This window comes from Methylobacterium sp. J-067, from assembly GCF_022829465.1.
Lineage (GTDB): Bacteria > Pseudomonadota > Alphaproteobacteria > Rhizobiales > Beijerinckiaceae > Methylobacterium > Methylobacterium litchii.
Genome location: NZ_JAKSXZ010000061.1, coordinates 1 through 42,424 on the forward strand (window position 1 = coordinate 1; position 42,424 = coordinate 42,424).

Genomic DNA, 42,424 nt, shown 5'->3' on the forward strand with positions numbered 1-42,424 from the left:
GCGCGAGAAGCGCAACTTCTTCGTGCTCAACCTCATCTCTCTTGCGTTCACGGCGGGCGCGCTAGCCTTCCTGATCATAGCCCTCGGTGCCGTCGTCGTGCTGCCGGTCGTGTTCGAGTTCATCGGCATTGGCAAAGACGCTTGGTGGTTGGCTCTTCTGCGCTGGCCCGTGCTCTTGCTGGCCGTGCTCGGTGGCCTGGCGGTTCTGTACCGATACGGTCCCAGCCGAGACGCACCACGCTGGCATTGGGTCACGGGAGGAAGCGCCGTGGCGGCAACCTTGTGGCTCGGGGGCTCCCTGCTGTTCTCCTGGTACGTTGCCAATTTCGGTAGCTACAACAAGACCTACGGGTCCCTCGGCGCCGCCATTGGCTTCATGACCTGGATCTGGATTTCAACGATCATCGTGCTGCTCGGCGCCCAGCTGAACGCCGAGATGGAACATCAGACCGTCGAGGATACGACCGTTGGGCAGCCTCAGCCTCTCGGTACGCGCGGGGCGAAGATGGCCGATAGCGTCGGCGCTGCGGCAGAGTAGAGCGAATAGACCTCTGTCGATGGAACGGGCAGGCAGAGGACTCGCGCTGGCAGGCGAACTGGCAGGCGAACGAGAAACACCTTCGGGACCGTTGGGCCTCGTGGCGAAGTGTGATCGTTAGGTCAACGCTTCGGGATGCGGTGTCGGCACCCCAGTATACCGCTGCACGATCCTCGGGCAGCCATCGTGGCTTCGAAGATGAGTCATGGCGACCCGTTGCTGTGCCACGTAGGTTCCGTGCGTGCGGACCTGTCCATGGCAGGCAGGACAGCGCTTCTTCGCGGCCCGGTGATGGATGTGCGCTTCGGCCACCGACATGAGCATCCACTCGCCGTCGATCAGCGCCTCACAGGTATCTTTGTCGGGCATCGTCATATCAGGCACAGGCTACCCCCGCTTGGGAGGTACCACACTCGCAGTTCGACCCGAGCTATCGTCCTTGATAAGCAAGCCGCTGTCAGCGCGACGGCTTTCGATCCTTCCCGAGTTCCTCGGCTAAAATTGCTTCCACCGCAGCGATGACGTTCTCCAACTCCGCCACCTGTCTAAGATCGCTTCCGGCCGGCATACCATCGTAGCTTGCCATATCGAGAATGAGGGTGCGCTGGTAGGCTTGAAGGCGTTGCAGCAGAGCATGAAGCTTTTCGGTCATCCCGGACGGTAGCAGTGGTCCCAGTCTCTGACGATGGGATTGGCGGCAGCTAGGCGAAGGAGACGCACCGCGTCGTCATCACGTGCGCCACAGAAAAGAATGAGGGAAAGGCCCTGGCTTAAACACGGCAGGCGTCGAGCAGGTACGACGTACAGAAGGTCTCAGAGGTCGCCGGGATAATCCTCTGGCGCAACAGGAGCCTGATCGCAAAGCCTCCAGCTTTCCACGAAGCAAGCGGCGTAGCCTGCTAGGAAAACGGCGGTCCAGTGCATCAACGTATCCTTCGCTAACAGATCGCTGTCGGCATTATAGACGCGAGAGCTTGACCTTATCTAAACGCGTCGTTCGTACGAGCTGCAACCCTCACGCGCCTTGTTTGCTCCCTGCTGCGACAATCGTTCATAGGAAGCGCCGAGACCACGCGCAGGGAGAGGGAGTAGGTAGAAGGCGCGATACACGAACCCTTGACGGACTACGTGAAACCCGTACATATGCGCAATGCATGCGATCTGTGAAACACACGCATTCCAGCGCGCCGCCAAGCTAGCTGGCATGGTGGAAGACGAGATCGCTGAGCTTGCCAATTACCTCGCACGTAACCCCCTAGCAGGGGATGAGATCGAGGGGACGGGTGGCTACCGAAAGGTGCGGGTCGCCGGCAAAGGCAAGGGGAAAAGTGGAGGCTACCGAACGATCACGTTTTTCAGCGGAGCGGATCTTCCCGTGTTCCTAATCACGGTGTTCGCGAAAGGTGACAAGTCTACACTCACCAAAGGCGAGAAGAACGCATTGAAGGATTTGGCTAAGATCCTAGTCGCAGAGTACCGCAAGAAGGTCGTGAAAGTGAGGGCAGGAGCATGAGCAAGCGGGCATTTGACCAGATCGCAGAGGGCATGAACGAAGCCATTGCGATTGCGCGCGGCGAGCGCGAGCCTGCCAAGTTGCATATCCCGGCAGAGATTGATGTGAAGGCGATCCGGCGCCGACTGCACCTGTCGCAGGATGACTTCGCCTACGAGTATGGGTTCAGCGCCAGTCAGATCCGCGACTGGGAACAGGGCAGAACGAGACCCCTCGGCGCGCTCCGGCTGTACCTCATCATGATCAGCCACGACTCCGAAGGCGTGCTCAAAATGTTGCGCGAGGCCGGCGTTCGAGAGGCCGCGTGAGCCAGGTTGCGCCAGGTATCCAAATTGTTCGCGTCTTCATGGCGGACGGCGTTGGAGGTCGCCCAACGATGCAATTATGGGTTACAGCCGTCCCTCGCAATGAAGCTACTGCCGCTGTTCAGGCAAAACTACCCAATGGGTGGTCAGCCGAACTTGCGGAGCAGTGGCTGACGCAGGAGCAGGTAGCCCGGCTCAACCTTCGCCCCGGCGACGTGCGTGAGATGACATCCTAGCTGGTCGCACTCTTGGAAAGCGGAATGCTGCCAGCAATCGTCAATCCTAAAGGGCTCGGTGTCTCGAAATTCGCCCCACAGGACCGGCTTCCCCGAAACCGCTGTCTGGTAGCCGCTTCGGGGAAGCCGCCGTCCTGAGCCAATTCTGGCGACTTGAGAGGGTATCGGGGATGAGGTGGTGAACCGCCACCCCATGCCGAGACGGCCACGAACTGACCGAGACCCTAAGTTCAACTTAGCCCATCGCTGCTAACTCGTTGCTGGTGCTATATAACGCAAAAATGCAGCGCAGTTTCACGTCGGGTTGCCGTGAAGGGTTAGCCGCCCCGGCGCTGCCGCTCTGCCTGCTTCGCAGCGACCGCCTCGACGGCCGCGATCACGTTCTCAAGCTCTGACACCTGCCGCAGGTCACTGCCCGCCGGAAGCCCGTTAAGCTGGGCCATGTCGAGGATGAGGTCGCGCTGGTGCGCCATGAGGCGTTCGAGGAGGACGTTAAGCTTGTCGGTCATGCGTAGCCTGTAACGGGCGAGCGATACCTCAACAACTAGTCTACCGACGTGCCTAATCGTCTTGTTCGTCGTCAGCAGGCTCTTCTACCGCTTCGTAGAGCTTAGGGACGCGATAGATCCTTGGTGTTTCTGAGACGAACATAACTTCCACATCCACTAAAAAGCCGATGACGAGGGGGTTGTCCTTGCCGGCTAACATAGCCGTGCGCATCTCAGGGTCATCGATCAAGACGGTGAGCGGTTGGTCACTAATCTTTTCGATGATCGCCTTGCCGCTTTTCTTACGCGAAGTCCCCCTCGACGCGGTGTGCCAATACATCAACACGCGGTTGTACACCGTCTGCTCTGGCTCCTTCCGTGCCTCGATCTCCTTGGTAATTCGGTTCTGAATGGCGTTGGCTTCAGTAGACCCGATTGTTAGCGAGACATTTACGGTAGCGCCGCGATCCGCGTAGATTTGTAAGGTGCTGCCGGGATCCTTCGCCGGAATGTCCATGAGACGGCTCAAATCCTTCAGGTCTTTCTGCGGCGTCTCGCTCGGCAGCTTCTTGCCGTCACGAAGTTCGGAAAGCGAAGTTGTCAGTTGTTTGGCAAAGCCGATCATTGATCCACCCGCCTTCGCGGCATCGACAAGTTCCTTTGGATGCGCTGCGGCGTAAGATACCAACTCAGCCACGATGCTTCCAGGCCTAATCATATGGACGAATAGCTTCGCCTGTTCTTTTGAAACTGCCTCGTCTGTCTGCATAAGGTAACGCAGATATTGGCTGTTCACAGCCGTGAGCGCGGCCGTTAGGTTCGCGAGTTCAACAGGCTGACGGTTGTTGATCTCAATCGTCAACGGTGGTTCCGCGAGCCGTTCAGCCATGCCCCGCCCCTCCTAGCTTTGCTGTTAGAAGGCATGGACGGCGGCGCAACTCAAGAGCGAGACACAGTTCAGATTAGGCGCTCCCATCTCGACATCGGCACGGCAGCAGCTATTTCTCCGATAGCTCGGCCCGGTCCTGCCGCCCTACAGTGAGCCTGCCATGCGCGCCCTATTTCTCGCCCCCGTCGTCGTCGCCTTGCTGGCAGGGCCGGCGCAATCACAGGCTAGGCCGCAGCAACTCATCAAAGCCTGGGACGACGCGAGTTTTAATTGCAGCGGCAACACGAATAATGAGCAATGGCGTTCCGATGAATGTGCTCGCGCTAATGCACTACGGGCTCACCTGAACGATGCGGGATGGTGTTTCGGTCGTATGGGCGAAGCACAATATCAAAAGAAGTGGCACCGATGTAGCGCCACCTCAATCAGGCCAAACGATCTTGCAACGAGCCCAAAGTCTTACTGAACTAGACCACCGCACTCTGAGCGTTCGCCAGGGCAAGGCTATGAACCCGGCCGAGCGTCCCCTCCATCAAGCGTGAAGCGGTTCGGGGATCGCCCGCCGTCTGCACATTCACGTTGTTGGTGATGTTCTGCGACACCGACCGGCTGTTCGTATTGTTGTTCGTGGTTGGGCTGGCGGCCGAGGGAGCCGGCTGCATCAGGTTCGCAGGGTCGATGTGGTTCGGGTCGAAGTTGCCGGGCGTGCGGAGCGAGGTCGGGGCGGGCGCGGGGGCAGGTTGCGCCCCGACATGCGGAAGCCATCCCCTAGCGTTGGCCGCACGTCCGCCTTCTTCGCCGGCCCCAAACCGTTCGCTCTCCCTGACACCGTGAATGGCATCATCGAGGCTAGGGTTGTTTCGAAGAATTGCGCCGCCCCGCTGCGTCCGGGCGTGATCGTAGATTGGATCACCCGGCCGGGCATTATGCTCGGCAACCCACGCCCGCGTTTGCCACCGGGCATCCATCGGATTGCCGCCCTGATCCTTAATCCACTTGGCGATCTTCGGCCACCGGTTGCGATCCCACTGCCAAAGCCCGGTATGCCCGCCGCTCTGATTGTTGGAGGCGCCAGGATTGAACGAGCTTTCCGTCTGCATTGAGCCAACGATGGCCGCGATAGCGTTGGAGTTGTAGCCGGCTTGCCGCAGCTCGCCGATGATGGCTTGCGCGTTGGTGTTCTGTGCCAGCCGGCCGATGCGCGCGGTTCCGCCGGAGGGAGCATCGCGCCCGCCAAGAAAACTCGGCGCATGACGCTGCCACCAATTGCGGTCGTCACCTCCCCCACCCGCGGCTTGCTCAGTCCCAAGCTGATTGATGCCCGCAATAAGGCGGCTTTGATCTCCCCAAGGGGTGCGGGTGCCGGACATCCTCTCGACAAGGCCGAGCACCTTCACGATGCCGGCAGCGATTAAATCCACTGCGCGGGCGACACGCTCAACTCTCTCCGCGAAGTTCTCCCACCGCTTCATCAAGAGGTCGCCGCCGGACCCCATGATCCATTCGGCGAATTGCTCTGCTTTCTGGGCAACCCATTCCAGAGCTTGTGAAATACCCTTCAGGATTTGTTCAATGCGTTCTGGATTTGCGGCGATCCAATCGTTGAATTTCTTGATGATAGCTTCCAGCGCGGGGGCAAGGCTCACCATCAGCTTGTCGGTCAGGGCGGAGGCGGTCGCCTGCAACTTCGTCAGCGAACGCCAGAAAGATTGCGAGGCTTCCGTTGCCTGCTGCGAGTCCACGCCGAGCGATTGGGTAGTGCGATTGTACTCAGCGCGATAATCGCGGATCTGCTGAAGGTGATCCGAGACGAGCTTATAGTCCTCTTCGGAAATGCCGAGCATCCCGGCCTGCTGGCTTCCGACATAATAGGGTTGCTTCGATAGCGCCGACACGGTGTCGAGATACTGGTCGCCCATATCTTTGGACGTATCGACACCAAGATCCTTCACAAAACCTTTGAGCCCCGGATTATTGCGTAGGGCTTGCGCGAATTTCTCGACTGAGCCGATAGCCTGCTGTGCCGAGCCTCCCGTCTGCTTGAACGCATAGCCAAGAGAGTTGAGGCTTTGAACAGAAGCACCGGTTCGCTGCGACACGAAGCCGAGATTGTCGAAGGCGCTGGTAACGCGACCGACCGCATAACTGATAGCAGTCGCTGCCGCGCTGACGGCGAGAGCCGCCTTATTCCAGCCGGCGATGAATTCCTTGTTCCGCTCCTCACGCTTGCGAGCCGACTCTTTCTCAGACTTCTCGCGATCCTGCGCTTCGGCGAGGGCGGCGCGGGCCTCCTTGAGGCGCGTCTCGCGCGTCAGCTTAGCGATTTCCTCGTCTGTCTTAGCGCCTTCCCAGCGGGCATCTTCAATCCGCTTTTCCGCCTCTTTCACCGCCTTCTCATAATCAGCGATGGACTTAACAGCGGCAGTCTGTGACGCCTTATCGACTTCGAAGCCGAGAGCGACAGCAAACATCTGAAGTACGTCTTTCATTGCCCGGTATCCTCAGTGCAAGTTCTGCATCACGTCACGGATTTCGGCAGGCAACGCCGCGCCGTCGCCGTCAATCCACTGCTTCACGACGAAGCCAAGGACGCTGGCCGTCGCGATCTGCATCACGGCCCCATTGATGTCGTTGAATGCGGGCTCATCAGAGCCCTTCGGCCACACAGGAACCCATTGGCCGGCAGTCTCGCGAGATAGCGCCCCTAGGGCCGCGCGTTCGATGTAATCAAGGTTTTCATCACTGAGCGTGCCCCACTGTCCAAGCGCAGCTTTGGCGATAGTCACCGCGTCCACGTCGGATCGGATCGCGATTTGCCGTCCCGGCTTCAGGATCAACGGAACCGCTTCCGCGATAAGGGGGGCGAGGCGCCGGGCAATACGGGTCTCTACTTGGGCAGGCATCCCGTTAAAGCGGTAGCGATTGCCGGCGATCTCAAATTCAGTTGCCATGTTCTGCCTCGGCTCAAGAGCCACTGCCGGCCAGCGGGCGCGGCTGGATCGTGTAGGTGAAGGCTCGGCGATAGGCGCCCGTGTCGATCAGGGGCTTCGTGCCGGTGCGACCGCGCCGGAGCCGGCCCTTGATCGTGCGCGGCGACAAGGGAGCGAAGTCGCCCTCAATAATCTTGGCTTGAACCGCGCTTGTGCCGATGATGCCGACCTTGTTTAGCGCCCGCTCCGGTGCTGAAAGGTCGCCTTGCAAGGCTTGTCGAACACCGGCTGCTAAGATTTGAACGGCAGCATCGCGGATGCTATCTACACCCGGAATGAGATGCGGGCGGGCCGGCAGGTTCATCTCCGGCTGGCCGTATTCAAAAAGGTAGCCTAGCGCCGCGTTATTGATTGATGCCTCACCCTTCTCGCCGGGGTGCATACTTTCCGCTGAAATGCCGATTAGAACCCACTTTTCTACTGCGCGCAGAAAGTCGCGCGAGAGCGGATCAAGCTTCGTCTTCGGCTTGCTGTGAACGCGCGTTCGGATTGGCATAGTGAGAACCTATCGAGGCGCCCTCGGCACGAACTACGTCGAGGGCCTTATCGCTAGACGCCGACCCGGAGAACGGGGCCTCGCCCTAGTGCTTCTGGTTATTTGGCAAGCGCCGACCAAGGTCTTGATGGATAAGCAGCGCGCTAAGTTCGCGGCGGGCGAGTGCCGAGACCGTCACCCCGACCTGAGCGGCACGCTCGCGAAGCGCATCGCGGAGCGGGCGATCAATCCGAATGAATAGATGCGCTGGATATCGAACAGACATGAAGCAGCCCGTAGTATGACCGGGCTCAATAGAACACGTTTTTCCCTTTGTGTCTTACGCTAATATTGCAACTCTCTCCCGAACTAACATGCCAAAACGTACTACTTAGTGGTAATTCGTGCCATCCAATCCCAATCGAAAATCAATAGCTATGCGCAGATAGCATAACAGAACAATATCATTTGTGCCTAGGGGCGTCCAAGCTGAAAAGCTTCGCGTAACTTTCTACGGCGGCGTCGCTGTGGGCGAGCATTTCAACAAAGCGCGGGATGTCTTCCACCATCTTGTCAGAGACAGCCTTCCGCAATTCTGGATCGGCGACCCATCCCCTATCGCTTTTGCCGCGCTGCGCGACCGCGTTTTGGGCTCTGACAAATATTCCACTTAGTATCAGGCATTGAAAAGCATTCTCAGGGCCGCCGAAATGATCCAAAATCATCTGATATTGATTTTCTAGGCGAGCTATTGCCGGATCCGGCCAAAACGACCTTGCGACCCGCAACTCAATTTCTTCTGATATGGATCGGCCAGCCATTTCGGCAGCCTTAACGACCATATCGCGATCCGCGTCGCTCATGCGGAACGTATAATTCTGCCGCTTTCCCTTCTCGGGAGACTTCGGCGGGCGCCCCATCCTCTTTTTGGGCTTCGCGGCTTCGCTCATACCAATCTCTCCCAATCTGTGACTTTCCCTCCTACATCTACGAGGCAATGTTGACAACCCGTCCCAAGCCGTAGCAAAAGACTAACCATCGAAATTTTACGATAGAAAGTTGGGGGGTTAACATGTCCGATGACATCATGGATGTGCTGACGAGGCCCACGGTTGATGTGGTTCTCGCCGGCCGAGTGCTCGGGATCAGCCGAAACACGGCCTACAAAGCCGTGCGGGATGGATCGCTACCGTCAATCAGGCTTGCGGGTCAGTTCCGCGTCCCCACGGCGTCGCTTCGGGAAATGCTCGGGCTGCCGTCGCAGCCGCCGTCCGGTTTGATGCCGAACGCTGCCTAGCCATCGCTCTCGGCGGGGGCTCCCCCGCTGGCCGCAATCCGCGCCGAGCGGCCGGCGCATCTGCATAGGATCGTTGAGAGCATGAACGTGAAAACCCCCGGCGCCTGCCAGCGCACGAGGGCTTTCGGAAATGGTGTCGTTTTCGCAGCCGACCCGTCCGAAATAGCCCATCCCGCTTCCAAAATCCAGACCGACCACCTGCGGCAGCGGTTCAATCTTAGCCCAGCCGTTGCCGCCGTGATCGCCGCTCACGCCTTCGCCGTCGCCGAGACGTGGAGGGCTTCGCAGTGACCGCCACCACCATCAGAAACCCCAAGGTCTGCCGGATCATGCCGATGCTTGGATCATCGAATGATGCCGAGGCCCTGTCTGCGTGTCGCCGCGTCGGTGCGATCCTTGAGAAGGACGGCCAGTCCTACGTCGATTTGGCCGCCGCCATTCGAGTTGAGGGCGACATGCGGCCCGGCGGTCCCGCCTGGGATGACAGGGCGTGGCGCGCCGCCACTGGCACTCGCCCCCGCCCGCATCACCGCAAGGCATACACCTTCACCCCCGCGCAATCGGCCGAGCATCGCCGGATGGCCCTTTGGGTTCGGAACGCGGATGCGGGGCGACTGTCCGACCGCGAGCGGCAGTTCATCCGAGATATCGCGCACCAGCGACGCGAGCTTTCGGTTCCGCAGGCCGATTGGCTCGCCGCGATCTGCGACCGCCTCGTCATGGAGGCCCGTTGCGCATGACGGTGAGCCTGCCTGAAATCGCCACGGCCCTCCGGGGCAAAATCTGCGGGGGGCGGGTGCTGGCCCCCGGCCCCGGCCATAGCCCGAAGGACCGGAGCCTAGCGGTTCGCCTGTCCGACGCGGCGCCGGATGGTTTTGTCGTCCATAGCTACTGCGGCGACGACTGGCGCACCTGCCGCGATCACGTTGCCGACGCACTCGGCCTCCCGGCGGATCGCTGGCGCAACTCCACGCCGCCCGATCCGGTCGAGGTTGAGCGCCGGAAGGAGGCCCGCCGCAAGGCCGAGGACGACGAGCGCCGCGAGATCGCACGCGCACAGGCCCGCGCCCGCGCAATCTGGGACAGGGCCGGCGACCCGCGCGGGACCATCGCGGAGGTGTACCTGAATAGCCGGGGCCTCGAACTGCCCGACGACATCGCCGGGGCCGTGTTGCGCTTCCATCCGGCCTGCCCGTGGGAGAGCGGCAAGGTGCCCGCCATGGTCGCCGCGATCCGGTGCGTGGAGAGTGGCAACGTCATCGGGATCCACCGAACGGCCCTGACGGACGACGGTCGGAAGCTCGGGCGCAAAGTGTTCGGGACGGCGCGCGGCGGCGCAATCATGCTTGATCGCCGCGAGACCGTCCAAGGCGCTCTGACGGCGGGCGAGGGCATCGAAACCGCGATGACCGCCCGTCAGATCGGGTTGGAGCCCGTGTGGTCCCTCATCTCAACCTCGAACATCGCGGCCCTTCCGCTGCTCCCCAACGTCTCCCGCCTCGCCATCCTAGCCGAGCGGGACACTGCCCCCAACCAACCGAGCGCGACCGCCTTCGCCGCCGTCGCTCAACGCTGGCATTCCGCCGGCCGTACCGTTGAGCGGCTATGGCCGCCGGATGGGTGCGGCGACCTCAACGATACCATTCGTAGGGACCGCATTTGATGGTGGCTGCCCGACCCGCTGAGTCTTTCGTGCGCGTCCGTCGCGAGACCTATCAGCCGTCCCGGCAGGACAACGGCTCACGCGCAACGGTTGTCCCCCTCGAACGCGACCGGCTGGATATCGCGCCGGCCATCGGCGCGGCCCCGCCGTTCCCTATCGAATGCCTGCCGCCGGTAATGCGGGAAGCCGTCGAGGCCCTAGAGGAACACGTTCAGGCGCCCCGCTCACTGTGCGCCCATAGCGTGCTCTCGGCCGCGATGCTCGTCTCTCAAGGCCTTGCCGACGTGAAGGTGGAGAGCCTTCCGGCCCCGGTGCCCCTGTCGTTGTTCATGTTGGCGATTGCAGTTTCGGGCGAGCGCAAGTCCGCCTGCGATACCCTCGCCCTGCGCGCCGTAGCCGAGGAGGAGGCCCGCCTGCGGATCGAACATGCCGAGGATGACCGGCGGTTCAAAGCCGCCTGGGCGGCATTCGAGGCCGAGAAGAAGCGGATTGAGCGGGACGCCAAGATTGACCGCACCGAGCGCGAAAGCCGCCTTCTGCAACTGCGCGAGCCGGTGCCGCCAGTCACCCCCATCATCCGCGCCGAGGAGCCCAACCTTGAAGGGCTCATCAACCTGATCCGGGTTGGCCGCGCCAGCGTCGGCATTTTCACATCGGAGGCGGGGCAGTTCCTAGGCGGGCATGGGATGGGGCCGGAGGCGCGCACCCGCACCGTGACCGGCCTGTCCAAGCTCTGGGACAACGGCACGGCGCAAAGGGTCCGCGCGAACGATGCTCAGACGTTCGTGGGTCGCCGGGTCGGTATCAGCCTCGCCGCGCAGCCCCGCGTCGCGTCTACGTTCATCGGGGACGAGCTGGCGAACGACCAAGGCATTGTCGGGCGCTTCCTCGTGATGATGCCCGAGAGCAAGATCGGGTTTCGCGAGATCCGGGGGAGCAACCCTAGCGCCGACCCTCGCCTCATCGCGTTCCAGAACCAGTGCCGCCGCTGCCTGGATACCAGGTTGCCGATCCGCGAAGGGACGAGGAACGAGCTGGCGCCCCCGGTGCTGGGGCTGACCCCCGAAGCATGGACGCTGTTCCAACAGTTCAGCCAATCCATCGAGAACGAAGTTGGGCCCGGCAAGGCGTGGCGTCCGGTATCCGCTGCGGCCAACAAGATGGCTGAAAACGCGGCCCGCCTTGCTGGTATCTTCACCCTGTTCGAGGCGCCGGAAGTAGCCCGGCCCAGCCGGGCGACAGGCTCATATCTGGACGCGACGGTATCGGCCGAGACGATGGCTGCCGCCTGCAAGGTCGGAACGTTCTACCTCCGCGAAGCCCTGCGGCTCACCGGGCAGTCCATCCTTGATCCCGAGACGCGAGCGCAGAACGACCTAGCGGATTGGCTCATCGAGAAGGTGAAGCCGGGCAACCTGACTTCGCCCAGCCTTATTCAGAAGCTCACCGCCCTGCACCTGCGCACCAATGCCGCGACGCTTCGGAAGCGGCTGGAAGCCCTCGTCTCGTTCGGTCGCATCGAGCCCGCCGGCCGACAGGAAATCGACGGCAAGACTTACCGCGAAACATACCGCGTCATGGGGGAGGCCGCTTAGCGATGACCGACCTCCCGCTGTTCGATCCCTACAAGGCTTTGGCCGAGATCCGGCGCGAGGCTGCGGAGCGAAATCCAACCCCGCAAAAACTTCCGCAGAAACTTCCGCAGGCATATGCGGGAGCAATTCGTGAGCAGGATCATAGGGTTAATCCCACTTCCGCAGCTTTTGCAGGTTCCGCAGGGGTCCCGACCCAACACGCCCCGCGTGCGCACACGAACAAAGAAGAAGAAAGAAAAGAAAATGCAATTAAATCATATACTTATGCGAGGCAGGAGGCCTCGGGGGGCGCGTACGGCATGGATCGGCGGGGCACGCCTGCGGAACCTGCGGAAGTTGCGGAAATTTCGCTAAGCCATTCCGATACAACGATTTATGCCAGAAACGCCGCTGCGGAAGTTTTGGGGGACGGGCTGCGGAAGTGGCGTTCCGCCCTCTCGGAATTGTCGGCAGAGCGGATCCCGTGCCCTGGATACCGACCGGAGGAATGGGCCGGCACTCTCGCCCGCGCCCTCGACTTCCTCGATAGGTTCGGCCCGCAGGCCGAGGCGTTGGGCTGGACTGCCGTTCGGCTGTTCGGGGTCCACCGCGTCGGCGGCATCGTTCGAGTCGATACCTGCGGCGCCCTCGTCCTGCCGAGCGCCGGAGCCGTCCGCGCCATCACGGCGACGGAAGTCGCTTTCGACTGCCTCACCTACCGCGAGAAACCCGGCCAGCCGCAGGGCGTGCCTATCTGGGATTTTGCCCGATGATCGCGCCGAGCGACCGCTTCGGACCATGGGCCTCCGGCCTCGATGCCGCCGAGAGAAAGGCCCGCCTCCGCGCCATGCGAGCCCTCGCCCGCGTCCACTGCGGCCCGCGCGCCGCCGACCTCGTGCGCCTGCTTGCCCAGGCAGAGGCGGACCCTGCCGCCCTTGAGCCGGCGCTGGCCGCCCTCGACCGCCTCGCCGCGAACGACCTCCGGCACATCCTGGCGTCCTACAGCGCCCTCTCCCGTTCCGCAGCCTGAAGGAAACCGCATGTCCAATGTCTTCACGTTCCCCGACAAGCCTGCCGCGCCCATGGGGCCCATCACCGCGCGCTGGGAAGTAGTCGCTTCCTATGGCGAGGTTGGCCCACTTCGCGTGGCTCTCACCCGTCGCCTCGATATGCCGCCTGGGTTCATCCACGTCGCAGTTATCGGCACTGCGCTCATAACCATCGAGCCGGTCACAACCCTGCCGGACGATGCCAACGGACGCGCGATTGCCGACTTCACCGGCCCGGCCGTCCTACGCGCCATCGAGCACGCCGAGGTGGAGTTCGTGGCCCAGCCGGAGGCGTGCTGACGGCCACCCCACCATTAACGACACAAGCCCAACCGGAGCCCTGCGCCATGCCCCTGAATGACCTCGACCGCACTTGGTTTCGCATCCATAGCGACCGGCAATTCCGCCTCCGCAAGCAGTCGCCCGCCGAGTTGCAGCAATGGCCTGTCCCGCCTCACGAGGGCCTGACGGGGTGGTGCGTCATCCGAAAGGACGATGGCGCGATGGAGCTATTTGCAATCGCGGACGGCGAGACCTGGGGCGACAGTGACGAGGAGCTAGGGCCGTTCTTCAACGACATGCGCGGAGCCGCCGCGTGACCCGCCCCGGCCCCTCCCCCGATCTGGACGAGGATACGGACCTGTCCGAGCCGGCGCGGCACGAGATGGTTTCCGAGGCCGCCGCGATCTTTGGCGAGGAAGCCGCCCGCGAATTGGCGAACCGCCTTCGCGTGCCGTTCGAGCCCTACACGGCTGAGCCCCAGATCTGACATCACGAGGAGACGAGACCATGCCCGATCCGATCCCCTTCCCCGGCGCCGTGCGCGCCATTGGCGAGACCTTCCCCGCTCACGTCATCCGTGCCGGCCGCGTCGAGGCTGAGCGCCGGGGCATCCTCCCCGCCGACCTGGATGATGTGACCCGGTATGACCGGCGCTTCGCCACATACATGCTTGGCCTGCTCGGCTCGCGGGCACCCGGCCATCGCCTGTTGGGCGAACACGGCCTCCGGCGCCTTATCGGCTCAATGCAGGACGACGCGGCATGACCCCGCGCGAGCAAGCCGCCTTCGCTGCCGGGATCGAGACCGCCCGGCAAATGGCGATGACCGCCGCCGTCTCCATTGAGGTTCGAGAAGATGCTGGGGACCTTCGCCAGCGTGCAGCCGCTGCTGCTCTCCAAGGGCTCGCAGAAGGACTGAAGGTTGCGTTCCCTACCGACGCCATCGATCCCGCGTTGCAGGCAAAGCGGTAAGAAGGGATGCCGTGAAACCTGGAATACGGCTTCGCGTGTTTCATGTTATGAGGGCTGTCGAAAGGTTCATGAGATGAGGGACTTAGCTGCGCGCATCCAGAGGCTCGAAACCGCCGCCTTCAAAGCGGGGGCACCGCTCGTCGTGCGTCGCTTCGTTGTTCAAGGCCCTGTCGGGCTGTCTGAACCGGATGCGGTCGCCTTCCTGCGGGAGCAAAGGCATGACGTGCGTGACCGTGACCTCAACGTCATCCGCATTGTCATCGGAGCCGAGAATGGGAGGCCGATTGACCTCCCCCTCGCTGACCTGACCGCGAGGCAGTCGCGATGAAGCTGCGGCTGTATCCACGCTGTACTGTGCAGCCACGGCAGCTTGGGGAGGCTCCCCATGCCGGGTGAAGGTCGTCCCTTCCAGCAAGGGCAGAGCGGCAACCCCAACGGCCGTCCGCGAGGCTCCCGCAACCGCTCGACCCAAGCCCTAGAAGCCATCCTCGACGGTGAGGCCGAGGCCCTGACCCGTCGCGCTATCGAGATGGCGCTAGAGGGTGATGGTCCGGCCATGCGGATGTGCCTCGACCGCCTGATGCCGGTGCGGAAAGACAGGCCGATCACCTTCACCCTGCCGGAGATCGAGACCGCCGCCGACCTGACCAAGGCGACCCGAGCGCTGATGCAGGGTGTGGCGGACGGGGAGATCACCCCGAGCGAGGCGGCCGAGCTATCCAAGCTGGTCGACGCTCACGTGAAGGCCATCGAGGCTGTCGATTTCGCGACCCGCCTCGCGGCCCTTGAACAGACCGCAGGCGACAGGGGAGGTCGGCGATGACACCTCGCACGATGGATCGGATCGCCCGCCTTGAGGCGAAGGCCGTACCGCCCTCCCCCGGCAAGCATCTCGCTTTCAAGGTCGAGGCGCCCCATGGGATGCCGCTTGAGGAGATCGTCGCCTTCCTGCGGGGATGCGGGCACGCCATCCACGACGATGACGACGTGTTCGTGATGAACCTCGCCTCCCGCCGGGCGGCAGAGAGCGGGCCACTGCGGGATCTCTCTGAAGTGCTTCTGACCGAGGAGGCTCGTGCCGCCGCGCCGCCTGGAGGCCAGTGGCCTTCGGCCATGCTGAGGTTCACCTTCACGTTGGATAGCCCGCGGGTGGCACAATGACGTCGAAGCTCTCGGATCGCCTAGCTCGGCTGGAGGCATCGCAACCGGACAAGGCGGAGGCAGCGCCTATGCCGCATGCACTCGGCGAGACTGTCCTGCGGACCATCTCGGGGCGGTTCGGTGGCTACCCTTGCGCTCCGACCGATACCCTTGGAGACGGTCTCGCCCGTGCTTTGCAGTATGCCGACCAAGACGAGGCGGACGCCAATGCAGCGGAGGATCCCACCCGCATCGCTGCTCGGGTCGATGCCTTGTGGCCGCGGTTGGTCGAGGCTTTCGATCCCATCCCGCAAAAGGAGCCAAATCGGCTCGGCCACAATAGTGGCTTCCGGGTCCTGCTCGGCCTCTTGGATTATCGCAGCTACTACCGTGGCGAGGATATACCGACTGCAGATGCTTGTTTTCTTCCGAATGGGTTGCCGCTGTTCGACTGCGCGGCACCAAGCATCGCTGCCGTTTTCGCATGTTTCGGGATCGATGCCGCTGAGGTGGAAGCTTGCCGATGACAGTGAGCTTAGCTGCCCGCCTCGCCCGCCTAGAAGCCATGCAAGCCCCGCGAGCAAGCCTGGAGACGTCTTTCTCCCCAGCCCTGCGGTTGCTGCGTCTGCTGATCGCCGTCCACCTCGGCGACCTGCAACCACATGAGCCCGTGGCAGCCGGCGTCGCCAAAGCCCTTGGCTACGGCAGCACTCTGGAAATGCGGATGGCACTCACGGAAAAGGGCGAGAGCACCATGGATTGGGGCAACCGCCACAACGAGGCAGTAGAGCGGATGCTGGCCGGTGCTCAGGGTATCCCGCAATCCCGTGCGATCCTCGTGCGGCTCTTCGATGATCTGCCGGCTTGGGCCTGTGCCCATTCCTTTGCGGCGGCTCCAGACTTCGACACCGCTGCCGAGTGGGTGAGCCTTTGACCGCGATGCTGACCAAGCGCCTAGCGGCCTTGGAGGCGGCCCGAGCAGGGGCGGCATTCGGGTATCGCCCCAAGAACGCTTAGAAACATTGAAGCCCTAGCGAACAAGCGGCAGTGGATAGCGCGCTGCCACGCCACGGTTCGGCATGGCGTGCTGCGCCTCAACCGGCCCCCGATGACGGCCGAAGGATGGGTGGCCGCACACGTCACTGCGAATTGATCGGAACGCTCAGGGCCTGGGCTCAACCCATAAATGCCGAGCGGATAGTCATCTGCCTTTCTTTGGGGCCGCCATTTGTTAGCGGGTTGCCGATTTTAACATAAGGTGTAGCGCAGGTTCGTGGTTCAAGTTGTCAATTGCGCACGCTGAGCGCAAGCGTGACAGATAGACGAACATATTTTCATTTTGGGAACTGTCAGTGAATGCTTCGCCCTGGTTTGTTGCTATTGGTGCGTCCGGAGGTGATGGCCTGGAAGATATAAAAAATCTACTGGCCGCTCTTCCATCACCAATTCGGGCAGTGATCCTCGTTGTACTTCACAGATCTTGGGACAAGCCGAGCAATCTAAAGTTTGTGCTAGAACGGGCCTGCTCGCATCCGGTCGTGATCGCCGAGGAAGGCGATAAGTTCCATCAGGGTACCGTTTACATCGGCGAGCCCACGCAGCACCTTACCCTTGCGGCACGCAGCATAGGTGAGATTGTACAAGATCCAGATCGCTTGCACGGAAATCGAACTGTCGATCTTCTGTTCCGCTCAGTGGCCTTGTACGGTAATGCCCGGATAATCGGTATTGTCTTGTCCGGATCACTGGATGATGGGTCACGCGGCCTCGCAGCAATTCATGAAGCAGGTGGCCTTACAATGGTTCTTACGCCTGACCAAGAACCGTATCGAGGTATGCCTAGGAACGCGATCAACTACGATGGTCCAATCGATGTGATTGGTAGCCCACAGGTAATCGCCGCCGCAATCGCTGACGCCATTGCAAATGGATAAATCCGACCAATGGTGAGAGGTCTAAATTTGACCCAAGCAATGAAGGTAGCGATGTCTGCTACTGTAAATCGCTATTCCAAAGCAGACTGGCAAAAATCCACCCAAACCAGATCATCGACCGAGTTTCCCCTAGCATCGCATTGAAGGTGCCGCCGAGACCCGAGACTAGCGCCGGAGGCAGTTATCGCGCGGCTCGCAGTGGTAGGGGGGGCGTGGCGTGTGTAGTTGTTCGCCACAGCGTAGATCCGAAGCCGAAGGGGGATGAGGCTACCGACGGATGGGCGGACCTGTTCGCCAAGGAATGCGACGAGGCCCACATCAGTAAGCGTAAGCTGTCACCACATAGCAACAATCCACCAGGATCGAATTGCCCCCTCTTGTCCAGGAACAAGCTACGCCGTATCGCAGAACGCGAAAACATCAATCATAACATCAGTTTATTACAGTTCTAAACAGAGCGGCGGCCGTCGGAAGATCACTTTCGCGAATGGCATCTGCTGCCTGCGCTGGGGCTTGGGGCGCGTCTCGACATGATCATTCGAAACTCACATAGGGGGGCCATTCGCACCCTCGCTCTTACGGGTGCATCGCTTTTCGTTCTGCAAGCTATGGCTGGCGGCACCGCCTTTGCGCAGCAGGCGAACACGCCGAACCGTGGTGTTTCTGCCAATGGCGGTAGCGTGCAACTCGATGAGTTGAGCGTCGAGAGTCGAAGTGTTGGGGATCGCTACGGCCCGGTTTCGTCCGAACGGCCAGGACCTGGGCAGCCCGAGAACCCAAACGGACCGATTGATGGCTTCGTGGCCAAGCGTTCCGTCACAGCCACCAAGACCAATACGCCATTAATCGAGACGCCACAATCAATCTCGGTGATCGGCCGCCAGCAACTCGATGCGCAGAACGCGCAGAACTTGGCTCAAGCGACACAGTATGTCGCCGGCACTTATGCGAGCCCATTCGGGTATGATACTCGCCTAGATTACTTCCTTCTGCGTGGTTTCAATGCCAGCGACTACGGCTTGTATCTGAATGGCCTGCAAACGCTGAACTATGGCTTCGGATACTTTCGATACAACACCTTTGGCCTGGAACGTGTCGAAGTCCTGCGCGGTCCAGCCTCCGTGTTGTTCGGTGCAGGCTCGCCTGGCGGTATCATCAATCAGGTGAGCAAGCGTCCGACTTACGACCCCTTTGGTTACGTTGAGGTCGGTGGTGGCTCTTATGGCCAGAAGTATGCCGCTTTCGATTTCGGTGGCCCTGCTGATAAAGAGGGCCATTGGTTTTACCGCCTGACCGGTTATGGTCGTAACGGTGGAACACAGATCGACGGCTTGCCTGACAACAGCTTCTCCATCGCACCAAGCTTCACTTATAAGCCTGATGGCGCAACGACCCTTACTGTGCTTACGGCAGTCCAACGTGATACCACTGGGGTGTCGGCGAACTTCCTACCATACTTTGGTTCAGTACGTCCTCAAGCGTTGGGCTTGCGCATCCTGCGGTCCACAAACGTAGGCGATGCCAACCTAAATACTTTTCAGCGTGATCAGGCATTTCTCGGCTATCAGTTCGAACACGTCTTCGACGATACGTGGACCGTCCGACAAAACTTACGATATTCCTTTGGAGAGAGTTACCAAAACTCATTCATTGCTAATGGATACGATACTACCGACACCACACAGACTCAGCTTTCACGCTATCAGTTCCTAGTCAAAGACCGAGTCAATATCTTTCAAGTGGACAACCAGGCCGAAGCTAGGTTCTTCGACGGTTTCTTCCGACACGATGTACTTATGGGACTTGATTACAAAGATTATCGCCTGAGTGATAATCAGGGAACAAACTTCGGTGCTAATCCCTTCTACACTGTCCCGAACCTAAATATTATCGCGCCAACTAATGGTTTTGCAGCTGGTACGCCAGGACCGTATCTCGTCAACTTCGATACGTTCAAGCAACTTGGGATCTATCTACAGGATCAGATCAAGCTAAATGACCAGCTCACGCTCTTGCTTGGCGGCCGACAGGATTTTGCTGACAACCGAGTGACCGACAAACTCAACAATGGGCTTACCAGCAATGGTCGCAGCGACAATGGCACCACTTATCGTCTCGCCTTAATCTATAATTTTGATTACGGACTGGCACCCTACGTCAGCTACTCGACGTCATTCCAGCCACAGCTAGGCACCGACATCAGCAATCAGACATTCAGGCCGGAGACTGGTAAGCAGGTCGAGGGTGGTGTGAAGTTCGAACCGCCAGGTCAGGGTTACTTTCTGACGTTGGCCGGTTTCGATATCCACCGCAAAAACACTCTGACCGCCGATCCATCGAACCCATTCTTCCAAGTTCAGCTTGGTGAGGTGCGCTCAACCGGCTTCGAAGCACAGCTTCAGGCCACCGTTCTCGACGGCCTAAATGTGGGTGCCTCATACACGATCTACGGCCTCACGACGGAGCGTGACAGCAATCCAGCGTTGCTCGGCAAGGTGCCGGTGAACGTTCCGGAGAACTTCGCCAACGTGTTTGTCGATTACACCATCCCATTCGGCGAACTGCGTGGGTTTGGTTTTGGTGGTGGCGTGCGTTACGTGGGACGTTCGTTCGCCGATCAGGCCAATCTGTTTCGTGTTCCTGATTATGTCTTGTTTGACGCACAGGTGCACTACAATTGGGATCGTTGGCGCTTTCAGGTAAATGCTACCAACATCGCGGACCGCCGTTTCGTGTCATCGTGTCAAACGACTAATGCATGCTTCTACGGCCAGGCGCGACAGGTACTTGCTAGCATCAGCTATAAGTGGTGAGATGTCGCTAACTCAGCCTAAGCGGCTGTGACGACCCAACAGGCAGGCGGCTCTTCAGCTGCCTGCTAATCCGGTGGCTGGTGCTGGGACCTCCAGTTGCGGTCAACCCTAAGACCTCGTCGCTTGCCCCGTGAGCGTGTCATGGCGACTGGATCAAGTGCGCGAGCTACGTCGGGCCAACCGGCCTCCGAAAGTGCGGCTAGCAGAGAGAACCAGAATGGCCGGTGACGCCACATGCTGAAGCGGTTGTAGATAGAGCTGTGCGAGCCGTAGGCCCTGGGACAATCGGGCCATCGGGTTCCTGTCAACGACACGTAGACGATGGCCGATAGAACGCTTCTATCATCAAGATGATGATGCGAACGGTGCGGCAGATGAGGCGCTATAACGGCCCACTGCTCATCGCTAAGCCAATATAATTTGATTTGGCTAGACATGCGTAACTAAAATCCAGGTCATCTCTCATCGGTCTTAACTTAGCATGGAACAACCGAGAGGTGGCCGGGCAAGCTCATCGTGCGCCATAAGCGGCTCCAGACATGACCTGATATGGCCCTATTGGATCATAGAAGCTAGAGAAACCCGCTCCCCGAATGCCCCTTGAAGGCGTTCGCCCGGCGAATGTACCCCACGACGGTTCGCGGATCCCGGTGGCCTGACTGATCCATGATCCTGGCGAGATCCGCGCCCCGCTCCGCTGCGGTGGTGATGTAGCCAGCCCGCAGGGAGTGCGCACCGAACGTCGAAGCGTCGAGCCCAGCAGCGGTGCAGTACGCCTTGATGATATTGGCGACGGCTTGGGTTGTAAGGCGACACCCTAAGTTCAACTTAGCCCCGTCGCCTGCCGCAGGGGTGTCCCCAGACGTGGGGAGACCTCGCACCCGCCCCGACCGTGACACCGGTCGGAACACAGGCCCTTCGGTTATGCCCGCCGCGTCGAGCCATTCGCGGACGAGACGTACAGGCTCGATGAACTGGCCGCGTGGAATGGCCTTTTCGAACCCCCGTCCTTCCTGATCCACCTTCGACCGGCGGACCATGACCCGCAGACCTTCGGGATCGTCGCGGAGGTCCGCCACATCGAGGGCGACAAGCTCGCTCCGGCGGAATGCCCCCGCGAAGCCGAGTGCGAGCAACGCGCGGTCGCGCTTGCCTGCCAGGGTGTCGGGTGTCCGCATCAACAGCGCAGCCAGGATCTCGGCGGTCGCGGCAGCCTTCTGGCGAGGCGCGACACCCACCCGGCGCCGGATCCCCTTCATAGTAGCGCGCACGCTCTCGTCATCCGTAGGGTCTGCCACGCCGGCCAACTTGTGCGCGTAGCGGATCGCGGCCAGCCGCCGGCCGATGGTGGACGCCGACCGCCCGGCCTCAGCCTCGTGGACGAGGAAGCCCGCGACCGCCTCCGCGCTCGTCGGTAGCGACCGGAACCCGTACTGCCGGCACCAGTCCTGAAAGACCCGCGCGTCGCCTGTGTAGGCTTGCACGGTCGCGTCTGCTTTACTCGCACGCTGATAGGCACGGACGATGGCAGCAGCTTCAGTCGAAAGCCTCTGAGATCCTTCGGTTGTGATCAGAGCAGGTGGGTTGGCCGTCATGGCTCTTCGTCTGACTTCTCAAGAATGATTGCTACCAGCCATGCGAGCATCAGAACCGTGTCCATGGCAAACAGCAGGCGGTTGACCCACAGCATCTCTTGCGAACGTGCGAGGGCGTTCCAAACGGTCCCGATGATCGCGCACCATGTCGCGATCCAAACCAACAGGGCGTATTGAGGTCCGGCTCTCACGGTTGGAGCAATCCGCTGAGGGGCAATCGTATCGTGCACCTTGTTTGCCCCCAGCCCACGACGGTCAAATATAGCCTCGGCTTCACTTGCTCACCACGCTTACGGTCCTGCCGGCGCGATACTTTCGAGAATGACGCTTATCGAAAGTTACACGGGAGCAGTCACGGGAGCAAGCTGGCGGGTGAGCTTGATAGCAAGATTGTGAGCGAGGAAGCGATCACCGGATCTCGCACACAAAATCACTTCAGAGGAGAAGTTCCGCTAGGAGCTACCGCGGGCGCAGTAGGCTTCGGCGCCTCCGAGACTGAGGCGGGCATGAAGCTGGATGAGACTGTCCACATACCGGCGGCGGCGCAGCCATATGCCGTAAAAGCTAAGGCGACAGCAAAGAAACGGAAAATGTTGGCGCGCCTTACGCATTTTTTGTCAGACGCAAAGAACGGTCTTTGATATGAGCGCACCCCTTCGTCCCATGCTCTCAAGAAATAGTGTTGAGATATCCAAGAAGCACCTGTAGCGACCCCCGCTGTCAGCAAACCTAGGCCGAATATCCGCATCCCGAGGATAGCGCCATTTGTGATAGGTTGGCGCCCCGTGCCGATAAAGGCCAGCATCGCGGCAGCGGCGCCACCGTTGATCAAGGCCGGAGCTTTTAGCGCCTCAACGGCAAAAGCCATGGTGGCGGGGAACATGGCGAGTAGGCCCTTATCCGCCCGCTCGTGCTCGCGGAGAGCATCGGCGATCCTCGCAGCATACGCCTCAGGCGTCTCAGGAGACTCAGGAATGTTGTCACTCATTCGCTGTCCTCGAATGCCGTTATCTTGATAGCAGGCAATCTCGTGGTCTCAATCACTTGCTATGCCGAGCCACGAAATCGCGGATCGCTTCCTCGCATATCTCTTGGATGGTCCGTTCCTGCTCGGCCGCGATGACCTTGAGGCGCTTGCGCGTCGCGGGGTCGATCCGGGTGAGGATCTGAACGCGAGGGTCCGTCTTCATCCTCGCCGGCTTGGGGCTCGCCTCCGTCGCAATTGAAGCAACCGGCGCCGGGGCGCTCGGCTCAGGAGACGCAGGGGGGCTCGGCGTCGCGGGTGGGTCCTTGCGGGCGAAACGGTTGGCGAGGCTGTCGAGGGTCGGGCGGGGCGGCTTGCTCATCGTGTCGTCTTTCGGGTGGCCAGCGCCGTTTCGATTTCCTGCCATAGCGCGGCGACCTCGGCCGCAGCCTTCCCGCCCGGCTCATGCTCATTGACTGTCGAGCCGGTCAGGATCGCGTGAGACATCGCCACCCTGTTCGCTAGGACCGATGCGGCGACTGTCGCACCCATGTGTTCCAAGGCGGCCCGCGCCTCCGTCACGATAGCGGGCTCGGCCGCGCCAGTCCTAGGCGGGGCGTGATTGATGACCGCGAGCGGCGCCTTTCCGACGCGCTGCGCCAAATCGAGCGTCGAGGCGACCGCCGCCAGATCCAGCGGGCCGGGCCGTGTCGGTACCAACACGAGGTCGGCCGAACGCATCGCGCTCAAGATCGAGTCCTCGGCGTGAGGGGGCGTGTCCACAATGACCCGCCCAAAACCCTCGGCCCTGGCCGCTTTGATCAGGCCGGTTAGCTCGCGGGCGTCGGCTTCAATCAGGCGAGGCTCATCCGGCCCCCGCAGGCGGTGCCACCAAGCGAGCGACCGTTGCGGGTCCGTATCAATGAGGAGCGCGGGACTGTCAGGCGTCGAGGCCAGAACCGACAGATGCATGGAGAGCGTCGTTTTGCCGACGCCGCCTTTCCTAGCGGTGATCGCGATGACCTGCACGTCAGTCCCCCTATCAAGCCATCAAGCTCGGCAGCAATCGGGTTCGCGAGCGATCCTGTCAACGAGTTTGCGCGGGGGCTCGCCATCCTGAGATCGCGCGGGCTTGAGAGCGAGACCGCGAGAATTCGAGATAGCAAGTTAACTAGCGTTCTTGCTCGCGATGTAGCCCCCGCATATCCACGGGCATCTGCCGTGGCACGGCCGGAATGCGCAGAGCCGGGCGAGCCTCAATGATGGAGCCGCCCGGCGACGCGTCGCCCTACTTCGCTCCCCCACCCCCTGCTTTCCGAGCCGCCTCAGTCGCGGCCGAGAATGGCGCCGCTTCGAGAAGGGCTTCCAGGTCGGAGTAGCGGATGACTGTCGTGGCCCCGACCTTGCGGGCTAAGAGATGCCCGTCAGCTATCAGTTGGTAGATCATCGACTTGCTGATGCCGAGCATCGTGGCAGCATCCTTCGGCCTGTAGGCCAAAGGGGTCAGTGGCTCCGTCGTCCGCACCCGATCCATAGCCTTGCCTCGGCCCTATCTCCCGCCGCCCTTGGCGAACTCCCACACCGGCACGCCCCACACCTGCCCGGCCTTGTTTCGGTAGGCGGACCCCCTCGCGGTTACGATCCGGGTGGCCTCGATGCCATGCACCGCATCGCCCCCGATCATTAGCGCCCCGCAGCAGTCGATGCGCAACGTCCCGTGCTCCGGGTGAACCGCGAACAGTTCGGCCGCCGTCCATCCCAGCCGATGCGCTTTGGCGCCGAGCCGGTCGCAGAAGTCGATACCGCTCTCGCGGATCGCGGCCCACTTCGCCGGCACGAGGTAGCGGCAGGGCGAGGCGTGCGGCGACAGGTTGTCGAGCGCGGCCCGCCAGCCAGCGACGGGATCGGGGAGGGGGGCGACACTGGATGACATACGGCCGAGCTACCGGAAGCGTCTTAACGCGCCGTACGCCAAGACCGCTTACCGCACTAATCCGCTCACCATCGCCAGCACTCCACATCCGAACGATATGACGGCGGCGACGAGCAATGCACGATCAATGGCGCGACTGGTGGCGTCGCGAGCCGGGTCAGACATCCCTGAAGCTCCCGTTGGCCGGAAGCTGAAGAACGCGTGTTTCTGACTTGTGAAGGGATGTCACAGGCTCGTGAACGTCACTTCGGACGCACGGTCACGATCTGGTCGCCGCCGCCCGCTTTGGCGTCTCCGGGATGGAGACGAAGCCCCGTAAGCTTCCTCGACAGGCGGCGGCGATATAGCCTAGCCGATGACCTGTCGGTTGCAATCCACTTCAGCGACACGCGCGGCGGCGCGGCATCGTGTTGCAGAAGCTACGCGACTGCGCCGACGAGGCCGCGCGGTTGCCCTGCGCTGCTCTGAAGGCGCTCGGGTGAGGGTGGAGCCCGGTCGCTAGAGGCAGTAGGCACCGGTCGGGTTAATGATCCGTTGGTGGACGAGCCATGAGAGCGCAGGCGGATCCACCATGCTCCCGCTGCCCTATCTCGGCCGGTATGAACGAGCCATCCGCTGCTGAAGCCCTTACCGCCCAGGATGCCGCCGACGCCTTGATCGCGCTCGGCTGGCCAATTCAGCCGCATGGGCCTGACATGGACGGTTGGCTCGTCGGGGGCGCCCTCATGACCGATGGCGATCTGCTGGCGCTCGCAGTCTACAACGGCATTCGACCGCCGCATGAGCGGGTGCATTAGGCCGTGGCAAAGGAGTTATGCCGGACTGTCGGCCAGTTGCGTGAGGAAGGGATCATCACTAACGACGAGATCACAGCTGCGGTCGAGGCTTACCTCGCGGATCCGAAGGCGCCACCATTCGAGTTCGAGAGTGAACACGTCCTTTACGTAGCGAGGGCTGTGCACGCGTACCGGCAGACGAGAGAGGCAATGACAGTTCGGGACGTCACGGAGGTCCACCGCCGGACGATAGTGCGCACCGCTGTGATCCTGGCAACGCCTACGGACAGATGAGCACGCAGCCCGATCAGCCCCTCGATCCGGTCGAGGCCCTGAAGCACATCCGGACGATCATTGAGGCCACGGCCGAACGGGTCTACGGCACGCCAGCCGAGGCAACGATTTGCGAGATCCGCAACATCCTCGATAGGGCTCTGCCGCCACGCCCGCGTCGGGGGCCTTACCGGCAGCAATGATCCCACCATTACGCGGCAAGCAGCTCGCGGCCCTGCGAGCCATCGCGGCGACGCCCGGCGGGCTCCGATTGAAGGCTTACCGGAGCGCGATGCCTTTGTTGGACGCTATGGGGCTCATTGAGTTGCGGGCCGTCTCACGCACTGCCCACCCCGATGGAAAGGCATGGTTCCTCACAACAGTAGGCCGTGAGACGGTTCGGGCGTATGGAGCAGACGACGCGTAAGAGCCAAAGTCTTTCACGCCGTGCTTAAGATCGCAACGAGCGCATCAGCTTCCTTGTTCGATGACGCCCCGCCACCCGAGACCACGATATGTCTCGTATCCAGGTGTTGCATGGAATGCGATCAGTCGGCCGCTCTCATCTCGATAGTGACCATTGGTTCGAGCCTCATCCCGTAGCTTGTATTTCTCAGTGAGTAGGCCACGTCCTCTCGAACAAGCGATGACCCTGTTGGATGCATCGAGCAGCATGACACGCGTGCCGTTCCGTTCATCGTCAGCCAGCCGAATGCCTTCAACGATAGCACGAGCTTGCGGTTGCCAGTCGAAGTGAATGGCAAGGACACCGAGCGCCCGACCATCCGCACGGCCGCCTTCCCGAATGCTGGCGCAGTAGGTTGCTACTTGAGCGTCCCCAAGATGCGGCTCAACCCGAATTTCAGTCACGCTGAACTCGTTACCGTTGCGCAGCGCCACAGCGTCTCGAAACCAAGCCTCATGACCGATTTACGAGCCCGACACCCTAGGGTAGGTATCAGGGCGTCCATTGGCCAGGACACGTCCATCCAGATCGCAAAGCCAGAGGTCGAGATAGACGGTGTATGCCGATAGGATCACACCTAAACGTTCACTCGCATAATCGGCTGCCATTGAGGTCGCTTGTTCTGCGCATGCCACGACAGCAGCATCCGTTGCCCACCAGCGCACGTCGCAAGTTCGCTCATAAAGGTTTCGGTCGATCAGTTCGACTGCGTTGAGCGCGAGATCGACACAGCGACTTGCCTTTGCTTCTTCGGCCAAGCCAGCAACCGCTTGGGTCAGACGATCCACATCGGTGTTGAGATTGAGGCCGAGTGTCGAGGCGACACGCTCAACTTCGGCTGAGACGGTGCGAACCTCTTGGGCGACGATAGCGAAGCCTGCGCCCTTCTCACCTGCATGAGCGGCTTCGATAAGCGCGTTCAACGCCAGCAGTTTCATGCGCGCAGTGATGGATTGGATAGAGGCTAGGTTGGAGGAAGCATCGGCTTTGAGAGTGCGTGCGGACTCGCCGACCACCTGGGAAAGGGTCGTGCCGGGCATCGCTGTAGTCCTATAGGCTAGTTGAACGAAGGTGCATCGTTGCACCCCAAGTTGCATAACCTAGGGTTATCACGCATGGTCTTAATCGATTGTTTCACCTAGTACAGACAGCGATGCTATCTACATGGATTTATCTTGCAGAATTTATATCTACATATTGGTATTAATCAGTTATTCATGCTCGTTATTTTGGAGCTCGTACTAGAATTTCAAAAATTGATCTAAATTTATTTGTCGCATTCGACAATCATCTGTGATGCATAAAACCACTAACATCGATTTCAGAGAACTGAACATTATGTTCAACCGCCGACAGATAAATGACAAACCAGCCTAAAACTAGCGAAGTAATCTTATCCTTCGTAGATGGGGATTGCGGAATATGCGGTCTTGCCTTCAAGGTTGTCGATTATGACCAAAGCGCGCTTGTTATAGTTGCAGAGCAAGCGTGGAAACGGAACTGTAGCCGCGCTATTAGTATCTCAAAATCATGGGCCTGCAGCGATCTTCGACAATCGATCAAGAACCTGAAATGCTGCGAGATCGTGCGCACCTACGAAGATGATACGCCCTTGTGAACAGCCGCCGACCCGATCCAGCGAAGGGTGAAGAGCCACGAAACCGGGTCGGCGTGTCCCTCGGGAGGACGCGCGCAGGTTAGCCCGGCCTAGCGGAGTGGTGAAGGGGGACGGGGACCAAGCTAGTGTCCCGCCGCTCTGAAGTAACCGTCTGGCTCTTACCGTTGGTAACGCCCTAGCTGGTCCCGAGGGTCAATCATGGTGCGGAGCGAGTGGCGTGACATTCTCGGTCATTGCGTCCGAACCCTCTGACGAGCGATCCGCCTCGCACAGCGCGGCGTTGAGGACCCGGCGGTGGCCCTGAGTATCGCCAATGGCCGCCCATGCTCGCAGCAGGGCAATCACGTCCCCACCCTCATCCCCCAGCGGATCGCTGAGAAACGCCGTCACGGGCACGTCCAGGGCCGTCGCGATGGCATGGAGGAGCGGGTTGTAGAGGTCGGGTCGGTTGCTCATGCCGTGCGATACGAACTGGAGCAATCGGTGGTTTCCGTCTGCATCCAAAATTCGGTATTTTCACACATCACGAATACGCAAGCACCGTTAGGTGAAGCCGCAGCAAAACACGGATTTGATATGCGGCGACCGTTTCACAGCTCAATTTCCCGTTTAGGCCCCTGGATTGCATTCGATCCCTTGTGCGCCGCCTCCACGATCACGGCATTGTCCTTGAACACCACCCGCACATCCGGGTAGCCCGCCGCTCGCATGGCGCGGATCGCGCGGGCGATGTCGGCCTGGGTCACCTTGGCGGGAGTGCGGGGCATCGGGTCCTCGTTCAAACCCTCCCTCGGCCGCATCGCCTCAAGGTCGGCGCTCAGGGCGTCGCGGACCGGCGCGTAAACGTCACCGTACTTCTCTACGACGTAGTTCGAGAATGCCAATGCTCGCTTGACGCGAGCAGCTGTCATAGGCTGGCCCGGCTCCGGTCGCCTTGACCCAGAACGCCCTGGCCCCTTCATTTCGGCACCCGCCGCCACGGCGGCCCCCGAAGGCTGGTCTCCTTGGCGGGCGCCTCCCACTCGGGATGCTTGCGCAGCCATTGGTCGAGATCGTCCTCTCCGGTCTCTGGCGTGCCGATGGTGGGCAGACCGCTGATCTGGTCTAAGGCGTAGTCAATGGCCTTCCGATCCCAGCGCCGAGTGCCCGGCAGCGCAGGGGGTAACCTACCGATAGCGACCCAGTGCCGGAAGCCACCGGGGGTCAGCCCGCAGTAGGCAGCAGCTTCGCCAGCCGAGACGCAGCGGGGTTCGAGAGTGGGCCAGTCTGCCACCGTCCTCTCCACGCGAAGGGTCGGCGACGATCACGCCGGTTCGGTAGAGAGTACCCCCGTTCGGCGCAGTTCGCGCCCCCTTTCGGAGGTCTCATGCCCGAGATCAACCTTCTCATGGCCGAGGAAGCTGCGATACTCCTCCGGATCGCCCACAGTGACGGGCGAGCATGGTTCCTCACACCGGCAGGCGGCGAGACCATCCGAGTCTACGGGATAGATGAAGCTTAGAAGTAGAAGCAAGATTGAGCCGAAAGATAATACCGCTGTTCATTTCGGTTTTCGGTGGGCACGCCGGCCACACTGACGCGCGATGCTATGTTTTCACCCGGTGCTTCGCGCCGCGGCCCCTTACAACGCCAAACTGGTGTTCCTTTGCTAAATCTGACCGCCGGCTCGCATAAGCTGTGCTCACCATCGGGTAGTCTCCCGGTAGCCCGAAGCGCTCGCAGTAGCTATCTGGTGTAAACCCGTGCGCTGTAAGATGCCGCTTCAAGGTCTTGTACGGCTTGCCATCAATGAAGCTGATCAAGGCTTCAGGCGTGATACTTTTCTGGATCTGATTGCGTGATGGCTTCAGTGCAGGTGTGGGCTCAGATGTCGGCATCACCTCAGAGCTAGAGGCTCGCGAAGCCATCGCAGCAAGCGAGGTATGGATGCTCGCGATAACGGCGGGCAGGTCTGCCGGAGCTATGTGGTTCCGAATGACGTAGGCAGCGACGATCTCGCCCGTTATCGCAATAAGGTTGAGTGCCTGTTCCATATCTGCGTTCGCCATAGTGTCCCCGTTCAATCGGCTACGACATCATGCGGTCGTGCGATACCGAAGCAAGGCTGTGGCGTTACAATAGGTGCCGGCCCGATCCGGCAGTTGCAAGAGGCCATTGGATCGAGCCGGCATGTCCCTTGGAGGACAAAGAGCCGAATTGCGACACGGCCCAGGGTGTACCGTGACAGGGATTAGTTGAGCGGCAGTTACTCGAAATCAGCCGCCGACCCGATCCGGTGAACGTGAGGGGCAATATGGACCAAGCCGGCATGTCCCTCGGGAGGACCGCCACAGAGTAGGCCGATGCGCGACGACGGTGAAGGGGACAGCCCTTACAGATCGTCCTGACGTGCGACCGACCAATAGGCGAGGCCGCCGACCGCGAACACGGCTAACGGGACGGAAAGCTGTAGCCAGTGGAAGCCGCTAGCGATCATGTCGGCTCGCGATCCAGAGTAGCGCTAGTCCACCTAGCCCAAAGGCGACGCCGAACGCCGGCAGTCCGTAGCTAATCCAGAGATCCGAGCCCATCGCCGGGGCACATCAAGCCGCAAGTGCAGGAGCCGGCCCCCAGGCCTCGCGCATTGATCGGGCCTCCCGGACCACGCGCTCTGCCTCATCGACAGGTGAGTCTATCAGCCGGGCGACATCTACTCCAAAGGCGCCAGCACACTCGGGATACCGCCGCTCGAAAGATAGGATACCAGCGACGATGCTCTGCATATAGGCGGTTGCCAGATCCGGCCGAACGGCACGGAGGGCGAGGTAATCGGCTACTAGGGTCGCGTCCGCCTGGCTCGGCTGACTCGGCGTAATCAGCCCCCGCCCCCGCTGGAACGCGCGGCGACGCGCGACAGAGAGCATGGTAGCCCGCCGATCGATATCATGAAGCAGGTCGCTAACGTCGAGGGCGAAGGCGGCCAGAGAGGGCGGCATGGCATCGTCATCCAGTGCTGCGAGCGAGTGAGCGTGAACGGCGAGCAGATCGACTGCTCCACGCATCTCGGACTCGCGGCGCTCGTGAGCCTCCCGCTGCCGTTTCGCGACCAGGATAGCCGCGACCGCAAGCACGATGACCAGCAGGACGTTGAGCAGAGTGGTGCTGACGGTCTCAGACATCGGCGTCATCCTCGGCTGGCGCTGCCTTACGCCCATCCCCCTTCACCCGCTTACGCAGCCGGCGGCGCCCGGCGGCGGTCTCTCGCTTTTCCAGCGCGTCGTACTCGGCCTCGTCGGCTCGACGCTTCCAGATATGTTTGCGCTCCGACCACGCAAAGAAGGCGCCGAGACCCAGGAAGTCAACGAGTAGTGTTTCGAGGCCCGGCGCACCGAGCGCTAAAGCCGCGAGGCTGACGACGGAAATCAAAGCGATGACGACGGGGCCGTCGCCGGCTGGTGCAAGTGCTCTGATCCCATCTCGCAGGGCATCCCAGAGCCCTCCAAGCGGGTTCACGCCTTCCGCTCCCGGAACCGGATCCTAGCCCGACCACCGGTCATTGGAGGGGATCCCCAGCTCGGATGTTTGCATCGCGTAGGAGCGCCGCCGTTGCTTCGCGGTAACTTCCCTCCATCGCTTTCCAAATCGCCTGCCAATGTTCAGCGCCGTGGTCGGCACCCTTCTCGTTCAGGAGATCGCGGGCACCGATGTCCATGCGGGCAATCGCATGCTCGGTGGCTACCTCCACCTGTGCGGCAGTCCATCCGGGCTCGGCCGTGAGAGAGCGGAAGTTGGTCTCCGCCATTTGGGTCGCAAGCTGCCGCCCAAGAGCGACGTAGGTCGCAAGCGCTTCGTTCGGCATGGGCTGGCGGTGAGGATCCGTGTTCTTCCCGCCCCGTCGCTTGCTCATGGCGTCTTCCGCTCCCGGAACCGGATCCCGGCCCCACCGCCGTTTTCGGGGATAAATTCGAGCCCGGCGGCTTCTAAGGCAGAACGCATTTTTTCGACGCTGCTTACACGCGCGTCTTGGCCCGCCTCGAACCGGTTGATGGTGTTGACGCCGACAATGGCTTCACGAGCGAGATCCTGAGTGGTCCACCCGAGCGCAGCACGGGCCATTCGGCACTGAAACGGCTTCATGTGGTGATTTTATCACCGAAAGTGGTTGACTTCAAACCGGTGACGGCCTTACCTCTAATGGTGATTTTATCACCGCTTGAGGTCGTCTCGATGTCCCACCCCAGCCGCCGCTCCTTCTCATGGTCGTCCGCTCTTCGGGGCATCAAGTCCGACCGCGCCCTCGTCGTCCCCGGCCTGCTCGCCGCTCGTGGCCTCGCCTCGGCCTACGCCCGTTCGCGCAACCTCCCCCTCAACATCACCACCCGCTCCGGCCGTGGCGAGACGTTCGCCGTCACTCACAAGTTCGACCGCGCCGCGATCATGACCGTCGCGACCCTCGCCGCTCGCGACCACCAGAAGCGCTACGGCGGCACCTGGGCCGCTGCCATGGCCGTCTGCCTCAAGGCCGCTTGGCAGTCCGCTAAGCTCGCCCGCAACGGCATCGTCCATTGAGCTGCCGCGCCATGGCCCATCCCCTCATCCGCACCCCCGCCCGCCAGGATCACGCCCGGTGCCTCCGGCTCGCGGCTTGGTATCGCCGCCAGCTTTCGGCCGGTGACGCCTCAATGCGCGACCGCCACGCCTGGGCGATCGGGCAGGCCCGCAAGCTCCGCAACCGCTTCCCGCACCGCCTGTCGGGGAAATAGCCTGATGCCCGCTGCACTCACTCGCCGCTCGGCCCTCGCTGCCGCCGTCGCGCTCATCACCTATCGCGCCGCGCCCGTGACCGCCGCCCCGATCTATGTCGCGATCCGCCGGGCCGAGGCCGCCGACGCCGCCGACCGTGAGGCCGGGCGCCACGCTCGCGCGTTGCACCACGCCGGACGACCCGTCCCCGCCGGCTGGAAGTCCTACCGCACCGCCCTGCGGCGGGCTCGCACCGCCGCCCGGTTCGACCTGCACAGCCTCACGCCCTCGACGGCCGAGGCCGCCACCGCGCTTGTCGCCTACTATCGCGACCGCGCCGCCACGTCTGGCGAGCCCGCTACGGCTCGCCACGCCGCCCAACGTCGTCTGCGGAAGGTGTTCCGCCGGCCCGGTGCCGCCGTCCCCGCTGCCTTCAAGGGAGAGATCGCGTGATCGCTGCCCTTTCCTACCGTCCCGCGCCGGTCGCCTTCCCCGTCGCCATGCAGCCCGATCCGGTATTTGCCGGCATCACCGCCGTACGCGCCACCGAAGCCGCGCTGCTCGCCTCCACGCGCGGAGACGGCCCCGAGCAAGTCCACACCGCCGACGAGGCGGGCGAGGCCGCGAGCGACGCGCGCAACGCTCTTTCCGCGATCCTGCCGACCTCCCCGGCCGGGTTCTGCGCCCTCATCCGGTTCCACGCCGCCGACGTGCAGCACTTCGAGCCGGAGACCTACGGCGCCCTCGCCCTGCGCGACATCGCGGCGGCGCTCAACGCCCTGGCCCGCGCCTCGCCGGCCTGATCCGCGCGCCGGCCCCGCTCGGCACCCGCATCCCTTCACCACCCCCGCCGACCCCACCCCCACGAGCCCCACGAGGAGCCCGAACGATGACGCTCGCCCGCACGACCCTCCCCGCTCTCAGCCCGGTCCACGCCGCCATCACGGCCCACCGCACCGCCTATGATGCCTACCAGATCGCCCCAGAGGGCGAGGCGTCGGTTCGTGCTTCGGACGCCTACGACGAAGCCAGCATGGCCGTTGTCGCGGTCGCCTGCACCACCGCCCCGGAGGCCCTGGCCCTGTTCCGGCATCTGGCGTGGTGGGTGCTGGACGAGGCCGAGTTCGCCGCCGGCCACCAGCCCGCCTACGACATCGCCATGGCGCGGGCGAAGGATCTGAGCCTCTACCTGTCCACCTTCACGACCCCGGCGCCGATCCCGCAGGCCGCCCCGTCCGGTCGCCTCGCCGCCTACTTCCCGCGCCGTTCCGTGCCGGTGATCGACCTTCGCTCGCGTGTGTCGGCGGATGCCCCCGAGGACGAGGAGGCCCCCGGCGCGATTTGCGGATGGGAGGCCGTCACCCCCGTTCGCCCCGACACCGCGCACGTCCGCGCCCTGCGGTTCCTCGACATCGCGGGCGAGGCTCTGACCGCCCTCGCTCTGATCGCCGGAGGCGTCTTTGCCTACGGTTACTTCCCGACCGTCTGAGCCGCCGCCACCGCGCGGCGCTCACCCCGCCGCGCCTCCTCTCACCCGAGACCGTGAGGCCATCCCATGCGCAACCCCTTCCGTCGCCAGACCGAGACCGCCGCCCCTACGCTCCGCGAGCGCGCCGCCGCGCTCCGCGAGAACTTGAGCCGCCAAGACGCCGCGCCCGGTGAGCGCGCCGACCTCTACGACCGCCTACTCACCCTCTACGCCGAGGATCGAGAGGCCCGGCCGGTTCAAGGCCGCGAGGACGGCACAGTCGCAAGCCGAGCCGCCATCCTGGTGTCGAACCGCCTTTGGGCGCTCGCCCGTGAAACCATCGCCATGCCGTTGCCAAAGACCCTAGACGGGTTGCGCGCGACGGCTCTTGCCTCCGCGATCCTATGCGAGGCCGAACACTCGGAGGATGATCCCACGACGCTTGCGGCAATCGGACTGACTCGCGCCGCTCTGTCCGTGACCGGCACATCGCTCCCGCCCGGTTTCATTGGGTTCGGGGACGAAGCTGACCACGAGGAGTGCGACGCCGCCCTATTCGCCAAGCCCGGTTCCGTCCCCGCCTGGGCTATCGCCGAGATCCAGGGCAAAGACGCCGCTCGCACTTCCAGCCAGACCCGTCCGCCCGAACCTGTCGCCCCCGCCGCAGCCGCCGAGGACACCTTCGCGCCCGCGCCGACCGACCTTGCCGACGCCTGCCTATGGGCGATCCGACACCGCGCCTGGGCTGATCGTGCCTCATCGGTGCAGGATTGGTCGGACGAGCGCGGCGACGCCGAACTTGACCGGACGAACGCCGTGTTCACCCGCGCCATTGATGAGCCGTCCACCAACCTCCGCGAGATCACGGCTAAGGCCGCCTTCGCCCTAGAGGATTTCGAGCGGTTCACCCTCCGGCCGGGACACAAAGCCGACGACGGTACGCGCATCGTCCACACGGTTCTGCGCGAAGTTGTAGGCGTCGGCCGCGAGGCTGGCACACCAAGCCCCCTTGCCTCCTATAGCGGCCTTACCGCCGCCATCCTCGACGGTTGGGCTGCATGGGGCGCAACGACCGGCGCGGCCAATGCCACCGCCGAGGATCTAGCCGCTTGGGAACAGGCGTCCGCTAAGCGGGACCACCTGCTTTATGCGGCCATGGCCCTGCCGGCGACGCCTGAGAGCATCGAGGCCAAGGCCCTTGCCTGCGCCTGGATGGAATGGGTGAACGCTGAGCGCCCCGGCCAGCCACGCGACACCTACGGTCAGGCCGACCAACTCGTCTACGATATCCACGCCACCATCATGCAGCGCGGCCAGCGCGACTATAACGCCGTCTCCCCGGTGCCCTTCACGCTCTCGGAAACCGCATTGGTCCCCACGGTCGATTTCGCCGGGGCCAGCATGGTCGAACTGTGGGACATCTTCAAAGCCGCCGAACTAGTGTGCGAGATCGCCAGCACAGCGGCGGGCAATCGGCACGGCAGGGCTGGCAGCCTTACGCGATGGGTCAGCAACGCCTTATGCGCCGTACTCACCGAAGCCGTGGACGAGGCGCGGCGTCGGGCCCCAGACAATAGCGACGACCGCGTAGCCCGCCTTTCCATGATTTGCGCGGCCACCCTCGACAACGAGGACCCCGCCGAAATCCAGGCTTTCGCCCGCGAGCTTCTGGCGATGGTCGAGCGATAGCAGCCGCCCCGCCATTCCCCCACCCGGTCGCGCTGGCCGGGCCGCCCTCTCCCCCTTCCGAGATATCTCGATGTCCAACGTCATTACCTTCGCGCCTCGTCCCCGTCCGCCCGAACCGGCAGCCCCGGTGCCGCTTGCCGGCCTCGCCCTTCGCGCCCACCTCGAAGAGGCGGCACAGACCGCCCTTGATGCAGCAGACAAGATCATCGCCGCTTTGGACCGGATCAAGGACAGCGCCGAGACCGCCCCGGAGCCCGCCTTCAAGGCCACGGCGGCGCACGCGGGGCAGGTGGTCCACCTGCGCGAGTCCGCCCAGCCCATGCCGGCCCCGGAGCCAGCCCCCGAGGCGCCGCAGGACGAGGCCCAGGCCGAGCCTGCACCCGCTGCGACGGCAGAGGTCCGCCAACTGTTCCCGCCCCTGCCGTGGGGTGGGGCGGGCAATGTCGTGTCAGCCGCCGGCTGCGCCATCCTCACGCTTATGGCGACAGCTTGATGCCGACCATCTGCCCCATTTCGGCCATGAGTGTGGTCGTGCGGGCACAGTCAAACGCAGGGCCGTGGTTTAGGTAATCCTTTGATCGGGTTTTGCTGGGGACAACATAGTTATGAAGAAGTTTATCGCTTCTCTCGCCGCCTTCACGGCTCTGACCGCCGCCGCTTCGGCCGCTGACCTTCCGCGTCGCGCCCCGCCGCCGGTCTTCACGCCGGTTCCGGTCTTCACCTGGACGGGCTTCTATGCCGGTTTCAACGCCGGTTACGGCTTTGACGCCTCTTCGACCTCGACGCCCACCGTCGTCGGTGTCTCCCCCGCCAACCGCATCTTCGCGGCCGGCAATGTCCCGACCTCCGGCGTTCTCGCCTTCTCGAACACCTCCGGTAACGAGGGCTTCGTGGGCGGCGGCCAGATCGGCTACAACTACCAGTTCACCCCGGGCTCGGGCGTGGTCGTCGGTATCGAAGCTGACGCTCAGTACGTGGACTTCGGTCGTCAGCGGAACCGCTTCTCGTTCGCCGCCCCGGGTGGCTCGGCGATCATCCCCGGCACCCTCGTCTACAACCCGAACGGCCTGTCGGGTCTCGACTACTTCGGCACCGTGCGCGGCCGCCTGGGCTACGCCTTCGACCGCACCCTCGTCTACGCCACCGGCGGCTTCGCCTACGGCTCGGGCGGCGGTCGCCAGTTCGGTTCGGGCGTGTCCTCCGACGACTTCCAGACCGGCTACGCTGTCGGCGGTGGTATCGAGTATGCTCTCCCGACCGACTCGTTCCTGAACTTCTTCCGTTCCTCGGCCGTCACGCTGAAGGTCGAAGGTCTGTACGTGAACCTCGATCAGAACCGCCGTTCGGCCGGTGCTTTCGCTACGAACGTCGCCGGTGCGACCCTGTCCGCCGCGACGCCGGGCGTGACCCTGGTCTCCGGCCCGGCCAACATTCGCCGCGACACCGAGTTCGCCGTGATCCGCGCTGGCGTGAACTACAAGTTCGGCTCGTACTAAGATCTGAAGTCATTGTACCGATCCCAGGTTCATCTCGGGGATCGGTGCTAAGTTTTTCGGCTAGGTCATCACCGATCAAAGGTGGTACCTCTGAGCTTGGCCCCAGAGTCAGCCCGATCAAACTGATAAGGTCGGCCAAGCAGCGCCCCAGGAGTGTCACAGCTCCTGGGGTGCTTGCGTCTTGGGATAGCCGCACCGACACACGCTCGCTTAGTGCGGCTTCGTTTGTCCACCCGGCGCCCAGCCGTGTGCCTGGATAGCTTTAGTGAGCTTGCCTTGCATCTCTGGCATCACCCCTTGCATCCATTGCTGCATGCCCGTCAGCTGGATCTGGGCGAGCTGAGGCTGAGCTGCGGCGAGATGCTTCCCGGCGGGCGTGGCATAGAATGCGGCGATGGCCTGCAGGTCGTCCTTGCCGAGCACAGTAGCGAAGCCTCGGGCCTGGATATCAAGTAATTCGTCGTAGTGCGCAGTAAGGGTCGGCATCACGACCTCTTGCACCAGCACCTGCGCCTTGTCGGGCTCCTTGATGCCAATCTGTTGCATCATACCGACCATCGGCGCAGCCATAGCGTTGAGCATCGCACTGCGATCCCCTTGCATCTGGGTGACAGTCTCACGCGCGACTTTGAGGGTCACTGGATCCGGTGCTGCGGCTGTCGCCACCTGCTTTGGCACGCCCTGAGCAAAGGTCGCGGCTGGCATCAGGATGCTGAGGGCAAGCCCAACAACAAGATGGGGGATGCGCATGATCACTCCGGCGATGAGAGCGCTATCGAGCGCCGGATCGCACCGCTATCACACGTCCGTGATGCGAGTCGCCTGACCGCAGACGCCGACCTCATCGGAAGCAAACGTTGACTTAACCACCGCCCCCGGCCGACATGGGCGGTCCCGGCTAGGCTCGCTCTGGCGAGTCGTGAGTCGGCATCAGGAGAGATCGCCGCGAGATAGACCCTGAAACGACAACAGCCCCGACCCGGCAAGGTCGAGGCTGTCGCAAAACCTGGGGCCTGTGAGGCCGGCTTCGAATACCCCTCACAAGCCATGATCTCCCCTCGGGAGTCAAGCCGGAACGGCAATTCCGGTATCGGGGAAGTCGTGCCTGGACCCTAGACGCGGCCCGTGAGGGACCGTGACCGATGTTCGTTGAGGAGATCCGCCGACAAGCGGAGGCGGCCCCGCGCGCCGCGTTGCCTGCTGTCTCGTCCGCGATGTGGCGCGCCTATGCCGAGGGACAGATCACCGAGGGCGAGGCCGAGACGCTGGCCGCCTTGATCGAGGCGCGGCAGGTTAAAACGGCAATATTTGCCGATTTGTCGAACGTCGGGCGAGACGAGGCCCATACCGTTCGGCATACCCCTCAGGATCGCCAGAGAAGCTTCAGGACGGGCACGGGCTCCCGGCCCCGCACGGATGCCTCAATAGAGCGCCGACGCCGTTGTGCCGCTTCTGGCAGGCTTCCGCCGGCCCTCGCCGCGAAGTTCAGCCTCGCAGAGCAATCCGCCTTGAGCATCGTAGCGGCCGAGACCGCCCGCCGGGGCGACTGCCGCCTGTCCGTCCCGCACCTCGCCGCCCTAGCTGGCGTGGCCGAGACGACGGTGCGGAACGCGATCCGTGAGGCCCGCAAGCTCGGTCTGCTCACGGTCGAGGAACGGCGCCTCACAGGCTTCCGCAACGACACCAACGTGGTTCGGATCGTTTCGCCAGAATGGACGGCCTGGTTACGCCTGGCGCGGAAGGGAGCGCCATCACGGGGTCTCCTTGGCAAGGGCGGGGTAAAACGCCCCTCCCTTCCGGCAGGGGGAGGGTGCAAATTCCCGAACCGCACGGCTACTCAGGTTCTAGAACAGGGGAAAACGAGACCGCACCAACCCCCGAAAAGCGGGATTGCAGTCAAGGTTTTGCCCTCCCGGTCGAGCTCGAGGAAAGCAGGCGCATGAGGCCGCCGCTGTGCTGTGGGAGGCGACGCGCCGGCCTCACGCTCGGGGATGGGGAATGCTGCCGAGAATGGCGAGTGGCGCCTGCGTCTATGCCTGTTTCTGAATGCACAGTGGGTCGCCCTGACGCAGCTTGGCCTTAAGCGCATGTAGGAGATCGGGTGATATTCTCCTGCGACGGGCCCTAGCTGCCTCGCAATCCAAAGTGGCCCAACCAATGAGCGCGGAACCAGAACTATCAGCGACTTCCCTAAATGTTGAGGCAACACTCCCCCTACCTACGTTGTCACCGCAGATCCAGACACATCTCGGTAGACTGCTGGCCGGTATCTACGTGCTGCCAAACGCTGAAGACGAAGCCACAACGCGCTTCGCTGATCTTTTATCTAGGCTTGCTCTCGTATTCGGAAAGCTGCGCGACCCAGGCGAAACCGAGTACCGTCAACTTCTTCTGTCCGTTGCCCCTGCCCTACGCCGGTTTGCTCTCTCGTTGGCACGTGACCCTACAACTGCCGACGATCTAGTCCAGACCACCCTACTTAGAGCCTGGAAGAACCGAGCGAGCTTTGCAGCTGGAACAAACTTCGAGGCTTGGACCTTCACGATCTTACGCAACCAGTTCTACAGCGAGCGCCGTAAACATAAGGAAGTTCAAGACGAGGAGGGTATGCACGCCGCCCGATTGGTGTCTTTACCTCAGCAGACGGGACGCCTCGAACTGCAGGACTTCCAAAAGGCGCTCGCGCAATTGAACCCGGCAATGCGCGAGGCGCTGATCCTGGTGACGGTCGAGAACCTTAGCTACGATGAAGCAGCGGTGCTGATGGGCTGCCAGGTCGGCACCGTGAAAAGCCGGGTCTGGCGTGGTCGTGATCAACTCGCCCGCCTGCTCGGCTACACTGTAAATGAGGTTGGCAACGATAGCGTCATGCTCTCGACCTTCGTGGGGTCGAGTGTGGCTAAAACTTAAAATGAACGGCTACAGTCGTCGTTTGTGATCGTCGAACTCTCAATTTTGTGGATAGGGCAGTAATGCATGACTTCCGGCTTTGCGTTGCGGTTCGCGATGTCAATGGTATTCTCAGCAAGCCTGTTCACGAACAGATCGTCACGGCCGAGGATGCGGTAGCAGCTGCTGCCATCGCTAAAACTATAGACCTAGACATGACGCAGTTACGAGCTAACGCGCTCTATCTGCTCGACGCAGGCGGTCATGTCGTTTGGTCCCTCCGCATAGCTGACATCACAGGTGGCTCCGGTCGAGATTAGGATGCCATCGTCGATTTAACGGCACTACCGTCTGCAACGACGGCAGACCGAATATCTCCCCGCACGCTTGCCCGAGGCGTTCGCGACACTGCACGGCCCGCAGTGAGGAGCATCCGACGCCGGGTTGGCGTGGACCAGATCACCGCGCCCCACGATAGCTTACCGAGGGGCCTAGACAGAGCCACGTCACGGGCCAGGGCGGTAATCCGTAAAGGTTCAGCAACAGAAACAAACGTGGCAGTTCCGCCACATTGCGTACCAATGTTTCCGATGCCTACGGAACCGTATTGAACCAAAGCTTCGCCGCAGCGATGGTGGCCATATCGGGACATCGCCGAGCGAGGCCCGTCGGAGCCCACCACAAGATGTGGGCCCAACAAGAAGCGGCATGATCCGGAAAACCGGACAGTCCGCGTCTGGGTCTCAATGCTTTGGGGTTGATGATGAAGCTTCTGAAGAGTTCTCTGCTCGGGTCGGCTGCGGCCCTCGCCGCCGTCGGTGCCGTGCAGGCCGCCGACCTTCCGGTCAAGAAGGCGGTCCCGATCGAATTCGTGCGCGTCTGCTCCGCCTACGGCGCCGGCTTCTTCTACATTCCCGGCACCGACACCTGCATGCGCCTCTCGGGCCGCGCCCGCTTCGAGTACGGCTACCAGGCTCCCCTCGGCCGCGGCCAGGGTAACGGTGACTACAGCGGCTACCGTGGTCTCGCCCGCATCAACCTCGATGCCCGCACCCAGACCGGCTACGGCACCCTCCGCGCCTTCCTGCGCATCGAGGCTGCCAGCCGCACCGGCATCCCGACCGTGCACTCCGGCACCCAAATCCGTATCGGCAACGCCTTCCCCGGCACCGGCATCGACCAGTACGGTCGTGTCGAGCAGTACTTCAACACGGACAAGGCATTCGTGCAGTTCGCCGGCCTGACCGCCGGTCGCGCGTCCTCGTTCTTCGACTTCTACGCCCACGACTTCGAGTTCGTCGGCGGCACGTCGGGTTCGGATGTCTCGTCCACGAACCTGCTCGCCTACACCGCCACGATCGGCAACGGCTTCTCCGCCACCCTGTCGATGGAAGATCCGAGCTTCCGCCGCACCCCGATCTACTCCCCGACCTCGGCCCTCGCCGCCACGGTGGGCAGCACCTCCACCGCCATCTTCGGTCAGGCCAACTCGCTGATCCCGGTCGTCCTCGGCGTGAACGCCGCCGGCGCCCCGATCGGCTTCGGCTTCACCGATGGCATCCAGCGCAACCGCATGCCCGACTTCGTCGGCGTGCTGCGCTACGACCAGCCCTGGGGCTCGGCCCAGATCTCCGCCGCCGTCCACGAGTTGAACACCGGCAACGTCATCACCCAGGGCGGCTTCCTCGGCTTCAACAGCGCCGGTCAGGCCCTCACCGCCGTCAACGCCGTCGCCCCGCGCACGCAGAGCGAGTACGGCTGGGCCGTGCAGGGCGGTCTGAAGATCAACGCCCCGTTCATCGCGCCGGGCGACGCCTTCTACCTCCAGGGCGCCTATGCCGAGGGCGCGCAGATGTACACCGGCAACGGCTCGTACAGCGGCTCCTACGCGATCAACCCGACCTCGATCCAGGGCGCGTCGTTCAACCAGAACTTCTCCGACGCGACGATCAACCCGTTCACCAACCGGCTCCAGCTCTCCACGAGCTTCTCGGTGGTCGGTTCGTTCAGCACTACTGGGCCCCCGAGTGGCGTTCGGCGGTGTTCGCCTCCTACGGCGAGAACACCTTCGCGGCCGGCGCCCGCGCCGCCCAGGGCGCCTAGTTCGGCTGCGTCCCCGGCGCTGGCGGCACCAAGGCCGGCAGCACCGCCATCTCGGCCCTCGGCGTCGGCGTCCCCGGCACGCGGTTCTACAACCTGAACGGCAACCTGCGTGACACGTACATGCTCTATGCCGGCGCGAACCTGATCTGGTCGCCGGTGAAGGACCTCGATATCGGTGTCGAGGGCATCTACGCGCAGTACGGTGTCCAGAACGGCCGGGTGCTCGACACCCAGAAGTTCAACTACACCGCCGCCCAGGTGAACTCGGGTATCCC

General features: G+C 62.4%; 58 protein-coding genes and 2 pseudogenes. 34 read left to right on the top strand and 26 right to left on the bottom strand.

Annotation, left to right across the window (positions count from 1 at the left end):
* The coding region (locus MKK52_RS06775; RefSeq protein WP_243953062.1) for a YihY/virulence factor BrkB family protein at window positions 1-538 on the top strand (538 nt) is incomplete at its 5' end.
* A 117-nt stretch (window positions 539-655) separates the two neighbouring features.
* Here the strand turns inward: MKK52_RS06775 and MKK52_RS06780 are convergent.
* On the bottom strand, window positions 656-907 hold the full coding sequence (locus MKK52_RS06780) for a hypothetical protein (protein WP_243953063.1): 252 nt from the start codon (window positions 905-907) through the stop codon (window positions 656-658).
* 88 nt (window positions 908-995) lie between these two features.
* Window positions 996-1,190 (bottom strand): hypothetical protein, encoded by a 195-nt coding sequence (locus MKK52_RS06785; RefSeq protein WP_243953064.1) that lies wholly within the window; start codon window positions 1,188-1,190, stop codon window positions 996-998.
* A 498-nt stretch (window positions 1,191-1,688) separates the two neighbouring features.
* Here MKK52_RS06785 and MKK52_RS06790 point away from each other — a divergent pair, with 498 nt between their 5' ends.
* Both MKK52_RS06790 and MKK52_RS06795 read left to right on the top strand, forming a co-directional pair.
* On the top strand, window positions 1,689-2,051 hold the full coding sequence (locus tag MKK52_RS06790; RefSeq protein ID WP_279597674.1) for a type II toxin-antitoxin system RelE/ParE family toxin: 363 nt from the start codon (window positions 1,689-1,691) through the stop codon (window positions 2,049-2,051).
* Window positions 2,048-2,359, top strand: a complete 312-nt coding sequence (locus MKK52_RS06795) for a helix-turn-helix domain-containing protein (RefSeq protein ID WP_243953066.1) — start codon at window positions 2,048-2,050, stop codon at window positions 2,357-2,359. Before MKK52_RS06790 ends, MKK52_RS06795 begins: the two co-directional genes overlap by 4 nt.
* Window positions 2,360-2,909: 550 nt before the next feature.
* Here the strand turns inward: MKK52_RS06795 and MKK52_RS06800 are convergent.
* From MKK52_RS06800 to MKK52_RS06825, 6 genes are all read right to left on the bottom strand, one after another.
* A complete protein-coding gene (locus MKK52_RS06800) occupies window positions 2,910-3,101 on the bottom strand; it encodes a hypothetical protein (RefSeq protein ID WP_243953067.1) in 192 nt (63 codons plus the stop codon).
* Window positions 3,102-3,153: 52 nt separating this feature from the next.
* Window positions 3,154-3,969 carry a hypothetical protein gene (locus MKK52_RS06805; protein WP_243953068.1) on the bottom strand — a complete coding sequence of 272 codons (816 nt, stop codon included), beginning with the start codon at window positions 3,967-3,969 and terminating at the stop codon, window positions 3,154-3,156.
* Window positions 3,970-4,436: 467 nt separating this feature from the next.
* Window positions 4,437-6,458, bottom strand: a complete 2,022-nt coding sequence (locus tag MKK52_RS06810) for a phage tail tip lysozyme (protein WP_243953069.1) — start codon at window positions 6,456-6,458, stop codon at window positions 4,437-4,439.
* A gap of 12 nt (window positions 6,459-6,470) precedes the next feature.
* Window positions 6,471-6,920 carry a phage tail assembly chaperone gene (locus MKK52_RS06815; RefSeq protein WP_243953070.1) on the bottom strand — a complete coding sequence of 150 codons (450 nt, stop codon included), beginning with the start codon at window positions 6,918-6,920 and terminating at the stop codon, window positions 6,471-6,473.
* A 13-nt stretch (window positions 6,921-6,933) separates the two neighbouring features.
* A complete protein-coding gene (locus tag MKK52_RS06820; protein WP_243953071.1) occupies window positions 6,934-7,455 on the bottom strand; it encodes a hypothetical protein in 522 nt (173 codons plus the stop codon).
* Window positions 7,456-7,898: 443 nt separating this feature from the next.
* On the bottom strand, window positions 7,899-8,384 hold the full coding sequence (locus MKK52_RS06825) for a hypothetical protein (protein WP_243953072.1): 486 nt from the start codon (window positions 8,382-8,384) through the stop codon (window positions 7,899-7,901).
* A gap of 122 nt (window positions 8,385-8,506) precedes the next feature.
* Here MKK52_RS06825 and MKK52_RS06830 point away from each other — a divergent pair, with 122 nt between their 5' ends.
* The 18 genes from MKK52_RS06830 (at window position 8,507) to MKK52_RS06915 (ending at window position 20,157) form a co-directional block, all read left to right on the top strand.
* The gene (locus tag MKK52_RS06830) at window positions 8,507-8,731 is read left to right on the top strand and encodes a helix-turn-helix domain-containing protein (RefSeq protein ID WP_243953073.1); all 225 of its coding nucleotides are present in this window, start codon (window positions 8,507-8,509) and stop codon (window positions 8,729-8,731) included.
* Window positions 8,732-8,812: 81 nt separating this feature from the next.
* Window positions 8,813-9,022: a hypothetical protein gene (locus tag MKK52_RS06835; protein ID WP_243953074.1), complete on the top strand. Its 210-nt coding sequence runs from the start codon at window positions 8,813-8,815 to the stop codon at window positions 9,020-9,022.
* Window positions 9,019-9,471: a hypothetical protein gene (locus MKK52_RS06840; protein WP_243953075.1), complete on the top strand. Its 453-nt coding sequence runs from the start codon at window positions 9,019-9,021 to the stop codon at window positions 9,469-9,471. Before MKK52_RS06835 ends, MKK52_RS06840 begins: the two co-directional genes overlap by 4 nt.
* Window positions 9,468-10,394 carry a toprim domain-containing protein gene (locus tag MKK52_RS06845; RefSeq protein ID WP_243953076.1) on the top strand — a complete coding sequence of 309 codons (927 nt, stop codon included), beginning with the start codon at window positions 9,468-9,470 and terminating at the stop codon, window positions 10,392-10,394. The genes MKK52_RS06840 and MKK52_RS06845 overlap by 4 nt, the downstream gene beginning before the upstream one ends.
* A 29-nt stretch (window positions 10,395-10,423) precedes the next feature.
* Window positions 10,424-11,989, top strand: a complete 1,566-nt coding sequence (locus MKK52_RS06850; RefSeq protein WP_243953077.1) for a YfjI family protein — start codon at window positions 10,424-10,426, stop codon at window positions 11,987-11,989.
* Window positions 11,990-11,991: 2 nt separating this feature from the next.
* Entirely contained in the window at window positions 11,992-12,741 is a 750-nt protein-coding gene (locus MKK52_RS06855; protein WP_243953078.1) for a hypothetical protein, read from the top strand.
* Window positions 12,738-12,998 carry a hypothetical protein gene (locus MKK52_RS06860; protein ID WP_243953079.1) on the top strand — a complete coding sequence of 87 codons (261 nt, stop codon included), beginning with the start codon at window positions 12,738-12,740 and terminating at the stop codon, window positions 12,996-12,998. The genes MKK52_RS06855 and MKK52_RS06860 overlap by 4 nt, the downstream gene beginning before the upstream one ends.
* A 10-nt stretch (window positions 12,999-13,008) precedes the next feature.
* On the top strand, window positions 13,009-13,317 hold the full coding sequence (locus MKK52_RS06865; RefSeq protein ID WP_243953080.1) for a hypothetical protein: 309 nt from the start codon (window positions 13,009-13,011) through the stop codon (window positions 13,315-13,317).
* Window positions 13,318-13,364: 47 nt separating this feature from the next.
* Entirely contained in the window at window positions 13,365-13,616 is a 252-nt protein-coding gene (locus MKK52_RS06870) for a hypothetical protein (RefSeq protein ID WP_243953081.1), read from the top strand.
* Window positions 13,613-13,786 carry a hypothetical protein gene (locus MKK52_RS06875; protein WP_243953082.1) on the top strand — a complete coding sequence of 58 codons (174 nt, stop codon included), beginning with the start codon at window positions 13,613-13,615 and terminating at the stop codon, window positions 13,784-13,786. The genes MKK52_RS06870 and MKK52_RS06875 overlap by 4 nt, the downstream gene beginning before the upstream one ends.
* Before the next feature lie 20 nt (window positions 13,787-13,806).
* Window positions 13,807-14,064: a hypothetical protein gene (locus MKK52_RS06880; protein WP_243953083.1), complete on the top strand. Its 258-nt coding sequence runs from the start codon at window positions 13,807-13,809 to the stop codon at window positions 14,062-14,064.
* On the top strand, window positions 14,061-14,270 hold the full coding sequence (locus MKK52_RS06885; protein WP_243953084.1) for a hypothetical protein: 210 nt from the start codon (window positions 14,061-14,063) through the stop codon (window positions 14,268-14,270). The genes MKK52_RS06880 and MKK52_RS06885 overlap by 4 nt, the downstream gene beginning before the upstream one ends.
* A gap of 385 nt (window positions 14,271-14,655) precedes the next feature.
* On the top strand, window positions 14,656-15,093 hold the full coding sequence (locus MKK52_RS06890; RefSeq protein ID WP_243953085.1) for a DUF5681 domain-containing protein: 438 nt from the start codon (window positions 14,656-14,658) through the stop codon (window positions 15,091-15,093).
* A gap of 11 nt (window positions 15,094-15,104) precedes the next feature.
* The gene (locus MKK52_RS06895; protein ID WP_243953086.1) at window positions 15,105-15,431 is read left to right on the top strand and encodes a hypothetical protein; all 327 of its coding nucleotides are present in this window, start codon (window positions 15,105-15,107) and stop codon (window positions 15,429-15,431) included.
* Between the two features lie 68 nt (window positions 15,432-15,499).
* Window positions 15,500-15,937, top strand: a complete 438-nt coding sequence (locus MKK52_RS06900; RefSeq protein ID WP_243953087.1) for a hypothetical protein — start codon at window positions 15,500-15,502, stop codon at window positions 15,935-15,937.
* An 89-nt stretch (window positions 15,938-16,026) separates the two neighbouring features.
* Window positions 16,027-16,344 carry a hypothetical protein gene (locus MKK52_RS06905; RefSeq protein ID WP_243953088.1) on the top strand — a complete coding sequence of 106 codons (318 nt, stop codon included), beginning with the start codon at window positions 16,027-16,029 and terminating at the stop codon, window positions 16,342-16,344.
* A 418-nt stretch (window positions 16,345-16,762) separates the two neighbouring features.
* Window positions 16,763-17,344: a chemotaxis protein CheB gene (locus MKK52_RS06910; protein ID WP_243953089.1), complete on the top strand. Its 582-nt coding sequence runs from the start codon at window positions 16,763-16,765 to the stop codon at window positions 17,342-17,344.
* 530 nt (window positions 17,345-17,874) lie between these two features.
* Complete coding sequence (locus MKK52_RS06915) at window positions 17,875-20,157, top strand: TonB-dependent siderophore receptor (protein WP_243953090.1); 2,283 nt, start codon at window positions 17,875-17,877, stop codon at window positions 20,155-20,157.
* Window positions 20,158-20,222: 65 nt separating this feature from the next.
* Here the strand turns inward: MKK52_RS06915 and MKK52_RS27225 are convergent, their stop codons facing one another.
* The 8 genes from MKK52_RS27225 to MKK52_RS06950 all read right to left on the bottom strand — a co-directional run bounded on the left by MKK52_RS27225 (window position 20,223) and on the right by MKK52_RS06950 (window position 24,649).
* The gene (locus tag MKK52_RS27225) at window positions 20,223-20,594 is read right to left on the bottom strand and encodes a transposase (RefSeq protein ID WP_409564628.1); all 372 of its coding nucleotides are present in this window, start codon (window positions 20,592-20,594) and stop codon (window positions 20,223-20,225) included.
* Between the two features lie 135 nt (window positions 20,595-20,729).
* Window positions 20,730-21,752 (bottom strand): site-specific integrase, encoded by a 1,023-nt coding sequence (locus tag MKK52_RS06920; RefSeq protein WP_243953091.1) that lies wholly within the window; start codon window positions 21,750-21,752, stop codon window positions 20,730-20,732.
* Entirely contained in the window at window positions 21,749-21,982 is a 234-nt protein-coding gene (locus tag MKK52_RS06925; RefSeq protein ID WP_243953092.1) for a hypothetical protein, read from the bottom strand. Before MKK52_RS06925 ends, MKK52_RS06920 begins: the two co-directional genes overlap by 4 nt.
* 200 nt (window positions 21,983-22,182) lie before the next feature.
* A complete protein-coding gene (locus MKK52_RS06930; protein WP_243953093.1) occupies window positions 22,183-22,740 on the bottom strand; it encodes a hypothetical protein in 558 nt (185 codons plus the stop codon).
* A gap of 52 nt (window positions 22,741-22,792) precedes the next feature.
* Window positions 22,793-23,098, bottom strand: a complete 306-nt coding sequence (locus tag MKK52_RS06935; RefSeq protein WP_243953094.1) for a ribbon-helix-helix domain-containing protein — start codon at window positions 23,096-23,098, stop codon at window positions 22,793-22,795.
* Window positions 23,095-23,745, bottom strand: a complete 651-nt coding sequence (locus MKK52_RS06940; RefSeq protein ID WP_243953095.1) for a ParA family protein — start codon at window positions 23,743-23,745, stop codon at window positions 23,095-23,097. The genes MKK52_RS06935 and MKK52_RS06940 overlap by 4 nt, the downstream gene beginning before the upstream one ends.
* Window positions 23,746-24,004: 259 nt before the next feature.
* The gene (locus MKK52_RS06945) at window positions 24,005-24,250 is read right to left on the bottom strand and encodes a helix-turn-helix domain-containing protein (protein ID WP_279597675.1); all 246 of its coding nucleotides are present in this window, start codon (window positions 24,248-24,250) and stop codon (window positions 24,005-24,007) included.
* Window positions 24,251-24,265: 15 nt separating this feature from the next.
* Window positions 24,266-24,649, bottom strand: a complete 384-nt coding sequence (locus tag MKK52_RS06950) for a hypothetical protein (protein WP_243953097.1) — start codon at window positions 24,647-24,649, stop codon at window positions 24,266-24,268.
* A 599-nt stretch (window positions 24,650-25,248) separates the two neighbouring features.
* On the opposite strand from MKK52_RS06950, the gene MKK52_RS06955 reads away from it, so the two are divergent.
* Window positions 25,249-25,446, top strand: a complete 198-nt coding sequence (locus MKK52_RS06955) for a hypothetical protein (RefSeq protein ID WP_243953098.1) — start codon at window positions 25,249-25,251, stop codon at window positions 25,444-25,446.
* Window positions 25,447-25,715: 269 nt separating this feature from the next.
* Window positions 25,716-25,901 carry a hypothetical protein gene (locus tag MKK52_RS06960; RefSeq protein ID WP_243953099.1) on the top strand — a complete coding sequence of 62 codons (186 nt, stop codon included), beginning with the start codon at window positions 25,716-25,718 and terminating at the stop codon, window positions 25,899-25,901.
* 268 nt (window positions 25,902-26,169) lie between these two features.
* On the opposite strand, the pseudogene MKK52_RS26890 reads toward MKK52_RS06960, so the two are convergent.
* The 9 genes and pseudogenes from MKK52_RS26890 to MKK52_RS07010 all read right to left on the bottom strand — a co-directional run bounded on the left by MKK52_RS26890 (window position 26,170) and on the right by MKK52_RS07010 (window position 31,898).
* Window positions 26,170-27,204: pseudogene (locus MKK52_RS26890) on the bottom strand (methyl-accepting chemotaxis protein).
* A gap of 770 nt (window positions 27,205-27,974) precedes the next feature.
* On the bottom strand, window positions 27,975-28,262 hold the full coding sequence (locus MKK52_RS06975) for a hypothetical protein (RefSeq protein WP_243953101.1): 288 nt from the start codon (window positions 28,260-28,262) through the stop codon (window positions 27,975-27,977).
* Window positions 28,263-28,372: 110 nt separating this feature from the next.
* Window positions 28,373-28,693 (bottom strand): hypothetical protein, encoded by a 321-nt coding sequence (locus MKK52_RS06980; protein WP_243953102.1) that lies wholly within the window; start codon window positions 28,691-28,693, stop codon window positions 28,373-28,375.
* A 47-nt stretch (window positions 28,694-28,740) separates the two neighbouring features.
* Window positions 28,741-29,055 (bottom strand): hypothetical protein, encoded by a 315-nt coding sequence (locus tag MKK52_RS06985; RefSeq protein WP_243953103.1) that lies wholly within the window; start codon window positions 29,053-29,055, stop codon window positions 28,741-28,743.
* A gap of 313 nt (window positions 29,056-29,368) precedes the next feature.
* The gene (locus MKK52_RS06990) at window positions 29,369-29,815 is read right to left on the bottom strand and encodes a MucR family transcriptional regulator (RefSeq protein WP_243953104.1); all 447 of its coding nucleotides are present in this window, start codon (window positions 29,813-29,815) and stop codon (window positions 29,369-29,371) included.
* Window positions 29,816-30,364: 549 nt separating this feature from the next.
* The gene (locus MKK52_RS06995; protein ID WP_243953105.1) at window positions 30,365-30,940 is read right to left on the bottom strand and encodes a hypothetical protein; all 576 of its coding nucleotides are present in this window, start codon (window positions 30,938-30,940) and stop codon (window positions 30,365-30,367) included.
* Window positions 30,933-31,274 (bottom strand): hypothetical protein, encoded by a 342-nt coding sequence (locus MKK52_RS07000; protein ID WP_243953106.1) that lies wholly within the window; start codon window positions 31,272-31,274, stop codon window positions 30,933-30,935. Before MKK52_RS07000 ends, MKK52_RS06995 begins: the two co-directional genes overlap by 8 nt.
* A 40-nt stretch (window positions 31,275-31,314) precedes the next feature.
* Window positions 31,315-31,668 carry a hypothetical protein gene (locus MKK52_RS07005; RefSeq protein ID WP_243953107.1) on the bottom strand — a complete coding sequence of 118 codons (354 nt, stop codon included), beginning with the start codon at window positions 31,666-31,668 and terminating at the stop codon, window positions 31,315-31,317.
* Window positions 31,665-31,898: a helix-turn-helix domain-containing protein gene (locus MKK52_RS07010; RefSeq protein ID WP_243953108.1), complete on the bottom strand. Its 234-nt coding sequence runs from the start codon at window positions 31,896-31,898 to the stop codon at window positions 31,665-31,667. Before MKK52_RS07010 ends, MKK52_RS07005 begins: the two co-directional genes overlap by 4 nt.
* A 90-nt stretch (window positions 31,899-31,988) precedes the next feature.
* On the opposite strand from MKK52_RS07010, the gene MKK52_RS07015 reads away from it, so the two are divergent.
* The 8 genes from MKK52_RS07015 to MKK52_RS07050 all read left to right on the top strand — a co-directional run bounded on the left by MKK52_RS07015 (window position 31,989) and on the right by MKK52_RS07050 (window position 37,157).
* Window positions 31,989-32,330, top strand: a complete 342-nt coding sequence (locus MKK52_RS07015) for a hypothetical protein (RefSeq protein WP_243953109.1) — start codon at window positions 31,989-31,991, stop codon at window positions 32,328-32,330.
* A gap of 11 nt (window positions 32,331-32,341) precedes the next feature.
* A complete protein-coding gene (locus tag MKK52_RS07020; protein ID WP_243953110.1) occupies window positions 32,342-32,524 on the top strand; it encodes a hypothetical protein in 183 nt (60 codons plus the stop codon).
* Window positions 32,525-32,528: 4 nt separating this feature from the next.
* Window positions 32,529-32,957: a penicillin-binding protein gene (locus MKK52_RS07025; RefSeq protein ID WP_243953111.1), complete on the top strand. Its 429-nt coding sequence runs from the start codon at window positions 32,529-32,531 to the stop codon at window positions 32,955-32,957.
* Window positions 32,954-33,307 carry a hypothetical protein gene (locus MKK52_RS07030; protein ID WP_243953112.1) on the top strand — a complete coding sequence of 118 codons (354 nt, stop codon included), beginning with the start codon at window positions 32,954-32,956 and terminating at the stop codon, window positions 33,305-33,307. Before MKK52_RS07025 ends, MKK52_RS07030 begins: the two co-directional genes overlap by 4 nt.
* An 86-nt stretch (window positions 33,308-33,393) precedes the next feature.
* The gene (locus MKK52_RS07035; protein WP_243953113.1) at window positions 33,394-33,993 is read left to right on the top strand and encodes a hypothetical protein; all 600 of its coding nucleotides are present in this window, start codon (window positions 33,394-33,396) and stop codon (window positions 33,991-33,993) included.
* 66 nt (window positions 33,994-34,059) lie between these two features.
* Window positions 34,060-35,661: a hypothetical protein gene (locus tag MKK52_RS07040; protein ID WP_243953114.1), complete on the top strand. Its 1,602-nt coding sequence runs from the start codon at window positions 34,060-34,062 to the stop codon at window positions 35,659-35,661.
* Window positions 35,662-35,731: 70 nt separating this feature from the next.
* A complete protein-coding gene (locus tag MKK52_RS07045; protein ID WP_243953115.1) occupies window positions 35,732-36,154 on the top strand; it encodes a hypothetical protein in 423 nt (140 codons plus the stop codon).
* A gap of 112 nt (window positions 36,155-36,266) precedes the next feature.
* Window positions 36,267-37,157 carry an outer membrane protein gene (locus MKK52_RS07050; protein ID WP_243953116.1) on the top strand — a complete coding sequence of 297 codons (891 nt, stop codon included), beginning with the start codon at window positions 36,267-36,269 and terminating at the stop codon, window positions 37,155-37,157.
* 210 nt (window positions 37,158-37,367) lie between these two features.
* Here MKK52_RS07050 and MKK52_RS07055 read toward each other — a convergent pair whose 3' ends face one another.
* Window positions 37,368-37,907, bottom strand: a complete 540-nt coding sequence (locus MKK52_RS07055; protein WP_243953117.1) for a DUF2059 domain-containing protein — start codon at window positions 37,905-37,907, stop codon at window positions 37,368-37,370.
* A gap of 392 nt (window positions 37,908-38,299) precedes the next feature.
* On the opposite strand from MKK52_RS07055, the gene MKK52_RS07060 reads away from it, so the two are divergent.
* From MKK52_RS07060 to MKK52_RS07070, 3 genes and pseudogenes are all read left to right on the top strand, one after another.
* Window positions 38,300-39,100: a helix-turn-helix domain-containing protein gene (locus tag MKK52_RS07060; protein WP_243953118.1), complete on the top strand. Its 801-nt coding sequence runs from the start codon at window positions 38,300-38,302 to the stop codon at window positions 39,098-39,100.
* A 214-nt stretch (window positions 39,101-39,314) separates the two neighbouring features.
* Window positions 39,315-40,067 carry a sigma-70 family RNA polymerase sigma factor gene (locus tag MKK52_RS07065; RefSeq protein ID WP_243953119.1) on the top strand — a complete coding sequence of 251 codons (753 nt, stop codon included), beginning with the start codon at window positions 39,315-39,317 and terminating at the stop codon, window positions 40,065-40,067.
* Window positions 40,068-40,809: 742 nt separating this feature from the next.
* Window positions 40,810-42,424 (top strand): annotated as a pseudogene (locus MKK52_RS07070) (porin); the annotation flags it as partial.

Bases quoted from the DNA above. Each gene is read 5' to 3' on its own strand.
- MKK52_RS06860 (WP_243953079.1), top strand. From the start codon at position 12,738: ATGATCGCGCCGAGCGACCGCTTCGGACCATGGGCCTCCGGCCTCGAT.
- MKK52_RS07045 (WP_243953115.1), top strand. From the start codon at position 35,732: ATGTCCAACGTCATTACCTTCGCGCCTCGTCCCCGTCCGCCCGAACCG.
- MKK52_RS06955 (WP_243953098.1), top strand. From the start codon at position 25,249: ATGAACGAGCCATCCGCTGCTGAAGCCCTTACCGCCCAGGATGCCGCC.
- MKK52_RS06780 (WP_243953063.1), bottom strand. From the start codon at position 907: ATGCCCGACAAAGATACCTGTGAGGCGCTGATCGACGGCGAGTGGATG.
- MKK52_RS06835 (WP_243953074.1), top strand. From the start codon at position 8,813: ATGAACGTGAAAACCCCCGGCGCCTGCCAGCGCACGAGGGCTTTCGGA.
- MKK52_RS06805 (WP_243953068.1), bottom strand. From the start codon at position 3,969: ATGGCTGAACGGCTCGCGGAACCACCGTTGACGATTGAGATCAACAAC.
- MKK52_RS06845 (WP_243953076.1), top strand. From the start codon at position 9,468: ATGACGGTGAGCCTGCCTGAAATCGCCACGGCCCTCCGGGGCAAAATC.
- MKK52_RS06945 (WP_279597675.1), bottom strand. From the start codon at position 24,250: ATGGATCGGGTGCGGACGACGGAGCCACTGACCCCTTTGGCCTACAGG.
- MKK52_RS06810 (WP_243953069.1), bottom strand. From the start codon at position 6,458: ATGAAAGACGTACTTCAGATGTTTGCTGTCGCTCTCGGCTTCGAAGTC.
- MKK52_RS06815 (WP_243953070.1), bottom strand. From the start codon at position 6,920: ATGGCAACTGAATTTGAGATCGCCGGCAATCGCTACCGCTTTAACGGG.
- MKK52_RS07040 (WP_243953114.1), top strand. From the start codon at position 34,060: ATGCGCAACCCCTTCCGTCGCCAGACCGAGACCGCCGCCCCTACGCTC.
- MKK52_RS06980 (WP_243953102.1), bottom strand. From the start codon at position 28,693: ATGACAGCTGCTCGCGTCAAGCGAGCATTGGCATTCTCGAACTACGTC.
- MKK52_RS06830 (WP_243953073.1), top strand. From the start codon at position 8,507: ATGTCCGATGACATCATGGATGTGCTGACGAGGCCCACGGTTGATGTG.
- MKK52_RS06995 (WP_243953105.1), bottom strand. From the start codon at position 30,940: ATGTCTGAGACCGTCAGCACCACTCTGCTCAACGTCCTGCTGGTCATC.
- MKK52_RS07005 (WP_243953107.1), bottom strand. From the start codon at position 31,668: ATGAGCAAGCGACGGGGCGGGAAGAACACGGATCCTCACCGCCAGCCC.
- MKK52_RS06820 (WP_243953071.1), bottom strand. From the start codon at position 7,455: ATGCCAATCCGAACGCGCGTTCACAGCAAGCCGAAGACGAAGCTTGAT.
- MKK52_RS06900 (WP_243953087.1), top strand. From the start codon at position 15,500: ATGCCGCATGCACTCGGCGAGACTGTCCTGCGGACCATCTCGGGGCGG.
- MKK52_RS06950 (WP_243953097.1), bottom strand. From the start codon at position 24,649: ATGTCATCCAGTGTCGCCCCCCTCCCCGATCCCGTCGCTGGCTGGCGG.
- MKK52_RS06935 (WP_243953094.1), bottom strand. From the start codon at position 23,098: ATGAGCAAGCCGCCCCGCCCGACCCTCGACAGCCTCGCCAACCGTTTC.
- MKK52_RS06990 (WP_243953104.1), bottom strand. From the start codon at position 29,815: ATGGAACAGGCACTCAACCTTATTGCGATAACGGGCGAGATCGTCGCT.
- MKK52_RS06870 (WP_243953081.1), top strand. From the start codon at position 13,365: ATGCCCCTGAATGACCTCGACCGCACTTGGTTTCGCATCCATAGCGAC.
- MKK52_RS06865 (WP_243953080.1), top strand. From the start codon at position 13,009: ATGTCCAATGTCTTCACGTTCCCCGACAAGCCTGCCGCGCCCATGGGG.
- MKK52_RS06795 (WP_243953066.1), top strand. From the start codon at position 2,048: ATGAGCAAGCGGGCATTTGACCAGATCGCAGAGGGCATGAACGAAGCC.
- MKK52_RS06800 (WP_243953067.1), bottom strand. From the start codon at position 3,101: ATGACCGACAAGCTTAACGTCCTCCTCGAACGCCTCATGGCGCACCAG.
- MKK52_RS07015 (WP_243953109.1), top strand. From the start codon at position 31,989: ATGTCCCACCCCAGCCGCCGCTCCTTCTCATGGTCGTCCGCTCTTCGG.
- MKK52_RS07055 (WP_243953117.1), bottom strand. From the start codon at position 37,907: ATGCGCATCCCCCATCTTGTTGTTGGGCTTGCCCTCAGCATCCTGATG.
- MKK52_RS06855 (WP_243953078.1), top strand. From the start codon at position 11,992: ATGACCGACCTCCCGCTGTTCGATCCCTACAAGGCTTTGGCCGAGATC.
- MKK52_RS06885 (WP_243953084.1), top strand. From the start codon at position 14,061: ATGACCCCGCGCGAGCAAGCCGCCTTCGCTGCCGGGATCGAGACCGCC.
- MKK52_RS07050 (WP_243953116.1), top strand. From the start codon at position 36,267: ATGAAGAAGTTTATCGCTTCTCTCGCCGCCTTCACGGCTCTGACCGCC.
- MKK52_RS06930 (WP_243953093.1), bottom strand. From the start codon at position 22,740: ATGAGTGACAACATTCCTGAGTCTCCTGAGACGCCTGAGGCGTATGCT.
- MKK52_RS07060 (WP_243953118.1), top strand. From the start codon at position 38,300: ATGTTCGTTGAGGAGATCCGCCGACAAGCGGAGGCGGCCCCGCGCGCC.
- MKK52_RS07020 (WP_243953110.1), top strand. From the start codon at position 32,342: ATGGCCCATCCCCTCATCCGCACCCCCGCCCGCCAGGATCACGCCCGG.
- MKK52_RS27225 (WP_409564628.1), bottom strand. From the start codon at position 20,594: ATGTCTAGCCAAATCAAATTATATTGGCTTAGCGATGAGCAGTGGGCC.
- MKK52_RS07065 (WP_243953119.1), top strand. From the start codon at position 39,315: ATGAGCGCGGAACCAGAACTATCAGCGACTTCCCTAAATGTTGAGGCA.
- MKK52_RS06825 (WP_243953072.1), bottom strand. From the start codon at position 8,384: ATGAGCGAAGCCGCGAAGCCCAAAAAGAGGATGGGGCGCCCGCCGAAG.
- MKK52_RS06895 (WP_243953086.1), top strand. From the start codon at position 15,105: ATGGATCGGATCGCCCGCCTTGAGGCGAAGGCCGTACCGCCCTCCCCC.
- MKK52_RS06790 (WP_279597674.1), top strand. From the start codon at position 1,689: ATGCATGCGATCTGTGAAACACACGCATTCCAGCGCGCCGCCAAGCTA.
- MKK52_RS07010 (WP_243953108.1), bottom strand. From the start codon at position 31,898: ATGAAGCCGTTTCAGTGCCGAATGGCCCGTGCTGCGCTCGGGTGGACC.
- MKK52_RS06880 (WP_243953083.1), top strand. From the start codon at position 13,807: ATGCCCGATCCGATCCCCTTCCCCGGCGCCGTGCGCGCCATTGGCGAG.
- MKK52_RS07025 (WP_243953111.1), top strand. From the start codon at position 32,529: ATGCCCGCTGCACTCACTCGCCGCTCGGCCCTCGCTGCCGCCGTCGCG.
- MKK52_RS06920 (WP_243953091.1), bottom strand. From the start codon at position 21,752: ATGACGGCCAACCCACCTGCTCTGATCACAACCGAAGGATCTCAGAGG.
- MKK52_RS06960 (WP_243953099.1), top strand. From the start codon at position 25,716: ATGAGCACGCAGCCCGATCAGCCCCTCGATCCGGTCGAGGCCCTGAAG.
- MKK52_RS06890 (WP_243953085.1), top strand. From the start codon at position 14,656: ATGCCGGGTGAAGGTCGTCCCTTCCAGCAAGGGCAGAGCGGCAACCCC.
- MKK52_RS06785 (WP_243953064.1), bottom strand. From the start codon at position 1,190: ATGACCGAAAAGCTTCATGCTCTGCTGCAACGCCTTCAAGCCTACCAG.
- MKK52_RS06915 (WP_243953090.1), top strand. From the start codon at position 17,875: ATGATCATTCGAAACTCACATAGGGGGGCCATTCGCACCCTCGCTCTT.
- MKK52_RS07035 (WP_243953113.1), top strand. From the start codon at position 33,394: ATGACGCTCGCCCGCACGACCCTCCCCGCTCTCAGCCCGGTCCACGCC.